This window comes from Methanoculleus sp. SDB (assembly GCA_001412355.1).
Classification (GTDB): Archaea; Halobacteriota; Methanomicrobia; order Methanomicrobiales; family Methanomicrobiaceae; genus LKUD01.
In genome coordinates, this window is the sequence record LKUD01000023.1 from 1 (window position 1) to 53605 (window position 53605).

A 53605-nucleotide genomic window follows, 5' to 3' on the forward strand; every position below is an offset into this window, starting at 1 on the left:
AAATGTATTTGTTTAAAAAACAAATAGAATGTAAATATTTTGAAAAATTAGATTTCGATTCTAATGAATTTTTAACATGGATGAGAACAAGAACACATGCAAGATTATTAATAAATAAAATTCAAACAGGAAATAGTCTTGAAATTGTTTTAGATCTTTCTGAAATAATTGCGATTCTTGTATTATCAGCTGATTATCCAATTATAGAGACTCTAGTGGACAGCTTCATTAATAGAATCAGTGAAGCAGTACGTGAAAGAGGCCTAATAAATAGAAAAAGTCCAGGTACAATATTAGTCAATTCTTTTAAATCAGAAAAAGAAGAAAAAGTTATGATCTCCGCGACCTCAGATAAAAAAGTCGATATTAAAATTACATTTAATACAACGAAATCTGGAGGTTCAAATGTAAAAAGCTTAGAAATACATAAAAAATAGGTAAAAAAATAAATTAAAAATTATTTTCTTTTGCACTTGTCTTACTTTTTGCCCTTTTATTTCAAAACCCCTTACTTCAGACCTCTTCCAGTATAAGGGTCTGTATTCGTCGTATCTTGGCTATACAATCTAAGATTATGATACTATTGCTCACCACCTACCCTCCGGGCCGGCACACCCGCTCCAGCTCCCCGAACAAGCCGCCGATATCGGACACCTCCGGGGCCTGCCCCACAATCCTGTCGTACAGCGCCGTGGCCCTGCCGTCCGTGTGGTCGAGCTTTTTGAGGTTTTTGTCGGGGTTGAAGAAGATGACGGGCTTTTTTCCGAGGAAGGAGGCGGCCGCTTCGATGTTGGCGCAGTTGCCGGGCCCCACATTGACGGCCACGAGCACGATGACGTCGGCCTCGTCGCAGAGCCGGTAAAGCTCCGTCGTTTCGTCGGGCCCGATGGCGCTGAAGGGGGGTGCGGAGACGAGATCGATCTCCATGAGGGCGGCCGTGTCATAGTCCTGGTCGCCGTTGTTGAGGACGCCGGCGCTGACCTCGTAGCCGGCCGATGCGAGCGTGGAGAAGACGATTCTCCCCCGGCCCTCGCCCGATATGACGTGGACCCGGCAGCGTTGCCGGTCCCGGTCCGCGGCGGGAAGCGAGAAGGAAAACTGGTACCTGCCGGCTTCGGGGAGCTTCTGGCGGATGGCGAGCACATCGAAGACATCCTCGATCGCCCGGGCCGAGAGCACCTTATCCGCGTCCCCGGAGGCGACGATGCGTCCTCCCTCGGTCAGGACGATGTCGTCGCACCATGTCGCGGCCAGGTTCATCTCGTGGAGAATGCAGATGACGGTGATCTCCTTCGACAGCCGGGAGAGCAGCTCCATCAGGTCGAGCTGGTGCCTGATGTCGAGATGCGACGTGGGCTCGTCGAGCAGGAGGTACTTCGGCTGCTGGGCAAGCGCTTTCGCGATCATCACCCGCTGCAGTTCGCCGCCGGAGAGCTCGGTAACCTTCCGGTCCCGGAACCGCAGCGCATTCGTGTCTCGCAGCGCATCCAGAACGATCCGGTGGTCCTCCTCCGTCGTGGGCCGGAAGCTCTTCCGGTACGCTATCCTGCCGAGCATCACATAATCGTAGACCGGAAAGGCGAACGGGCATTCGATCCCCTGCTCCACCACCGCACGCAGGCGGGCGAGATCGGCGGGCCGGATTCCCCCGATGTCGTGCCCGTCGTAGAGCACCGATCCCGTGCCGGGCTGCAGGTAGCCCGCCATGACTTTCAGGAGCGTGGTTTTTCCGCACCCGTTCGGCCCGATGATCCCGGTAATGCGGTGATCCCGGCAGGTGACATCGATTTCGTGTAACACCGTCTTTTCCGGGTAGTACCCGAAACTCAGCCCCCTGATCTCGACCGGCACCTACAGCACCCCCCGGTTTTTTCTCAGCAGGTAGAGGAAAAACGGCACCCCGCAGAGTGCCGTGATGACGCCAATCGGGAGTTCCGCCGGGGAGATGACGACCCGCGCCGCGATATCGGCCAGCACCAGAAACACGCCGCCTGCGAGCAGCGAGACCGGGACAAGAATGCGGTGGTCCGGGCCGACCGCGAGCCGGGCGATATGGGGGATGATCAGGCCCACGAAGCCGATGATGCCGCTCACGGCCACCGCCGCGGCGGTGATGAGCGAGACCAGAACGATAAGCAGTTTCTTGAGCCTGACGACATCGACGCCCGCGTACATCGCCGACTCCTCGCCGAACATGATCGCGTTCATCTGGGGCGCGAGGTACACGAGGATGAGGGGCACGACAACGGTAAACGGAAGAATAATCCAGAAATAGTCCCATCCCCGGCCGCTCAGTCCGCCCATCATCCAGAAGAGAATCTGGTGCAGGTTCATCTCCGCGGTGAACAGGATGAACGAGTTGACGGCCGAAAGAAACGCCGCAATCGCAATTCCCGAGAGGAGCAGGGTATTGACCGGCACCTGGTTGCCCATCCGTGCGATGGTGTACACGAGAAAGATCGTGGCGAGGCCGAAGAGAAACGACAGGACCGGAAGGGAATAAAACCCGAGTCCCAGAAACCCGCCGCCCGCGATGACGAGCGTGGCACCGAGCGCGGCACCGTTTGATATTCCCAGAAAATAGGGATCCGCCATCGGATTTTTAAACAGGCCCTGCAGGACGACACCGCTGGCTGTCAGGCAGACGCCGACCATCGCCGCGATCAGGGCTCTCGGGAGCCGGATTTCGGTTACAATGATCGCGTCGGCGCTGCTCCACCATGGGATCTCGCCCGTGAGCGGTTCGGCGAGAATGGCGATGACCGTGGAAACGTCAATGCCGGAGACCCCGATCATGACCGACAGCACGATGGCTGACACGAGCAGGATCGACAAAACTGCCGTTGCCGCCAGTGTCAGTCTGCGGTGATACATTCGTCAAACATCTCCAGGGCCAGCACGATCCTCGGTCCCGGCCGCGACACGACATTTTCATCGAGTTCGTACAGCCGTCCCGACACGATCGCGGGAATTTCGGAAAATACCCCTTTTTTGAGAAGATCCGCCTTAATCGTATGGGATCCGCTTCCGTGGCCGAGCGGCATGAGGATGATGTCGGGACGCCGGGAGATGATGGCTTCCTCCGACACCGCAAAGTACCGGCTTTTGTCGTGGAAGATGTTGGCTGCGCCGCAGAGCGTGATCATCTCGTCCTGAAGCGTGCCCGCTCCGGCGACATACATCGGATCCGCCGATACGATATACATCACCTTCGGCGGCTCGGCGGCAGGGGTTCCGTTTGAAACGGCGGCGACCCTCTGCCGCATCGAGGCGACCAATGATTCGGCACGCTCCTTGCACCCGAGGGCGATTCCGACAGACCGGATATTGTCGTAGACATCATCGAAATTCTCCAGCTGATAGGTCAGGACCGGTATGCCGAGCTGCGCCAGCTGTGCCGTAATATCGGTATTGGTGACCGTGGATGCAAGGACAAGATCCGGTTCCGCCTGGATAATCGCATCGATGCTGAGCGTTTTCGGCCCTCCCATCGAGGGGACGGACACGACCTCGGGCGGGTAGTTGTCATAGTCGGTCCGTCCGACAAGCTCGATTCCCGAATCCGGTGTGTTCAGCTCGTAAAATATCTCGGTCTCACTGGGCGAGAGGGAGACCACCCGGTGAACATCGGCCGGGACCTGCACGGGTACTCCGGAAAAATCCGTGATGGTGATCGTCGTGGCCGATGCGGTTTCCGGGGTATGTTCCGGTGAAACGCACCCGCCGGTCAGTACAAGCGCACAGATGAAGAGGATGGTGAAGGTGGCTCCCCGTGATCCCATAATGAGAGTTGCCCTTCTGAACAAAAAGAATTTACTAAAATAAAATAATCTGGAGCACGGTCCTGCGGAAACCGGATGATTCTCTTCGCCGGAGGGCCTGCCTGCCGCCGGCAGGTTAGTCGGGGCGATGTCGTTATCCCTTCCTTCCCGCTCCACTCCTCACCGTGTGTCGGGCCCGGGTTTCCCTCGCGATCCGGCATCGTCCTGTTACACATCGATGAACATGCCGATTACCGAGACTAGTGTCGTCCTCCCCGAGATGCGGTCGTGCACAAAGACGTCCGCATAGCCGTTCGTATCGCCCTCTACCAGATTGTCGGCCTTCGAGACGAATATCACGTACCGGCCGTCCGCGGAGATATCGGGGGCCCCCGAGTCGCCGTTCCCCTGTATTCCATCGGACGCGACCGAGACGAGCGTGGTCTTTTCGCTCTCCGTGTCGAAGACAAAGACATCGTCCCTGTCGTTGGTGTCGCCGGGTGTCAGCGCGGCGGCTGATTCGAATGCGATATACCGGCCGTTTCCGGAGATCGCCGGTGCACGGGACCATCCGCCGGTCGACCGGTTGGTGATGCTCCTCGTGCTGCCGGTGTGCCGGTCATGGACAAAAATATCGATACCGCCGGAGGCTCCCGGAGCAGTTGTTTCTGCAAACGAGCGAAACACCACGGAGCCCCCGTCGCCCGATATGGCGGGGGAGATCGACGAACTCTGCCGCTGCACCCCGGCGGATGGCACCGGGACGAGTGTGGTTTCTCCGCTCGTGCTGTCGTACAGGAACACGTCGCTCTCTCCGTTCTCATCGCCCGTGACGAGATTATCGGCATTCGAGGCGAATACAATCCATCTCCCGTCGCCGGAGATCCATGAGGGGAAGGATGCCGCGTTTGCCTGTGTTCCATCCGATGCCACCGAAACCCGGGTCGTCAGGCCGGTTGTGCGGTCATGGAGGAAGACGTCCAATACTGTATTCGTATCTCCCGGAACCAGATTGTCAGCCCCTGATGAGAACGTGACGTATCGGGCGTCCGCGGAGATGACAGGATCGATGGACCAGTCGTTGGCCCGCGTTCCGTCGGATGCCCGTGAAACCACGTCCGCCTGCCCTGTTATCCGGTCGACGACGCAGATCTGGTGGAACGGATTTTTCCCGTCCGCGGGATACGAGGTCTTCGAGAGCGGGGCGATTGCCTCGAATGCTACGTACCGCCCGTCCGCCGAAAGGGAGGGGTACAGGAAACTCGAGTAGGTCTCCCGCAGATCCGTCATGTTCACGATGCTCACCGTTTCGCCGGTTTCGCGGTCGTGGAGGAGAATGTCCCCCGGCGATCGCACCAGGCTGAGGCCGGGGATGAATCCGCCGGCGGTGACGAACGCCACGTACCGTCCGTCTGCGGATATCGAGGGATAATCGGCCCAGCCGTCGAATTGCGTCCCCTGCACGACCTCCTTCGGCGGCAGTTCGTCCTCTCCCGTGATGCACCCGGCAACCAGGGCAAGGGCGACGACCGCCACGATCCATATATCGGTGTATGCCATAGTTCTCATGTCCTGAAACAGGGTGAAACGGGAAAATCTTCCCGGACCGCCTTACCGTGATGCATTCCACCTTTGCCTGCCATTAAATTACCGTTCCGCACCGGCCGTCATTTTCGAAACGGCCCGTCATCGCACGGGTACGCCAGAGATGCGGCGCACCGGGGTGAATTGATGCGTAGCATCTCACCGGGGACCTTTCATCCTCCGGGTATCGGTCACCCCGGCACCAGCAGCCACTTCCAGAGCGGGACGCACCGGACATCGCCGTGTGTCTGTGCGGTATCCTTCGTTATAAGCACCATATCCCTCACTTTTGAACCAAATTCGCCGGCGAACTCCCGGAGTGCGTCCATCTCCCGTGCGGGGATGGCATCGGTGTAGGTGACATTGATTGCACTGAGCGTGGTGTCCGGGTTTTTCAGGATAAAATCCACCTCGCCACCTTTTTTCCAATAATACGGCTCCTGCCCACGCCGCTGAAGTTCGAGATACACCAGGTTTTCGGCACATTTTCCGTCATCTGCTGAAAATGTGAAGGAAACCGCATTTCTCAGACCATTGTCGATACAGTAGATCTTCTTGTTGTTCCGTGCCTGAGTTTTCAGCGAGTAACTGAAAAAATGGACCTCGAAGAGCACTTTTGCCATCCCGGCGTACTGGATGTACTCCCTGACTGTCGCCGCATCAATCCCCAGGATCTGTACCAGCTGCCGATAGGAATAGGGGGAAGCGATGTTGGTTAAAAGATAGGAGAGGAGATCGCTCATCGCCCGCTGATTGCGCACATCGTTTACCCGGACGATGTCGCGGTAGACAATACTGTCGTAGTATGCCCTGAGCTGGTCTTTTTTCACATCCTCATCGCCCTGTCGTACGACCTGCGGGAATCCGCCTTCATGGAGATAGCGCCTGAGCCATTGTAAAATCTCATATTTCCGGCTGGAGAGCGCTATTGAATCGTTACCTGCATCCACCTCATGAAAGAGAAGATACTCGGAAAAATCGAGCGGGTAGACCGGGACCGGGAGATATCTTCCGCTGATCAGAGTAGAAATCTCCGAATCAAGAAGATAGGAGGAGGACCCTGATATCACCAGATGGAACTGTTTGCGGTCATACGTCGATTTAACCCACCGTTCCCATCCCGGGATGTTCTGGATCTCGTCAAAGACCAGACATGCACCCCCCTTGCTGTAAACCTCTGATCTATAGGTTTCGAGCACCGTCTCCAGCGGCCGGTCCAAACGGGCAAGGGCGGGCTCATCGCAGTTGACGAAGAGAATAGACCGTGGATCGACGTCCTGCTCGTGAATCAGGTCGTGGATCAGCTGGTACAGCAGGGTCGTCTTGCCCGAGCGCCGCACGCCGCTGAGAACCACGATCTCCCCTGTAGCGTAATATTTCCTGATCTTCGACGAATAGCGTTCCCGCCGTACGCCGGTCTCGAAGTCGTTGCCGCTCCACCAGGGATTGAGGGATACCAGGAGGTCAAGGAGGACGGTCACATTTTTTGATGGGTTATAACCCCACATAAAAGTATGTTTTTGAGTGATTATAATCATGCAAAAAAACCTGTTTTCGAATGGTTATAATCCCTCGATACTGCCTGTTATCGCAGGGTTCTACTCCTTCACTCTTCCGGCAGGGAACCTGATCCGTGCACAGCGGACACGATCACATCAGCCTTTCCCGCGCCGCTGGCCACGCTCCCGGCGCCAGCTTTATCGGCCCATGCCCCCTATCGATTCTGATGGTATCGAAACGGCTGGTCCGGCCGAAGGACGACCGCATGATTGCCGGGGTCTGTGCGGGCATCGGCAACTACCTCGAGGTCGATCCCAATCTGATCAGGATCGTCTGGGCCGTGCTCGCGCTCGGCGGCATGGGATCGGGAATCCTGCTCTACCTGATCGCATGGGCCCTCATGCCCGAGGACACCGGGCCGCCGGGGCCCATCGACGCCGAATATTCGGTACGGGAAGAAGAATAAGCACTGTTTTTCGGGAGCGGCCGGGGCATTCTTCGCATCATCCCGGCCCCGAACACTATGTATATTCTTCGAGGATCTTGACAAAACCCGTTTTTCTCTGGCAGTAGCCTTCCCGGCACAGCGAGTCGATCGATGTCTCGAACTCGGCCGGGTCGAGCCGGACGACGGCCAGCGCGTCCTCGGACGGGATCCAGTAATCGGCCCCGAATGTTTCATACAGGGTAAAATACAGCTTTCGCGCATCGCCCGACAGCCGGTACGCATCGGAAATTTTCAGGGGCGTGCCGTGGAGTTTCGTGACCCGGTGGTGCATGTCGAGCAGCAGCCCGATGCCTTCCTTCACGAGCTCATCCCCAACCTCCGCATTGTGGTGCAGCCGTGCAAGGGAAGCGCTCAGTTTCGGGATGGCATCGCCAAGGTTCTGGTTGTAGGGGGCCCGGCCGGCTTTTTTGACATCGTCCCGGAGCTCGTAGATCGCCTCGGTGATGATCTGCTCGGCCCGGGCGGAGGGTTCGGGCTTGAGGAGCAGGGAATCAAGCATGTACGCGGTAACGACGGCGTTCTCCTCCTGCAGGGTCTTCTTATATCCCCGCAAAAATGTCCGTTCGGCCGTCTCCCCGATCTCGATCGGGATGTCGGCAATGGTTTTTCTGGGCTTCAGGATCGCGAGGCTGACCTCTTCGCTCCCGTCACCCTGCCGCTTCCTCTCCCGAGCGGACAGGTAATAATAATAGGGCGAATGGAGTGTCCGGAACTCGCCCGGAATGACCGCCATGGAATCCGTAAAAAGGCTCCACTGATATTTCCTGCCGAAGACCGCCGTATTGATGCCCCCCGTACCGGTGACGCCCGGCGGGGAAGAGAGTGCGTAAAGTGCGGAGCACGTGGCAATCTGGTTGATTGTCTCCTCCTCGCCGCGGATAAGGTGGGTGAAATGGTGGACCACCTCTTCGGGGTCCAGTATCCTTCTGCGGGCCGCGAGAGGGGTCGGATCGAACGGTTTCCAGCCGTCGATCGTTTTGATGGTCGTGTGTGCGCCGGTCTTTTCGTTGAAAATTTCCTTTTCATACGCGACATCGACCTCCGCAAAGATATGCTCGGGCGGCGGCGTGCAGGAGTCGGCGAAGTAGATCGTATCCGGCTCTTTGTTCTCAAGAAACGGCGAGGCGAGGAGCTGGAACAGTGTTCCGTCGTTTGAGTAATGGATCACGAAGCCCGTGTGTGCATAGGCGTCGTTGAAGAGCATCTCCCGTTCCACAACAGACAATTCCGCTCCGATGGACCGGTCATAGAGCGCCATCGAAGGTAATTATAGAGTTACGGATAATATCCTTTGCGGAGATATTCCGGTATCCGTGCTCCTTACGGCATATCGTGCTCTTTTCTCAGCCGTTTGACCCGGTCCCGCAGGTAAATCGCCCGTTCGAAGTCCAGATCGTCCGCCGCTCCCCGCATCTGCGTTTCGAGCTCGATGATCAGGTTGGGGATCTCGGTCTTGGGGAGGTGCTTCGTGTCGGTGAGGTCGACCTCTTTTTCGCGGATGGGCTTCACGATGGTCTGCGGCGTGATGCCGTGCTTTTTGTTGTAGGCGATCTGGAGGTTTCTGCGCCGTTCGGTCTCGGCGACGGCCCGTTTGATCGAATCGGTCAGGGTGTCGGCGTAGAGGACGACGTGCGCATCGGCATGCCGGGCGGCACGCCCGATGATCTGGATCAGGCTCCGGGCGTCCCGCAGGAACCCCTCTTTGTCGGCGTCGAGGATGCCGATGAATCCCACCTCGGGGATGTCGAGCCCCTCGCGGAGGAGGTTGATGCCCACGAGCACGTCGAAGGTGCCGAGGCGGAGCTGGCGGATGATCTCCGTTCGCTCGATGGTCTTAATATCGGAGTGGAGGTACCGGGTTTTGATGCCCTGGTCGGCGAGAAACCCGGTGAGCTCCTCGGCGAGCTTCTTCGTGAGCGTCGTGATCAGCACCCGGTCGCCGTTTTCGATCGCACGCTCGATCTCCTCCATGACATCGCGGGTCTGCCCCTCGATGGGGCGGATCTCCACGGAGGGGTCGACAAGCCCCGTCGGGCGGATGATCTGCTCGACAATCCGGGCCGAATGCTCGCGCTCGTAGATCGCAGGCGTTGCGGAGACGAAGATCACCTGCCGCATGTAGTGCTCGAACTCGTCGAACCGGAGCGGGCGGTTGTCGAGGGCGGACGGCAGCCGGAACCCGTAATCGACGAGGTTGCGTTTCCGCGAGTAGTCGCCCCGGTACATCCCGGTCACCTGCGGGAGCGTCTGGTGGCTCTCGTCGACGACCATCAAAAAGTCGCGGGGGAAATAATCGAGCAGGCAGTAGGGTTTCTCGCCCGGCTGCCGCCCGTCGAAATGGCGCGAGTAGTTCTCGATTCCCTTGCAGCTCCCGGTTTCTTCGATCATCTCGATGTCGTACCGGGTCCGCTGCTCGAGGCGGTGGGCCTCGATCATCCCGAGGCCCGGCAGCACCTCGTCGAGCTCCCGCTCGATGGAGGCGAGCGCCCGCTGCTTCTCCGACTCGGGGATCACGAAGTGGCGTGCGGGATAGACGTGGAAATACGGCATCTTTTCGTTGACGGCGCCCGTCATCTTGTCAATCTCCGATATCCGGTCGATCTCGTCCCCGAACAGCTCGATACGGATGATATCGTTGAAATAGCCGGGGATCAGGTCGATGGTGTCCCCTTTCACCCGGAACCGGCCCGGCATCAGTTCGATGTCGTTTCTCTCGAAGAGGAGGTCGACAAGCCTCCCGAGGAGCTCGTTTCGCTGGAGGCGGTCCCCGACGGTGAGGGTGAAGCCCATATTCCGGAAGTTCTCCGGGTTGCCGAGGCCGTAGATGCAGGAGACCGACGCGACCACGATCGTGTCCTCCCGTGATAAGAGGGACGCGGTCGCGGAAAGGCGCATTTGTTCGATCTTCGGGTTGATCTGGGCATCCTTTTCGATATACTGGTCTTTCTGCGGGATGTACGATTCGGGCTGGTAATAGTCGTAGTACGAGACGAAGTACTCGACCCGGTTCTCCGGAAAAAACTCCCTGAACTCGTTGTACAGCTGGGCGGCGAGGGTCTTGTTGTGCGCGATGACGAGGGTCGGGCGCTGGAGCTCCGCAATCACGTTGGCAACCGTGAAGGTCTTTCCCGAGCCGGTCACGCCGAGCAGGGTGTTTCGGCGCCCTCCCGCCCGGAAGCTGTCGACAAGCCCCCGGATGGCGTCGGGCTGCGATCCCTTCGGCTCGAACTCCGAAACACAGCGGAATTCCGTCAAGAAATCACCTGCTTTTTCCGGAGCAGTCGGTTGTAGGCGATCGCGAACCGGTGGGCCTCGTCACGGATCTCCTGGATGAAGAGCGAGGCCTTTTTCCTTTTCGAGAGAGGGAGCGGGATCGACATGCCCGGCAGGAAGATCTCCTCCTCGCGTTTGGCGATCGCGATGACCGGAATCTTCACCCCGGCGCCGGCGAGCGCCCCCGCTGCCGCCGACAGCTGCCCCTTCCCGCCGTCGACGATGATCAGGTCGGGCATCGCGGCACCCTCGTCGCGGAGCCGCCGGTAGCGCCGCCCGACGACCTCGGCGATCGCGGCGAAATCGTCGATCCCCTCGAGGGTCTTGATCTTAAACCGCCGGTACTGCCGCTTGTCCGGCCTGCCGCCCCGGAACTGCACCATCGACCCGACCATCGCCGTGCCCGAGAGATGCGAGATGTCGAAGCACTCGATCACCTCGGGCGTCTCGGGGAGGCCGATCGCTTTTTTCAGCGCCTCCTGCTTCAGGCGGTCGCCGAAGAACCCGATTTCGATATTCTTCTCCACGAGTGCGAGCAGCTTCTTCTTGTCACCCTGCTTCGGCACGGTGATCGTGACTTTTTTTCCCCTGATGCCGGAGAGATAGGGGGCGATGGCGTCGTCGACCGGGTGGGGAAGGATGAGTTCGGCGGGCGGGTCGTTCTCCGCGTAGAACTGTACGATGAACTCCTCGAGCAGGTCCCCGCCTGCGTCGAAAGTGTACTCCTGCCGGTCCGAGAGCGTGCCTTTGACCACGTGAAAGAGCATCAGGTAGGCACGCCCCTCCCGCAGGAGATACCCGATCACGTCCTCGTCGTGGCGGACGTCCCGGTCGGCCCGCTGCCGCTTCTCAAGGTGCCGGACGGCGGCAATCTGGTCGCGGAGCTGCATCGCTTTTTCAAAATCGTCCTGCGCCGACCGCCGTGCCATCTCGTCCGAAAGCGCCCGCACCAGGTCCGAACCGTGCCCCTTCAGGACCGATTCGGCGAGCCGCACCTGTTCGGTGTAGGCCTCCCGGCCGGTCTCCCCGGTGCACGGGGCGCTGCACGTCCCGATATGCCAGCGAAGGCACGCCCGTTTGGGCATTTTTCGGCAGGACCTGAGGCGGAAGGTCTTCTTCACCACGTCGAGGACGTAGTCGCGCTCCCGTGCGGAGACAAACGGGCCGTAGTACGTGCCGGTGCGGGTCTTTTTCCGTGCGATCCCGATGCGGGGAAATTCCTCGTCGGTGAGGTGGATGTACGCGAAATTCTTGGAATCCTTCAGGTCGATGTTGAACCGCGGCTGGTACCGCTTGATCAGCGCGTTTTCGAGGATCAGCGCCTCGACCTCGCTGTCGGTGACGATGACGTCGACCGAACGGGCGGCACCGACAAGCAGCTCCGTCTTCGCGTCCCGGTCGCGTTTCTGAAAATAGCTGGCGACCCGTTTTTTCAGGTCCTTTGCCTTCCCAATGTAGATGACCGTCCCGTCCGCATCAGAAAACCGGTAGCAGCCGGGGAGGTGGGGGAGGGAGGCCGTGTCGATCATTGTCAGCATAATAGTCGGAGTATAAGGTCATAAGGAATGAGGATGGGATAATGGCACCTCGTGGTTAAAGGATTGCTCATCATCAGGGTGATAACAGGGTACACACCTCAATTCACCCATGCGAGGGTCTTTGATAGTTCTTGGCCTTACGACGTGGGATCGAACGAGGTAATATCTATGAAAATTCTTGCTGGTATAACCGCCCGGCATGGAGAACGAGTGAGTATGAATCCTACCCAATGGACCCGTAACAGTCTTATTAATAACTGAATAGCGCCATATCAAGCGCGCTCATTCTCGGAGGCATCACGGTGCCCTCCAAAAGAATCAGTACCGATTGCTCATGATTTCGTCAAACCGTTTGCTGGAAGTAACTCAGGGCACGGGAGAGAGAAATTAAAGAACAGGAAGAATTACTTTTCTTACTATGACATCTTTTTCAATGATTTGTCAGGAAATTTCTTTGTTATATAATGGTGACATACACCAATGCCTTGCATACCATAATAATATTCTTAGTTTTTAAAATACTTCAACGATACATCTGGCAATCTGATTTGCATTAATTCACTCTGCCATATGTCTTCGTTTAAGGAGGATGTTATGAAGAAATTACAGCTCGTTTTGGTAGTATTGCTGGCACTCCTGCTGGCATTCGGGGGTGTTGCATCGGCAAAATCCTTGTACGTTATCGCGGACATCAACAGTGTCCCAACTCCGATTCGATCGTATGATATTCAGGCAGCTCCATCATATCTGGTATTCCAGGTCCAAAATGGTGTTCCCAACCATGGCTGGGGTGCGGTGGGTCTGACGATTGATACGGATTCGAAGTTCCTGTTCGTGACGTATGAAAACAGCAATACAATCCAGCTGGTTGATGCAACGACCATGAGCGATGAGGGAACGGTAACCGCGCCTGGCGCCGGTAACCTTGCAGGCATTGTCGTCGATCAGGGGAAGAAGAAAGTATACACGGTAGATAGATCCACCAACCATCTTTACGTGTATTCATGGGACTCGACGACAAAAACGCTGACTCTTGATGGTGGAACATACAAGAGTCTCAGTGGCGTATCTGCAGCACACGGAATTGCCCTTGACGAAAAGAACGGCAAGTTATATGTTGGTGACCTGACAACAAATGTGAAAATCTTCAACACCAACGACTGGTCAGCAGCCGGCACCAAAACGGTTTCACAGAAGGTCATGGGAATAGCCATTGATGTCAGTAACCAGATACTCTATACCGGCAATGCCTACCCAGCCTACGGAAGTCTTGGACGGCTCTGCAAATACGACATGGGAACCAGCACTGAAACCTATATCACATTGGTAAATGACAATGTGGTTGGACTTGCAGTTGATCCCCCGACCGGCCTGTTATACATTACAACCGGCAACCAGGGCAGTGGTGGTTCCGACAAGTTAATGGTGTACGACAAGAACCTCAACCAACTCTGGCAATCATCGGATATCGGTAACCCGACCGGTCTCTGTATTCCCGGAAAAGAAATCTCATACAATCCGCTGAACCTTGCAAAATCTGACAGCAAGGATCCTGTCAAACCCGGCGAGCAGTTCAGCTACACCATTACCTACGATAATGCAAATGCATATCCGGTTGATAACGTTGTTATCAAGGATACTCTGCCTGCAGAGGTTGACTTTGTCTCTGCAACCGGCGGTGGCACTGAGGCAGGCGGGGTTGTTACCTGGAACCTTGGCACAGTTGCAGCGGGTGCATCCGGCAGCCTGACCGTCACGGTCGAGGTTAAGGCAGGAACTCCTGATGGCATGATCACCAACAGTGTTGTCATCGAAAGCGATCAAACACCCCAGACAACTGTAAACGAACAGACGAAGGTCGAAACGGGTACCATTCCCACACCGGAATTCCCAACCGTTGCTTTACCGGTTGCGATGATCGTCGGCATGGTATTTATCATCCATTCGATCAGGAAAAAGGAGTAAGTAATGATGATGTGACCATGATGACGGTCATATACATCAAATTTTTCGAAAGATAATTTTAACATTTGATTTGAGAGTGGATCTGTATCAGATCACCCATCTGTTCACATAAGTATCCCGGATTTAAAAAGAAAATAACGCTTCAAATACGGAAAATGCCAAAAAAAGCGTTTAAATCCTTCCAAGCAGGTCGCGTAAAAATCCCCCGGTATAACTCGCCTTCACCTTGACGATCTGTTCCGGCGTTCCCGTTGCCACGATCTTCCCGCCATCGTCTCCGCCCTCGGGCCCGAGGTCGATGACGTGGTCGGCGGACTTGATGACGTCGAGGTTGTGTTCGATCACCACGACCGTGTTGCCCTTTTCCACGAGGTCGTTGAGGACGGCGATAAGCTTTTTGACATCGTGGAAATGGAGGCCGGTGGTGGGTTCGTCGAGCAGGTACAATGTCCGTCCCGTCGCCCGTTTGGCGAGTTCGCGGGTGATCTTGATCCTCTGCGCCTCGCCGCCCGAGAGCGTCGTCGAGCTCTGGCCGAGCGCGATGTACCCGAGCCCCACCCGGCAGAGGGTCTCCAGCTTCGTCCGGATGGCGGGGATGTTGGCGAAGAGCTCCATCGCCTCCTCCACGCTCATGGCCAGCACGTCGGCGATGGACTTCCCTTTGTACTTCACCTCGAGCGTTTCCCGGTTGTACCGGGTCCCCTTGCACTCCTCGCACTCGACGTAGATGTCGGGAAGGAAGTTCATCTCGATCTTGATCACGCCGTCGCCGCTGCAGGCTTCGCACCGGCCCCCTTTCACGTTGAACGAGAACCTGCCCGGTTTGTACCCGCGGATTTTCGCCTCTTTGATTTCGGCAAACACCTTCCGAATCTCGTCGAAGACCTTCGTGTACGTGGCGGGATTCGACCGCGGCGTCCTCCCGATCGGGCTCTGGTCGATCACGATCACCTTGTCGATCTCCTCGTCGAACCCGAGGTCGTCGTACGCGCCCGGCGTCTCGCGGGACCCGTAGACCTTCCGCATCAGCGCCTTGTAGAGCGTTTCGTAGACGAGCGTCGACTTCCCGCTTCCCGAGACGCCGGTGACGACCGAGAGGAGGCCGATCGGTACGGCGGCATCGATGTTCTTGAGGTTGTTCTCCCGGCAGCCCGTGATGCGGATGAACCCGCCCGCCGTCCGCCGGGTCGCAGGAACGGGAATCGAGAGGGTGCCCGCGAGATACCGGCCGGTGAGCGAGTCGGGGTTCGCGACGATATCCGCCGGCGTGCCCTCGGCGATGATCTCGCCGCCGTGGAGCCCCGCCCCCGGCCCCATGTCCACGACATAGTCGGCATGGCGGATCGTGTCCTCGTCGTGTTCGACGACGATGAGCGTGTTGCCGAGGTCGCGCAGCCGCTGGAGCGTCTCGATCAGTTTGTGGTTGTCGCGCTGGTGCAGCCCGATGGAGGGTTCGTCCAGCACGTAGAGGACGCCCATGAGGTTCGACCCGATCTGGGTCGCGAGGCGGATGCGCTGGGCCTCTCCGCCGGAGAGAGTGCCCGAGTTCCGCGAGAGGGTAAGATACCCGAGCCCGACCTGTTCGAGAAATGCAAGCCTCGATCGGATCTCGCGGAGGACGAGCCGGGCGATCTCCTGCTCCCGGTCGGTGAGCGTCAGGTCCGTAAAGAACCGGATTGCATCGCTGACGGGGAGGGCCGTCACGTCCACGATCGACATCTCCGCGATCTTTACGGCAAGCACCTTCTCCCTGAGCCGCTTCCCCCCGCATGCCGGGCAGGGGGAGATGCGCATGAACTTCTCCAGTTCGCGGCGGCGGTACTCGGACTTCGTCTGGTGGTACAGCCGGTCCGCCTGCGGGAGCAGCCCCTCCCACGCCCCAGTGTAGTTCCAGTTTCCGTCGCCGTTCTTCATCCGCATCGAGAAGCGGATTTTTTCGTCGGAGCCGTACATGAGCGTCCGGTACTGCCGCTCCGAAAGGTCGCGGACCGGCGTGAAGATGTCGAAGCCCGCGTGTTTTGCGACCGCGGCGAGGTACTGGATGCGGTACCCGTCGAGGAAGTTCCGGTACAGCGCCACCGCGCCGTCGGAGATGCTTTTCGCGGTATCGGGGATGATGAGATCGGGATCGAACTCCATCCTGATGCCGAGGCCGTTGCACTCCTCGCAGGCGCCGAACGGGCTGTTGAAGGAGAACATCCGCGGCTGGAGCTCCTCGAACGAGATGCCGCAGACGGGGCATGCCAGCGCCGCCGAAAAGACTTTTTCCGTCCCGTCTTCGGAGAGCGCGATGAGGATGCCGTCCGACCGGGCGATCGCCGTCTCGCATGCCTCGGTGAGGCGCGAGAGTTCGCCGGTGTCCAGCCGGTCGACGACGATCTCGATATCGTGTTTTTTGTACCTCTCGAGGGTCACCGTCTCGTCGGTGCGGCGGATCTCCCCGTTCACCCGGACACGCATATACCCTTCTTTATTGAGGTCGCGGATGAGCTGCTGGTAGGTCCCCTTCTTCTGGCGCACGACGGGTGCGAGGATGGTGACCATGCCGGCGCACTCCGCCGCAATCGAGGCGGCGATCCGGTCGGGGGTCTGCGACTCGATCCTGATGTTGTGAACCGGACAGTGCGGGATGCCGATGCGGGCATAGAGCAGCCTGAGATAGTCGTAGATCTCGGTCACCGTTCCCACCGTCGACCGGGGATTTTTCGAGGTCGTCTTCTGCTCGATCGAGATGGCGGGCGACAACCCGTCGATACTGTCGACGTCGGGCTTGTTCATCAGGCCGAGGAACTGCCGGGCGTACGCGGAGAGCGATTCCACGTACCGCCGCTGCCCTTCGGCATAGATCGTGTCGAACGCAAGCGTCGACTTGCCCGATCCCGAGACGCCGGTGATGACGATGAGGGCGTCGCGGGGAAGCTCGCACGTGATATTTTTCAGGTTATGCTCCCGGGCACCCTTGATGACGATGGTGTTCATTGTTCCGTGCCAGTATAATTGTCCGCCTGACTACATAGAGATACGGACAGTGCATAAAGCATCATTCCCCCTGCCACGTCAGCCCCCGGGGGTTACTTATTTTTACCGGGAGGTTCTCTTTGGAGAGAGGAGGATGCCGATGGAGAACGACGAGCGGACGTGCGCAGTCGGGCAGGCGAGGAATCGTTTGATCCACGAAAAAAGCCCGTATCTTCTGCAGCATGCATGCAACCCCGTTGACTGGTACCCGTGGGGCGACGAGGCGTTTGCCCGTGCCGGACAGGAGAATAAGCCAGTGTTCCTCTCGATCGGCTATTCCACATGCCACTGGTGCCACGTGATGGCGGAGGAGTCCTTCGAGGACGAGGACGTCGCCCGGCTCCTCAACGAATCGTTCGTCTCCATCAAGGTCGATCGCGAGGAACGGCCCGATATCGACCAGATCTACATGCGGGCCTGCCAGGCGATGACGGGGAGGGGCGGGTGGCCGATGACCATCATCATGACGCCCGACCGACGGCCGTTCTTTGCGGCGAGCTACATCCCGAAGGAATCGCGGTTCGGCATGACCGGCCTTCTCGACCTGCTCCCGATGATCCGTGATCTCTGGGAGGGCCGGAAGGATGAGGTGCTCGAATCCGCGGAAAAGATTATCGAAGCGCTCCGGGAATCGTGCCTCCCTCCCGAAGGGATCCTCGACGACGGGATTCTCATGGACGCCTGCTCATTGTTCGAATCGGAATTCGACGAGGTAAACGGAGGCTTCGGATCGGCACCGAAATTTCCCTCCGCCCCGGCCCTCATGTTCCTGCTCAGGATGTGGAAACGGACGTCCGACGACCGGCTTCTCCATATGGTCAGGCACACGATCGAAGCGATACGGCAGGGGGGGATATGGGACCAGGTGGGATTCGGCGTCCACCGGTATGCGAAGGACAGCATGTGGCGTATCCCGCATTTTGAAAAGATGCTCTCCGATCAGGCGCAGCTCGCACTCGCGGCCACCGAGGCATTCCAGGCAACCGGCGGGGCGCTATTCCGGCGCACGGCGCAGGAAATCCTTACCTATGCACTTCGTGATCTGCGAAGCCCCGACGGCGCGTTCTTCACGGCGGAGGACGCCGACAGCGAAGGGGAGGAGGGCCTCTTCTATCTCTGGACCGCGTCGGAACTGGAACAGGTTCTCGCGAAAGAGGATGTTGCCTTCACCGAAGATGTCTTCAACGTGGTGAAGGGGGGCAATTTCACCGACGAATCATCCCGCATGAGGACGGGACGCAACATTCTCTATCTCGACGAGCCCGAAGAGACGCTTGCGGCCCGGTACGGCATGGATATGCCTGGATTCCGGGCACGGGTGGAGGATATCAGTCAGGCGCTCTTTTGCCGGAGGAGCATGCGGGTGCGCCCCCGCCGCGACGAAAAAATCCTCGCGGATCGGAACGGCCTGATGATCGCGGCGCTTGCGACGGCCTCCCGGGCATTTGACAGTCAGGACTATCTCACTGCGGCGGAGACTGCGGCACGATGGCTGCTCGAGGTTCTCAGGGACGGCGACGGGCGGCTCCTCCACCGGTACCGCGAGGGCGAGGCTGCGATCCCCGCGTCGCTTGATGACCATGCCTTCATGATATGGGGGCTCATCGAGCTCTATGAAGCGTCTTTCAAACCGCAGTATCTCAGGCAGGCGATGGAGCTGCTGGCCGACTGCACCGACCGCTTCTGGGATTCGGAAAAGGGCGGTTATTTCTTTACCGCGGACGATGCCGAAGCCCTGATAATGCGGATGAAGGTCAGTGCGGACGGCGAATGGCCGTCCGGAAACGCCGTCATGCTCCAAAACCTTCTCCGCCTCTCCCGCATCACCGGCGATATGGCGTTCGACCAGCGTGCGTCGGACCTTACGGATACATTTTCCGGTGCGGTGATGCAATCGCCGACAACCCATGCTTTCTTTCTCTGCGGCCTTGATTTCGCAAAGGGTCCGACAAAAGAGGTCGTTGTGGTCGGCAGGCGAAACGCCGCCGACACATCCCGCATGGTCGAGGCCCTGCACGCCTCTTTCCTTCCCCGTACGGTCGTCGTGTGTGCGTATGCCGGAGAATCCGAAGAAATCGGCCGCATCGCACCCTATATCCGCGACCTCGAGATGATCGACGCGAGTGCAACGGCTTATGTCTGCTCGAACTTCCGGTGCACCATGCCGACGACCAGCGTCGAGGCGATGGTCGGCCTGCTCCGGCAGATCCAGTAAGGCAACCGCTCCCGGTTACCGCTCCACCGGGAACCCCGCCTGCTGCCACGCGCCCATGCCGCCGAGCAGGTTCCAGACATGGTCATGCCCCGCTTTTTTCAGCAGGCTGGCGGCGGCGTTGCCCTTGAATCCCGCATCGCAGTAGACGACGATCTCGCCCGCCGCCGGGATCTCCGCGATCCTGTCGGGGAGCTCGCCGAGATAGATGTGCCGTGCGCCGGGAATATGTCCCTTCGTCTCCCATGCCTCCAGGGGGCGGACATCCAGCAGGAACGGGGCACCCGACTGGATTTTGTCGCGTGTCGCCGTCGCGTCCAGCAGTCCCACCGACGCCATCGCGCCTCCCGACCTGAACCATGCGGGAAAGCCGTTTGCAAGGTAGCCGATGACATTGTCATACCCGAGCCTGATGAGTGCGCTCACGATATCGTGGAGGCCGTGGTTGTAGTCGTCGATGAGCACGATGGGATCTTCGTACCGGATCAGCCAGCCTGCATAGACCGGCAGGATTTCGCGGGGCAGGCTGAGCGATCCGGGGATGTGTGCGCCGGCAAATCCCGTCAATGACCTGATATCGATCATCTGGACAATCCCGGTGCGGAGCTGTTCCACATCGGCCGGGGAGAGCGCCACGGGTTCGGGAAGATGACGGAGGCGCGGAGCCCCGTTTTTGTTCAGCTCCTCCATCTTCCTGAAATAGGGCGGATAGTAGTGGTGTTCGGTCGATTTCGCCCGGATAAATTCGTCCCGCGTCATGGCCAGCAGCGGATTCGTCTTCTTCTCGAAACCGATGGTGGTGTACTCGCGGTCAGCGATGCTCTTGCCGCAGACCGAACCGGCCCCGTGCGCCGGGCAGACGATCACGCCGTCCCCGAGCGGGAGGATTTTTTCGAAGATGGATTCATAGAGGAGCGTCGACATCCGGGTGCGGTTTTCCGGGCCGTAAAAGTCGGTCCTCCCGGCATCGCCTGCGAGGAGGGCATCGCCCGTGAAGATCATGAGCGGCTCGCTGCCCGGTTTTTCCCGTGCAACGACGGAGAGGCTCTCGTCGGTGTGGCCCGGGGTTTCGAGCACGGTGAGTCCGAGCTCCCCGATCCTGAATTCGTCCCCGTGAAACGCGCTCCTGCCGTATGCGAAATCAAGCTTCGCTCCGTGGTAGATCTCCGCCCCCGAGAGCGAGGCCAGTTCCTGCGAACCGATGACGTAGTCCTCGTTCCGGTGCGTCTCAAAAATATGGGTGATGCGCATATTGTGGGCACGGGCGATATCGAGGTAGACATCGCAGTCCCTGCGTGGGTCGATGACGGCAGCTTCGTTGTTCGAACCGATAAAATACGAGTTGTGAGCGATTCCCGCAGATTTAACCTTTTCAATAAGCACGGTGTCTTCCCCCTGCGTTATACGCGGATGGTTGTATCACCTTATAATCCCTGCCCCGCATCAGGGCCGGCGGAGACTGCCGGGGGCGGTATGGCGGGAGAGAATCCTCTCGCAGGTGCAGTTGTTCCCCAAATGGCAGACGGCGAGTGTCGTGCACCGGATCATGCAGGGGAAGAGCGACCTGTCCGTACCGGTGCCCGCTTCCCCGTACCCGAGGGTGATATGCGGGGAAAACCGTTCGTATGCCGCTTTCTCCGGATAGCCGGTACAGTAGTCGCACGTGAAGGGGGTGACCGCTCCCCCCGGTTCGCGGGCGACCATCTCCGCCGTTGCCCGCGGGAGAAAAAAAGGTTCGGCAGCCCGCATGATTGTCGTATGGAGCTCCAGCAGGCGATTCGTCCGTTCGATGTTCAGGCCCGAGACCCGGTCGCCCGTGCCGGTGGCGACGGTGACAATCTCGTCGGGGAAGATATCGAGGGGAAGTGCGTCTGCCGCGATATCGTCGAGGATGGTGCCGAGGGCGGGCAGATCCTTTTCGGAGACCGCGCCCATGGCCAGCGATATGTGGGGGAGTGCCGTCTCTTTCCCGAGCCGGATCACCGGATTTTCGGACTTTGCATTCATCGTCCTGTTTATCAGGATGGCCGCCTCGAGGACGGCGTCGGGCGGAATAAGGGCGATATCAATTGCAATCCCGTCGGTCATCGGGGATTGATACGCCGTGACGTATGTTCACCGTTTCGTTTCGTCACGCAATCCCCGCCGCAACCGACATCCGGTAAAACAGGAGGGCGTTTGTGATGCTGACGCCTGCGGACGCCATAAAAACCCAGAAAATTCCCGAGGCATCCATGATCGCCCCGAAGATCAGCGGCGCGGTGATCATGCCGATGCTCATCGCGGTGTTGAACGCCCCCATCGCCGCACCCTGCCCCGTTTCGCGCCCGGCGATGGTGACGAACGACGTTGCGGCGGGAAGGGCGATCCCGCTCCCGAAGCCGAAGAAGAGCGCAAGGGCCAGTATCGGAAGGAATCCGTCGAGAAACGGGAGGGTGATGAGCGCAACCGCGTCGATGACGGAACCGATGACAATCAGGCGGACTTTGTTGTGCCTGTCGGCAAGCTTCCCGCAGGAGCGCTGCAGGAAGGCGGTGGAGAGGACGCTCGCGGAGATGACGATGCCGATCTCGGTTGCGGAGAGGCCCTGGTGGATGATGGTGCCGTCGGGCAGGAGTGCGGGTGCCGCCACGAGGAGCGGCACGAAGACCATGAGCGTGCCCCGTCCGAAGGCATGGGCGACGCGGAAAAAGAGCACGGGCCGGAGGATGCGGTTCCTGACGGTCTGCAGCAGCGATGCGCCCTCCGTAAGGCGCTTTCCGGCTTCAGGGAGGAACAGGGCGCAGATGCCGAGTGCAAAGGCTGAAAATACCGCCATCGAGAGGAACACGGCATCCATGCCCGCCATATCCAGGATCACGCCGCCGAGGAGCGGCCCGACGCCCATCCCGAGAAAGAGCGAGACCATGAAGGTGCCCATGTATTTTCCCTCCCTGCCTTCGGGCGAGAAGTCGGCCGCGTAGGCCATCGCGACCGGGATGACCATTGCGGAGGCGAATCCGTGGAGCATCCTGACCAGCGTGAGGGTTTCGACACTGGTCGCGGAGATGTAGGCGACCGAGACCAGCGTGTAGAGAAGCAGGCCGGCGAGCAGGAACAGGCGCCGTCCCTTCCGGTCGGAGAGCCTCCCGATGACCGGCATGAAGACCGCCCGCGACACGGCGAACCCGGAGAAGATGATCCCGATCCAGAGTCCGGTCGCACCGAGGCTCTCCGCATAGAACGGCAGCAGCGGCACGATGATGCCGAGGCCGAGCGTAGCGGAGAAGACCGAGGCGAAGAGGACGGAAAAAATCCTCTCCGGCGACGATCTGCGTCTGCCGGTGCGATGGTCGCGGGGTGCCGGGGGGGTCATCGTGGTCGTTCCTCGGGTCGAATCAGTATTTCGGCGGAGGGGGTAAAATGCAGGGAGCGGGAGGCACGGTCCCTGTCACCGACCGCCGTGAGAATGATGCCCGGATCGCAGAGCGCGGAAGGCGGTTCCCGGCCGAACCAGTTTCCTCCGCTGTACTTCTCCCCCAAAAGGCCGGGCGGGGACCGGTAGCATTCGAGATGGAGCATGGCGGTGAATCCGGACCTGACGAGCGTTCTGATATACGCGGGAGCGGTGCCGGTCACCCGGCCGGGATCGATCACGCTGCCGATATGCCCGAGGCACTCCCCTTCACGGACGGCGTCGCCCTTCCTGACCGTGATATCGGCCAGCTCCGCGTACCGGGCGATACAGATCCCCTGATGGTCGACGAGCACGAACCATGTCCTGTTCCAGTAGGGGACCCATGCGGGATCGGTCTGGACACCGGTTTCGATGACGGTCCCGTCCGCGATTGCCACGACCGTACTGCCCGCCGGTGCATGGATGTCGATCCCGCAATGGAGGCGGTCGCCGCGATCTTCCCAAAACGAGCCGGGTTCGCCCTTTTCCGGCGGGGTTTTCGCGGGGCTGTCCGGAACCGGCCATGTGACCATGATCAGTAATTGCGTTTCTCTCCGAAAAAAAGTCCGCAAAGGTTATCCCCCGTCGCCGCCGGATGATGGTTTGGTGATTGCGATGATCCTCGGAATTCTCTCCGATACCCATGACCACCTTCCGCTCGTCCGGACGGCGGTCAGGTTCATGAATGCGGAGGCGGTCGGCCTCGTCCTCCACGCAGGCGATTTCGTCTCGCCGTTTGTCATCCCCGAGCTCGCGAACCTCTCCATGCCGGTGATCGGCGTGTTCGGGAACAACGACGGTGACCGGGCGCTTCTGCTGGCGAAATGCGCCGCGGCCGGAAACGTGGATATCCGCGGGTACTTCGCAGAGATCGATGCGGACGGATTCTCCGTAGCGCTCTACCACGGGCATGAACCCGCGCTGCTCGACGCGCTCGTCAAAAGCGGCGCATTCGACGCCGTTGTCCACGGCCATACGCATGAGGCGGGGAGTTTTCGGGCGGGCGGCACCCTCGTCGTCAACCCCGGGGAAGCGTGCGGGTACCTGACCGGACAGGCGACGGCCGCGCTGCTCGACACCGATGCCCGGACGGCACGCATCGTGCGCCTTTAGCGGCACCCGTTCAGTCGAGATACTTCCCGGGCTCCGCCTCGAAGGCGGTCTTACATCCCGGCCCGCAGAAGAAGTATTTCTTCCCTTTGTAGATGGTCGTGAATTTCGCCGTCTCTTCGTCGACTTCCATTTTGCATACGGGATCGATTGCAATCTTCTTCATGGACGCTGTCTCCTTCCGCGGCAGTCCGGCCGCAGTGATCTCTTCTTTTCGCACCGGGGGTATATAGGTCCTGAGCATCAGCGAGAGCGATACGACCGTCACCGAGGAGAGTGCCATCGCGAGCCCGGCGAGTTCCGGCCGGAAGGCGATGCCGAAGAAGGGATACAGGACACCCGCCGCGACCGGGATGAGGGCCGTGTTGTAGGCAAACGCCCAGAAGAGGTTCTGGCGGATGCGGCCCATCACCTTCCCGGAGAGCTGGATCGCCGCGACGACGTCCCGGAGGTCGTCGTGGATGAGCACGATGTCGCCGCTTTCGATCGCCACATCCGTGCCGCTCCCGATCGCGATGCCCACATCCGCCTGCGCCAGCGCCGGGGCGTCGTTGATGCCGTCGCCGACAAACGCCACCGTCTCCCCGCCCTGCTGGAGGCTTTTCACCTCTCTCGCCTTCTCGTCGGGCAGCACTTCGGCAATCACGCGGTCGATGCCCGCCTCGCGGCCGATGGCAATCGCGGTCCGTGCATTGTCGCCCGTGAGCATCACGACCCCAAGCCCCATCGCCCGGAGCGCCGCGATGGCGGGAGGCGTGGTCTCCTTCAGGGTGTCGGCGATGGCGATGATCCCCACGATCTCGCCGGAGAGGGCGACGAGCACGACGGTCTTCCCCTCCTTCTCGCGCATTTTGATCACCTGCTCGAGGCTGACGGGACTGGGGATCTCCTGGTCGGACATGAGCATCCTGTTGCCGATGAGCACCTGCCTGCCCCCGACGATCGCAGCGACGCCTTTTCCCCCGAAGGTGTCGAACCCGGTGGCTTCCCCCGGTTCGATTCCCTCCATCGCCGCCTTCGCGACGATCGCCTCGGCGAGCGGGTGCCGGGATCCGTGCTCGACGGTTGCCGCAATCCCGAGCAGGGCGCGATCGCCGATGCCGAAGGTCACGATATCGGTGACCTCCGGCTTTCCGCGTGTCAGCGTGCCGGTCTTGTCGAAGACCACCGTTGTGAGGCGTTCTGCGACTTCAAGCGCTTCGCCGTTCTTGATCAGCGTTCCGAGCTCGGCTCCGCGGCCCACCCCCACGGTGACCGCCGTGGGCGTGGCCAGCCCGAGGGCACAGGGGCAGGCGACCACGAGGATGGAGATAAGCACCGTCAGCGAGAAGAGCAGGGTGCCGCCGAGGAGGAAGTACCAGGCCGCGAATGCGGCGATCGCGATGGTGAGCACCACCGGGATGAAATACGACACGGCGGTGTCCGCGATCCGCTGGACGGGCGGTTTCGAGCCCTGCGCCGCCTCGACGAGCCGGATGATCTGCGCGAGCACCGTGTCTTTGCCGATCTTCGTCGACCTGACCTCAAGCACGCTGTTCTGGTTGATGGTCCCGCCGACGACCGACGCGCCTTCCCTCTTGAATACCGGGATGGGTTCGCCGGTGATCATCGATTCGTCCACCGAGCTTTCGCCCTTCACCACCTCGCCGTCGACCGGGACCTTTTCGCCGGGACGGATGATCACGACATCCCCCACGGCGAGGTCCCCGACCGAAACCTCCGTCTCCTCCCCGTCCTTAAGGACGGTGGCGGATTTCGCCTGCAGGCCGATGAGCTTTTTAATCGCGTCCGACGTCCGCCCCTTCGCCCGCGCCTCGAGATACCGCCCGAGCGTGAGGAATGCCGCGAGCATCACCGCGGTCTCGTAGAACATGAAGTTCTGCGTCAGGACGACCTGAAACGTGCCGAGCACCGAGGAGCCGTATGCCACCCCGATGCCCATGGAGTACATGACGTCCATGTTCAGGGTGCCGTTCTTCATCGCCCGGTACCCCGCAAGGAAGATCGGGTACGCGAGGTAGAGGAATGCGGGGGTTGCGATGACGAACATGAACCACGGGAGCGGAACGGGTGTCGGAATGCCGAGGAGCATGATCGCCATCAGCGGAAGCGAGACGCCGAATCCCACGATGATCCGCCGCATCTTGTCGCGGAGGTCCTCTTCGTAGGCGTTCCGTTCGAGGTCTTCGGTATCCTCCCCCTCGATGCCGAGGTACCGGTACCCCGCCCCCTCGATGGCGGTGCGCATCTCCCCGACGGCGGTCACCCGGGGATTGTAGACAACGTATGCCCGCTCCGACCCTAGGTTCACCGTGGCGGATACGACTCCTTCGAGCTTTCCGAGGGCTTTTTCCACCGTCATGACACAGGTGGCGCAGGTCATCCCGCCGACCTTGATCGTCACCTGATCGTTCGCGATTCCGTATCCCGACTCCTCGACCGCTTTTTCCAGGTCTGAGAGGGTGACACGGCCGGGATCATACTCGACCGTCGCCGTATCGCCCGCATAGTTCACCCGGGCGCCCGCGACGCCGTCGAGCTTTGCGAGTGCTTTTTCGATCGTGACGGCACAGGTGGCGCAGTGCATGCCGGTGACTTTCAGGTCCGCGGTCCGGGCCGTGCCGGGTGCGGTATCGGGGGCTTGTGCCTGTTCGCCGGGGGATTGCCCGCCCCCGGTATTCTCCTGCCGCTCATCGTCCGTCCGGCTCTCCTGCCGGTGCCCGTCGTCGTCCATCGCACGTTCCTCCGGGCGCATCCGGCCGGATAACGGCCCGCGGTCGCCCTTCAGTGTTTAGTGTGCAGTAATCCGGATTCGTATAAAATGCTATCTCCGGCACCATGTGCGGTGATTTTCCGGGAAGGGGACGCACACGGGGCTGAGGGCCGCATACCCGCACTGCCGGTGACGGCAGCGATCCCTGCCCGGCGGGACGGTCGTGTCCCCGTGCATCGGCCGGCGGGACGATAGTCCCATAACTGTAGCAACCCAATACAGGAGCAATGACCGGCGACATTACCCCCCGCCTGCGTGCGCTGGGCCTCAACGAATACGAGACAAAAGTCTATTCGACGCTGGTGGGCCTCCGGAAAGCCACCGCACGCAACATCCACGAAGTGAGCGGCGTCCCACGGGGGCGCATCTATGAAATCCTGCACGATCTTGTCCAGCGCGGCTTCATCGGCGTCGAGGAGGGATCCCCCAATGCCTATTACTGCCTTGACATCGATCCAATGATCGATCGTATCAAGGCGGACACCGTTGCCGCTCTCGAGGAGACGCGGGCCGCCCTGAAAAGCCTCGAGATGGAGCCCCTGACCTCTTCCACGCCGTGGTTCGCCCTCAAGAGCGACTGGGCGATTGAAAACCATTTCCAGGGCATTTTCCGCAAGGTACAGGATGAGCTCGTCGTGATGTGCAACGATCCCGCATTTCTCCGCACCCACCAGCACCTCTTCAAACAGCTCCGGCGGCGGATCAACCTGTACGTGGTGGTGCTCGACCGCGAGCCCTTCGCCGGCATCAGCCTGCCCGTGTACGAAGCCCGCGGCATTCTCAGGGAGATGCTGGAAACGCCGGGGGGCAGGCGCGAGGAAATGAATATGGCGTGTGCTTTTTTTATCGACGGAAAAGAGATCTTTGCCATCGGGAACCGGGGCACCGAACGGTTTGCATTTATCGGCACCACGACCCCCCTTGTCCGCTATCTCTCCCGAAGCATCGTCGAGCACCTCGAGAAATAACCGTACAAAAAAGACGGTCCCTCCTCGGGGGTGCATTACCCGCCGGCGCTGCCGGGGTGCGGGGAGACCTTCTCCGCACCGGTAAACCGGTACATGAGCGATATCACCGCCGGCATAATGCAGATGGCGCCTATCAGAGAGAAGGCCACCGTGATCACCGTGACCAGACCGAAGTTGGCGATCATGTTGAAGGCCGAGAGGATGAGGGCCGAGAACCCGAAGACCGTGGTCAGGCCGGAGACGGTGATTGCCGTGCCGATCTTCTGCACGCTGGCCTGGATCGCCTCGTAGATGTCCAGCCCCTTTGCCCGCTCCTCCTCGCAGCGCTCCATGATGAGAATGGTATATTCCGAGGCCACCCCGATGCTCATCGAGCCGAGCACGGCGGTGAGCGGGGAATAGTCGAGGCCGAAGAGGTACATGATCGCCCCGTTCCAGCCCACGATGAAGACGATGGGGATGAGCGGGGAGACCGCGCCGATCCTGCGGTAGACCAGCAGCAGGAAGGCAAGAATGAAGGCGAACCCGGTGATGGTCATCGAGGTCTTGGACATCCTGATATCGTCCATAAGAGCGGCGAACATCTCCATCGTTCCCGTGACGCTCGCGGTGACCCCCGCCGGCTGCTCGTTCCACGCCAGGTCCCGTGCCATGTCCTTGACAAAGGACTGGGTGACATCCATCTCCATATCCACCGTCGAAAACTCCATCACCGCCTCCATGTTGCCGTTCAGGTAGCGATCCCGGGTGGCCTCCGGGATGAGCTCCATGACCGCTGCGACCTCCGCCTCGTTTGACGGCATCGTACCGCCGTTATACTGCGCGAGCAGCGTGGCGATGCTCGTAACGCCGGTGATCCTGTCATCCCGCAGCTCGTAGTCCCCGAAGTCGCGTATCCAGGTGAGGGTCTCGCCGTCAAGCACATTGTCCGCCGATACGAGCACGGGGATGGACGAGGTCGACCCCATGGTCCGGGTGATCTTCTTCATATCCAGCAGCGCCGGCATATCCGAGGGCACGAAGGTCTCCTCGTCGGCATTGACCGGCACCTGCATATCGAGCTGCAGACCGGTGATGGCGATAAGGCCGCAGAAAAGGATGACGGGCATCGGGTGCTTTGCGATGGCGTACGCAAGCCTGCCCAGCAGGATGTCGTACTTCTCGATGAGCGACCCGCGGCTCGGATCGGCATGCTGCGGCGTCTCCTCGCAGCCTTTCCAGTCGAGTTCGCAGGAGGCGACATCATCCATGACGCCCCGATGCTCCTTCGGGCGGTACTGCATGATGAGGGCGAAGGCCGGAACAATGACCAGAGCGGCGATGAAGCAGCAGACGACACCGATGGTGCATGTAATCCCGAAATCGGCCACCATGGGGACCGGAGCGAAGAGCATGGCGATAAAGCCCATCGATGTCGCGCCCATGGCGATGAGGACGGACGGACCCGCCTGCGCAACGGTTGCGGTGACCGCTTCGGCAAGGCTCGCGTGTCGGACGGTCTCGTCGAGGCGGGAGTGGAACTGGATGGCGTAGTCGATGCCGATGCCGATCAGCACGGGAAACGCGCCGATCACCGTCATGCTGATAGGTATCCCGGCGATGCCCATGAACCCGAAGGTCAGGATGAGGCCGACCGCCACCACCGCGACGGGGAGGAGGCGGTAGCGGACGTGGGAGAAGAGGAGCATCACCGCAAGCACCATCAGGAGCATTGCGGCGGCAATCAGCATACCCATCGATGTACCCATCTCCTCCTGCATCTCCATCTGGAATGCCGGGGTTCCCGAGAGCGTGACGGAAAGGCCGGGCGGGGGATCGGTGATGCGGATCAGTGCCTTGATGCTGGTGAGCACCTGGTTCTGGACATCGCCGGAAACACCGGGATCGAGGGTGATGGCGGTGATGGTCATCAGCTGCGAGGGCAGGTAGCGTTCCAGCACGCCGGGAGGGGTGTTCTCCGTAATCCGGGAGATATCGGCCTGTGACGCCGGCAGCACGCCGCCGTTGGCCTGCTTCATCAGGGTGACGATCCCGGTTACGCTCCCGATATAGCGCTCGTTCCTGATATCCTGCTCGATCGTGTCGATGTACGCCAGCACCTCCGGGTTGATGACGTCATCGGTCTCGAAGAGGATCATGATGGCATCGGAGCCGTAGGTATCCTTGTAATGGTTGAGGAGCGCTCCCCGGGTGGTGCCCTTGTCGATGTAGGTGTCGTCGCCGGTCTCCATGGAGAGCATCGTCGTTCCGAAGAGAGCGATGACAAAGATGGCGGCCGCCAGGCCGGTGACGGTGTACGGGTGGCGGTTAATGGTGCGGGCGAGCCAGTCGAAGCCTGAATTCATGCGTGGCCACTCCGGTGTACAGAGTGGTGGTGCGGTTCCGCGTACTCGTCGATGACGGCGTCTGCCACATCGCGGGCGATGGCTTCGTCCGTCCTCTCCGCCGTGCTGATGCCGAACTGCCGTGCGGCCCGTGCGAGCAGTCCGGGATCGGTGATACGGACCCGGGTATCGTCGCAGGGCGCCCGTGCGAGCGACAGTGCCAGCATGGCCGCCGCAGAGTAATCTCCCATTCCAAGGCGGTGGAGGAGTTCGACCAGACCGCGGTGGCGGAGCGGGGGCGTGAAGCCGGCTTCCTCCCATATCCGGCCGGTTTCCCAGTCATCCCTGTTCGCCGGTGCGATGCGGCGAGAATCTGCATACAGTTGTGTCATAACGGTTCCCCGGAAGTGTACTGGAAAGGTGGCTGCCGCGCAGCTTTAAAGCTGATGCAACTCATTAGAGGAGCACCCGCCGGAGCGCCGTCGTGCGGGCGGGGGAGAGCCGGGCACGCTTTCACCGCCGGCAGCCGCGAATCGCCCGTGCGGTACGATTCCCGTCACCGGGGATCAGCCAACGAATATAAACAGGGGGTGCTTATTATGGGCATATGGTGGATAAGGAGATGCAGATCGCCCTGATGGAACAGGTGGAAGACCTCTTCGATCTCATCGAGGCGGGCGATGTGAACGAAATCGAGCGGAATCTCGCCGATCTGGGATTCGTGCAGAAGGGAGCCGATCCGGCGGTGATTGCCATGGAGCACCCCGAATGCGAGCTCTTCATCGAGATCGGGATTGACGAGGACGGAAGGGTGCACGGCTACGAGCTGCTCCCGTTCGCTGAACTTGTCAAGAAGCAGGAAAAATTCCGCTGGTGAGGAACCGGCTCCGGCACGGAGCATGCCCGGTGCGGCGGCTGAAAGGCCCGCGGCATCGTTCCTGACCGGTTACTGCTTTTTGGGAGTTCTCACCCGGAAAGCCCTTTTCGGCACGGTAATCCCGAACCGTGCCCCGGCGCCGGGAGTGCCGGTCTCACGGATCGTGATGCCGGTGATGGCGAGGATCTCACGTGAAAGAAACAACCCGAATCCCGTGTGTTTACCAAATCCGCGTGAGAAAATCCGCTCCTTATTATCACTCTCAATTCCGGCGCCATTATCTTCGTAGCACAGAAGAAGGTCTCCGGCATCGGTGAGCCGGTAGGAAAGCCGGATTTCGCTCGCCCCCTCTCCGTGCCGGAGGGTATTGTCAATCAGCGCATACATGACTTTTTCAAACAGAGGGTCCGCATTGATCTCGATCCCGTCGAGATCCATCGTGCAGCGTACCGTGTCGGGCAGGAGCACCTGTAGCTGCTTCTCTACGAGATCCCGCACGTTCTGCCAGATCGGGGCCTGCATGCCGATATCCTGGTAGAGTTTCGTAAACGATATGTCGCGTTCGATGGCGGAAGCGGCGCGGAGCGCTTTTGCGATATACCCCTTCACCGGTTCGTCATCCACCTCCATCCCCGATAGTTCGAGAAATCCCCTCAGAACCATGAGCTGGTTGAGAATGTCATGCCGGGTGATGCCGGAGAGAAGGCGCAGTTGTTCATTGCTCCTGCGAAGAGCTGTTTCGGAACGGCTGCGCCGGATATCGGCACGAAGCCATGCGCCGAAAAGGATCACGGCGGCGAGTAATCCCATGAAAAAGACGAGCCACGATGTCATGATAGTCGTGCCGGCGCCGGTTGCATCGAGGATCTCCGGAAGAGGCGTGGAAAGGCCGACCGTCCATGTATACTCTCCCACCGTGACCGGTGTCCATGCCGCGATCTCCTCCCCCTTCTCCGGAAGCCAGATATAATAGCCGACGCCTTCGCGGGCATTGGTGACGTCGGCGGTCATCTCCTCGTAATGGCTTGCGCCGAAAGCCTTCTGGATTGCGAAGATCTGGGCCATACTTTTCCCGCGATACTCGTCGGGGAAATCAGAACTCAGATCAAACACCACGTGATCGGGGGCGTAGATCCAGGCGTCACCGTTCTCCAGCAGGTGGATGGGCTCGATGAATTTTTTAAAAATCTCCTGTTCGATAGTCCGGATATCGGTCCTTCCCAGAACAACAGTATGAACATAGACGTATTCCTGGATGCTGCGGGCAGCTTCCCGGACAATTTCGAGTTCTGTCTGCTGGTAGGAAGCAATTGCGGTGTGCGTGACCGCATGGGTCTGGCTGATGATGATAAAGATGCCAAGCCCGGCCAGGATGAGAAATACACATAAAAGGAGAATGTGGTGAACCCTGATTCCCCGGTAGATATCCCGGTGAAGCAGATCATTTTTTCCCGGCCGGGGAGAATCCTGGGATGAAGATAGTCCGGTCATGCGTTTCCCGTGGATAGAAGGATATGAATTTTTCCGGATAAAGTATTATGCAATGGCGCGGAACCGGTTTTCCCGCCGTCAAACCGCGATTCGCCTGCGTCGCCGCAACCTTTATCGGCACGTACCCGAGAGAGAGCAGCATGGACGAACCCGGAAAGGCACCCCCGCACGGCCCCCAAAGGGTCGCCATGGCGGTCCGGCACGTCATCCTGATCCTCTCCGGCAAGGGGGGCGTCGGCAAGAGCACGGTTGCCGCGAATCTGGCGATTGCCCTCGCAAACCGCGGGCATCCGACGGGCCTTCTCGATCTCGATATCCACGGCCCCGACATCCCCAAGCTTCTGGGTGTCGAGGAGAAGCACCTTCTCTCCTACCGGAAGAACACGATCGAGCCGGTGAAGGTGACCGATACCCTCTCGGTCGTCTCGATGGCGTTTCTGCTTCCCGAGAAGACCAGCCCGGTTATCTGGCGCGGGCCGATGAAAATGGGTGTCATCCGCCAGTTCCTCGAAGAAGTGCACTGGGGGAGCCTCGATTATCTCGTCGTCGACCTCCCGCCGGGGACGGGTGACGAGGCGCTCACCATCGCACAGATCGCCCCGAACATCGCCGGCGCCGTAGTGGTGACGACCCCGCAGGCCGTCGCGATCCTCGATATCAGCAAGGCGGTGCGGTTCGCACAGGAGATCGGCCTTCGGGTGATGGGGATTATCGAGAACATGAGCGGCTTGGTCTGCCCCCACTGCGGGAAGGAGATCGAGGTCTTCGGCAGCGGCGGGGGAGAACAGGCCGCCCGGGATCTCGGCGTGCCGTTTCTCGGCTCCATCCCCCTCGATCCGATGATGCGCAAAGCGGGGGACGTTGGAAGGCCGTTCATCCTCCGGGGCCCGGGTACCGGCCCGGAGAATCCGACGTGGCGGCAGGTCGACCGTGTCATGGAGAATTTAATCGCGGCGATTGAAAAAGCGGCGTGACCGGGGAGGCCGGCGACACGGGGAATGTCCGGCCAGACCGGATCCGGGAGACAAACCATGACGGTTCGTGCCGTCGGCACGTTCTTTTCCTTTTTGCGGCGGCAGGCGCCCGGATTGAGCACATCCCTCTACCGGGGGAGGGAATTATATAGATGGCGGGAGATGAAACCCAGTACATGGTTCAGGAGATGCACCCTCCCGCCGGCACTGCACCCCCGAAGAAAAAACCCCGGAAATCCAGAAGAAGACTGAAAGTAGCTGTATTCTGCTGGGAGTCGCTCTATGCCGAGCGGGTCGGCGGGCTCGCTCCGGTCGCCACCGCTCTTGCCGAAAAGATCGCCGGGGATCACGAGGTGCATTTCTTTACCCGCGGACCGTCCGGTGACCAGGATATCCACGGCGTCCATTACCACTACTGTGTTCCGTCGGGGCCGAATATCGTCGCGTACTGCCGTGACATGAGCGCGAAGCTTTTCGAGCGGTTCCGCGACTATGATTCGCCTCCCTTCGATCTCATCCACTTTCACGACTGGCACTTCGTGGACACCCTCCGGGAGCTGAAGAATCGAAACACGGTAATATCGTTCCATTCCACTGAATACGGCAGGAACGGTGGAAATTTCGGCGACTGGTGGGAGTTCGGCGAGATCTCGGGAATGGAGTGGTTCGCAGCCCACATTGCACACCAGATCATCACCGTCTCGCGGACAACACGGGACGAAATCGTCAAACTCTACCACGTACCCGAAACCAGGATCCGTGTCATCCCGAACGGCATCGATCCCGACCGGTACCGGCTGCCGGTCGACGCCGGCACCGTCAAGCGGGAGTACGGCATCGACCCTGCCGCCCCCCTCATCCTCTTCGTCGGACGGCTCGTCTACCAGAAGGGTCCCGACCTCCTTCTCGACGCCGTCCCGCTCATCCTCCGAAACCATCCCGATGCGCAGTTCATCATCGCAGGCGACGGCTCCATGCGGGTGCACTGCGAGGAGAAAGCGCGTGGCCTGCCGGTCCGGTTCACGGGCTACATCTCAGACGGCGAACACCTGAAACTTCTCAACAGCGCAGACATCGTCATTATTCCAAGCCGGAACGAGCCCTTCGGCCTGGTGCTCACCGAGGCGTGGAGCGCAAACCGCTGCGTGGTTGCCTCCGATGTCGGCGGACTCGCCGAGAACATCGAGAACTTCGTCGATGGGATCAGAGTGTCGGTGACGCCGGAGTCCTTTGCCTGGGCAGTTAACTATCTCCTCGACGATCCCACTTCCATCAAGGCGTTCGGCGCCGCCGGACGCAGGAAAGTGGAAAAGAATTTTACATGGGATAAGGTCATTACGATGATGCTTGAGGTATATGCCGCGGTTGCGGCCGTGGAGACGACCTGAACCGATACGGTTTGGCGGTGATACCCTGCACGAACGGCACACGATCATGGCAACGGAATCAGGGGGCTCCGTCCCCGATATCATCACCGATTATGATATTTACCTGTTTAAACGGGGCGAGCATACCGGACTCCATAAGAAGTTCGGCTCCCGCCCGATGCGGCACGGCGGGGAGGACGGCTCTTTCTTCGCCGTCTGGGCCCCGAACGCCGCCTCGGTCTCGGTGATCGGGGATTGGAACGGATGGGACCCGCAGGCGGACCCCCTCTCCTCCCGGCCCGACAGCTCGGGAGTCTGGGAGGGATTCGTCCCGGGCGCCGGGCAGGGGATGCGGTACAAGTACCATATCGTCTCGCGGCATCACGGTCTTACCGCCGACAAGGGCGATCCGTTTGCACGCTTCTGGGAGACCCCTCCCCCCACGGCGTCGGTCATCTGGGAGTCCGCGTTTCAGTGGAGCGACGGCGCCTGGATGGAAACCCGCCACGAGCACAACGGGCACGAAAGCCCGATCGCCATCTACGAGGTGCATGCCGGCTCCTGGCGGCGGGTGCCGGGGGACGGGGACCGGCCGCTCACGTACCGGGAGATGGCCGAAGCGCTCGCCGATTATGTGAGCGACATGGCGTTTACGCACGTCGAGTTTCTCCCCCTTATGGAGCATCCCTTCGAGGGGTCATGGGGCTACCAGACGGAAGGCTACTTCGCCCCCACCTCCCGGTTCGGCACCCCTGACGACTTCATGCACCTCATCGACCGGCTCCACCGGCACGGGATCGGGGTGATCCTCGACTGGGTGCCCTCCCATTTCCCGGCCGACGACTACGGCCTTGCCCGGTTTGACGGAACCCACCTCTTCGAGCACGCCCATCCCGCACGGGGATTGCATCCCGAATGGACGAGCTGCATCTTCAACCACGGCCGCTACGAGGTGCAGGCGTTTCTGCTTTCGAGCGCCATGTTCTGGCTCGGCCAATGCCACGCCGACGGGCTTCGCGTCGACGCCGTCTCCTCGATGCTCTACCTCGACTATGCCCGCGCCTCGGGCGAATGGGTTCCCAACCGCTACGGGGGGCGCGAGGACCTCGAAGCGATCGCCTTCCTGCGGCGGCTCAACGAAGTCGCCTACAAAAAGCACCCCGACGTTCAGATCATCGCGGAGGAGTCGACGGCATGGCCCATGGTGACCCGTCCTACTTATACGGGCGGGCTCGGCTTCGGGATGAAATGGAACATGGGCTGGATGCACGACACCCTCCGCTACGTTTCAAAGGACCCGGTCTACCGCAAGTACCACCATGACGAGCTGCTCTTCAGCATCCTCTACGCCTTCTCGGAGAACTTCATCCTGCCCCTCTCCCACGACGAAGTGGTCCACGGGAAGGGCTCCCTCATCGGACGGATGCCCGGCGACGACTGGCAGAAGTTCGCCGGACTCCGCCTTCTCTTCGGGTACATGTACACCCACCCCGGCAAGAAACTCCTCTTCATGGGCGGGGAGTTCGGGCAGCGGGCCGAGTGGGACCATACCCGGAGCCTCGAGTGGCACGTCCTCGACTATGCCCCCCACGAAGGCGTGCGGCGCTGGGTGCGCGACCTCAACCGCCTCTGCCGCTCCGAGCCCGCCCTGCACAAGCGGGACTTCTCGCCGGAAGGGTTCGCGTGGGTCGACCACCTCGACTGGGAGCAGAGCGTCATCAGCTATTTGAGGAAAAGCGACGACAGCACCATCCTCGCGGCCTGCAATTTCACGCCGGTGCCCCGGCACGGCTACCGGATCGGCGTCCCGGCGGGCGGCTCCTGGCGGGAACTCCTCTGCAGCGACGCTTCGTGCTACGGCGGGAGCGGGTGCGGGAACTTCGGGGGGTGCGGAGCGGAGCCGGTCCCGTTCCACGGGCATTCCTGTTCGCTCTCCCTCACCCTTCCGCCGCTCGGGGTGGTGGTGCTTCGCCCGGAGGGCAGGTGGCAATGAACCGCCATATCTGCATCCACGGCCATTTCTACCAGCCCTCGCGGGAAAATCCCTGGCTCTCGGCGGTGCTCCGGGAAGAGTCGGCCGCTCCGTACCACGACTGGAACGATCGGATCACGGCCGAGTGCTACGCTCCCAACAGTGCGGCCCGCATCCTCTCCGACACGGGCATGATCGCCGACATCGTCAGCACCTATGCCTCCGTCAGCTTCGATGCCGGCCCCACGCTCCTCGGCTGGCTCGAGACGCAGCGGCCCGCGGTCTATGCCGCGTTCCTCGACGCCGACCGGGAGAGCCGCGAGCGGTTCGCCGGCCACGGGAGCGCGATTGCCCAGGCCTATCATCACACCATCCTTCCCCTCGCAACGGCGCGGGACCGGGAGGCCGAAGTGCGCTGGGGGATCGAGGACTTCGTATCCCGGTTCAACCGGCGGCCCGAGGGCATGTGGCTGCCCGAGTGCGCCGTCGATTATCCGACACTCGAAACCCTCGCGGCGGCGGGGATTGCCTTCACCATCCTCTCGCCCGCGCAGGCGAGCCGGGTGCGCCTTCCGGGCGGTGACTGGATGCCTGTTGCCGGCGGCGCCCTCGACACCACCCGCCCCTACCGCTGCCCGCTCCCCTCGGAAAAGACGATCGACATCTTCTTCTACGACGCCGGCATCTCGTCGGCCGTCGCATTCGGCGACCTCCTTGCCGACGGGGGGCGGTTCGCATCCTGCCTCCTCGCGGCACCCGCACCCCATGCGCCGTCCCTCGTCTCCGTCGCCACCGACGGCGAGACCTACGGCCACCACCACCGCTTCGGGGAGATGGCGCTCGCGTACTGCCTCAGGGAGATCGAACGCCATTCCGGGGCCCGGCTGACCGTCTACGGCGAGTTCCTGGAGAAGCATCCCCCGGAGGCGGAGGTCGGGATCAGCGAACATACCTCCTGGAGCTGCGCCCACGGCCTCGAGCGCTGGCGGAGCGGCTGCTCCTGCACCACCGGCGCATATCCCGGGTGGTCGCACGGCTGGCGCCGGCAGCTCCGCGATGCCGTGGATTATCTCCGGGGAACACTCGACCCCTTCTTCGAGTCAGCGCTCCGTCCCCTCTGCCCGGATCCGTGGAAAGCGCGGGAGGAGTACATCCGGGTGCTCCGCGATCCCTCGATTGCGGACCGGTTCCTTGCCGGGCAGGCGGGCCGGAGCCTTTCCCCCGGCGAACGGATTCGGGCGTGCATGCTTCTCGAAATGGCGCGGCACGCCATGATGATGTACACCTCCTGCGGGTGGTACTTCGACGATATCGCCGGGATCGAAGCCGTCCAGCTGATGGCGGACGCCTGCCGGGCGATGGACCTTGCGAAGGCGCTCGGAGGGCCGGACGCCGAGCCGGAGTTCACCGCCATCCTCGCAGGGGCGCGGAGCAACATCCACGCCGAAGGCGACGGAGCCCGGATCTATGCAACGCGGGCCGCATCCTCACGCATCGATCGTGCCGGCATCGGCGCGCATTTCGCCCTCTGCGCTGCGTTCGGTGCCGTCGCATGCACCGGGGCCCACGAGGTGACGACGGAGGCCGACGTCCGGTCCGGTGACGATGCGGCGTCGACGATCCGCATCCGCTCGCACCGTACGGGGGAGGAGACCTGCATCGCCGCCGCGGTGGTGCGAACGGCCGCGGGGGAGCCGTTGGCCGGCGTCCGGGTCGCCCCGGCCGTCAGTCCGGATGCGCTCCTCGGGCTCCTCCGGACCCGGGGCGACACGGATGCGCACACGTTTCTTGCGCGGCATTTCGACCGTGTCTTCACCGTCGGCGACCTCTTTCCCGCCGAACGCGAGCAGGTCCTCCGGGAGAGGATCGCCGGGCGGGGGGCTCCCCTCGACGCTGCCCTTCGCGCCTTTTCCCGCGAGTTTCCGCCGGTTTCGGAGGCGCTGACAGGCGCTCCCGATCCCCTGACGGTGCGGGCTGCCGCCTTTTATCGCCTCAATGCGGACCTGTACGCCCTCCTGTCGGCCGGCACGCCGGATACCGCCGCAATCAGCACTGCCGCACGAACACTCGTACGGCACGCGATCCCGCCCTACCCCGCACTGCTCGCACCCGCGGCCCGGACGCAGGTGAATGCCCTCCTCCGGAACGCCGCCCAACGGACGGGGGATCCCGGCCCCCTCGAGGATGCGCTCGGGCTGCTGTCGGCCCTCCGCCGGATCCCGCTCACGCCCGATACGTGGGAGAGCCAGAACCTCCTCTTTTCCCTGATGCATGGGCAGCTCGCGGAGCAGGCCGAACGGGAAGGGCGCGGCGATCCTGACGCGGTGCGGTGGCTCAGGGCCTGCCGGGCGCTTGCGGCGCTGCTCGGGATGGAGGTGGCAGGGTGAATCCGCTTTCACGGCGGAGCTCCGGGGTGCTCCTCCCCATCTCCTCCCTCCCCGGCCCCTACGGCATCGGCGATTTCGGCCCCGGCGCTTCCCGGTTCGCAGACTTCCTTGCCGGCGCACGGCAGCACTGCTGGCAGATCCTCCCCCTCACCCCCACCTGCGGCGCCACCCGGCATTCGCCCTACCACAGCTCCTCCGCATTCGCCATCAGCCCCCTCTTCGTGAGCCCCGACCTGCTGGTCGCGGACGGGTTTCTGGACGAGGGCGATCTCGACCCGGCTCCCGATCTTCCGCCGGATACGACAGACTACGCCGTGGCGGAGCGGGTGCGGCACCGGGCCTTCGATACGGCCTTCTCCCGGTTCGAAGAGGCGGGAAAAAGCGACGACTACCGCCGGTTCTGCGCCGAACAGGCCGGCTGGCTCGAAGACTATGCGCTCTTCGCCTGCCTCAAACGCCGCTGCGGCGGGACGGCCTGGCCGGAGTGGCCGCCCGAACTCCGGGATCGCGTGCCGGAGGCCCTCGGACGGGCACGGGAGCAGTACGCCGGCTGCCTCGAGCGGGAGCGTTTCGTCCAGTACCTGGCCGACCGCCAGTGGCGGCGGCTTCACGCCGTATGCCGGGAGAAAGACATCAGGATCATCGGCGACATGCCTATCTACGTCACCCACGACAGCGCGGATGTCTGGGCCCGCCCGCGCCTCTTCAGGCTGGACGACCGGGGAATGCCCGCGGCCGTCGCCGGGGTTCCGCCCGACTACTTCAGCAGAAACGGCCAGCGCTGGGGGAATCCGGTCTACGACTGGGACCGGCACCGGGAGGAGGGCTATTCCTGGTGGACCGATAGGATCCGGCGGAACCTCACCCTCTTCGACCTCGTGAGAATCGACCACTTCCGCGGGTTCGTCGCCTACTGGGAGATCCCCGCCCGCGAGAAGACCGCCCGGACGGGGAGGTGGATTGCCGCCCCGGCCGCCGATTTTTTCGACCGGATGCGGACCGTGTTCGGGGATCTGCCCTTCATCGCGGAGGATCTCGGGACAATCACCGACGATGTGCGGGCGGCGATCCGGCGGCTCGGGTTTCCGGGGATGGCGGTCCTCCAGTTTGCCTTCGGCGAGGATATCGCGACGAATCCCTATATCCCCCACAACATCGGACGGCACGCCGTCTGCTACACCGGCACCCACGACAACAACACGGTCGCGGGATGGTTTGCGCAGGAACTGGCGGCCGGTGACAGAAAGCGCCTCTTCCGCTACCTCGGCCGGGAGATCACCTGCGGGGAGGCGCCCGGGGAGCTGATCCGGCTTGCGATGATGTCGGTCGCCCGGCTCGCGATCATCCCGGTGCAGGATCTCCTCGGCCTCGGCAGCCGGGCGCGGCTGAACATCCCGGGGTCGGAGGGGGGAAACTGGGAGTGGCGCTGCGATCCGGACCTCCTGACGGCCGATCTCGCCGCACGCCTCCGGCGGATGACGGAGATCTACGGCAGGGCGTGATTGCCGGGTCGCAATCGGATACAATAAATGGTGCCGCCTCCATAATTCCTGTATACGGAGCCTGACCATGGATCAGATCCACGCTCTCAATTTTTCGCACGTTCCGGATCGCATCTCCGGCCTCGTCGATATGGCGTACAATCTCTGGTGGAGCTGGCACCCGGAAGCCCGCATCCTCTTCAAGGAGCTCAACCGGCAGGCCTGGAGGGAGTGCCTTCACAATCCGGTGAAAATGCTCCGCGTCATTCCCCATGAATATCTTGAACGGGCGGCGACAAACGAGGAGTACCTCCATCGCTACGATATCATCATGTATCTCTTCCGGCGCTACATGGGGTCCATGAACGGCTGGTTCCACGAGCAGTATCCCGCAAGAGAGCACCTCACCGTCGCCTACTTTTCAGCCGAATACGGCCTGCACCACTCCCTTCCCTTCTATGCCGGCGGCCTCGGCTTCCTCGCGGGCGACCACCTCAAAGAGTGCAGCGATCTCCATGTGCCGATGGTGGCCGTGGGATTCATGTACTCGGAAGGGTATCTCCACCAGGACATCCGGAACGACGGCTGGCAGGACGCCATCCGGGTCACGCTCGACCGGGACGCATCGCCGGTGACGCGGGTGAAGAGCGCCGGGGGCGAGCAGATGGTTGTCCGCGTCCCGTTTTTCGACCCCCCGATCTCCGCGGCGGTCTGGAAGGTGCAGGTCGGCAGGATCCCGCTCTACCTGCTCGATACCGATATCGAGGAGAACAGCCCGCAGAACCGCACGATCAGCTCGCACCTCTACTCAAGCGACCGGGAGGAGCGGCTCAGGCAGGAGATCGTGCTCGGGATCGGAGGGCGGAAGGTGCTGCAGGAGCTCGGCGTCGAATACTCGGCGATCCACTTAAACGAAGGGCACCCGGCATTCGCTCTTCTCGAGCGGATCCGGGAGCGGGTGGAGAAGGGCATGTCGTTTGCGGAGGCGCGGGAGCAGGTGCGGGGCACTTCGGTCTTTACGACCCATACGTCCGTCCCGGCCGGCCATGACGTCTTCCCCGCGGAGCTGATGGATAAGTACTTCGGCCAGTACTACCCCCGGCTGGGCCTCGACCGCGAGGCGTTCCTCGCCCTCGGCGCCACGCAGGAAAATGCGGACTTCAACATGACGGCGCTTGCGCTGCGAATGTCGGGCTTTCATAACGCCGTCAGCCGCCGCCACGCCGAGGTGACCCGCGGGATGCTCCGCAGGCTCTGGCCGGAGCAGGGCGACCGCGGGATTCGCCTCGACTCGATCACGAACGGCGTCCACCTCTGCACCTGGCTCAACCCCCGGATGCGGCTGCTCTTCAACACCACCATGAACCCGGCCTGCCCCCACTGGGAGCAGGAGCACGACAACCCCGAGCTCTGGGAGCTGGTGAACGAAATCCCGGACCGGGAGCTCTGGGAGACGCACTTCTGGCTCAAGGCGAAGCTCATCAACCGGATCCGGGAGATGAAGCGGCGCAAGTGGGCGGCGTGGCTGGACACCTCCGAGAACCTCGTCGCGGAGGGGCTCATGCTCAATCCGGCCGTGCTCACCATTGGCTTCGCCCGCCGGTTCTCCACCTATAAGCGGGCGGATCTCATATTCCATGATCTCGAGCGGATAGAGCGGATTCTCACCAACCGCTGGCGGCCCGTCCAGATCATCTTCGCGGGCAAGGCGCATCCGGCCGACGAGGAGGGGAAGCAAATCCTCCAGAAGATCTACCGCTTCGCCCAGCAGCCGGATTTTGGGGGAAGAATCGCTTTCGTGGAAGATTACGGGGAGCAGACGGCTCAGTACCTCGTCCACGGGGTCGATGTCTGGCTGAACAATCCCCTCCCCCCGATGGAGGCATGCGGGACGAGCGGCATGAAGGCGGCGATGAACGGCGTCCTTAACCTCTCCATCGCGGACGGCTGGTGGCCCGAGGCGTACAACGGGAAAAACGGCTGGATCTTCGGGGAGGAGACTCCTGACGGGGACCGTGACGCGGCCGATGCCCGGGCGATCTACGACCTCCTCGAGAAGGAGATCATCCCGCTCTACTACGCGACCGGCATGGACGGCATCCCCTACGGCTGGGTCAGGATGATGAAGGAGTCGATCAAAAGCATCGCCCCGCGGTTTTCGGCCCGGCGGATGGTCGGCGAGTACGTGCACAACTACTATCCCGTGATGCTGCGGAACGCCGGATACCCCGTTCCCCCGCCGTAGGCGAGAAAATTTTCGATTGCCTTCGGCCGGAGCATCGCACACTGACGTGCTATTCTTTCATCGGACTTCCTCGCCTCTCCCGGCAGCGCCAGACTTTCCGGCGGCCGCAATCCTCACGGAAACGTTAATGCGAGGGAGATGCCACTATCAAACGAGGGGCTTTCGGAATGAGAACAACGGAGCAGTTCATCCAGGATGCACTTGATCGGCTCAAAACCGTCGAAGGTTTCGATAAGGTCCGTTTCATCATCCTCTACGGTTCCGTGGCCGAAGGGCGGGAGAGAAAAAAATCCGATATCGATATCTGCATTTATTATGATGGCGACCCGGAGGAGGCTTCCCGGTTCCGGTTCGGGGTGCTCTCCGAACTCTTCGAAGACCGGTACGACGTGCAGATTTTCGGGAACCTTCCGCTCTACATCCGGACGGAGGTCCTGTCCGGACGGGTCCTCTACTGTCAGGATGAACGGTTTCTCTACGATGTTGCTCTTCGGACAATCCGGGAGTTCGAGGCGTTCAAACACCGGCTGTACGACTACATCGGCAAGCAGGCGATTGTATGACGGAGCCCATCCGGAGCACGGCCATCCGCATCAAACTTCAGGAGATGACGGAGAGCGTTGATCTGGTCGAAACGCACCTTCCCGGTTCAGCTGACTCTTTCAGCCGGCTGGGCCTGATTAAAGACGGCATCTACAAGCGTATCGAGTACGCCATCGAGAACGTCTTTGATGTATGCGCCATCTTAAACTCGGATCTCCGTCTCGGCGTCCCCGGCACCGATGAGGATATCCTTGAGAATCTCGTACGGAACGAAGTACTCGGGCCCGGGATGCGGCAGAAACTGAAGGCGATGAAGGGATTTCGAAACATCGTCGTCCACCGCTACGGGGCAATCGACGACGCACTTGCATTCTCTCTCCTGAAGGAGCATATCGGGGATTTCGCTCTCTTCCGGCAGGAGGTCGAGCTTTTCCTGCAATCAGCGGAGGGGCGCCAGGCTCCGTGAGCCGGCGACGGCCCGATGCACGGGTGCGGCAGACAGGCAGGCATTCGCCCCTGAGCACGGAAGGGCCGGAGCGGTCCGGGAATTTTTGAGCCATTTCCACCCGCGGGATGCTGTGACGCTCTTTGACAGGAAGGGGAGAAAGTATCCTACAGCCACCTGCGATATGAAGAATATCGCGATGGATGCCGTCCGTAATGCACGGGACCGGGTGAATAACGTTCGGGCTATGATTCAAAAAGTTGGATTCTCTCTCTGATTTTTTATGTGGCGGTATGCCCGCCACAGCACGTAGAGGGCCGGCACGGTAAAGAGCAGAATCACGAACTCCGCCGCCCAGATCCCTCCCGTCTGCGCGATTACGACGACCGCGGCGTCGACGCCCGCGTGCCAGAGCACCGCGAGCAGAAGCAGTGACCGCTGCTCCCTGACGACGGCGGCGAGCAAGAGTACCGACCAGGCGATATGGAGCGTGATGGTCATCATCCGCTCGAGGAGCCCCGGCAGGATGTCGAGCGGGGTGAGGGCGAGGAGGGCTGCGACCTGCGCCCGGACGGCCGGGTCGTCGGGGAGGCCGAGATAGGGATCAGGGCTTTGGGAGAGGACGAGGTAGCTTGCCATGCTCGACAGCACGAGCAGGGCGACGAGGATGCTCTCGATCCCGCCCCATCCGGCCCCGAACATGAGGCCGTTTTCACAGGAGAGGGCGTAGTCCTTCCGGGGGAAAAAGCGGGTGAAGATGAGATAGCGCCCTACTTCCTCGAAAAGGCCCGCAAGCAGGCCGAGATAGAGCGCTAAAGCGGCGAGAACGAGGTTTTTGTCTGTAAGGACACCGTTCAGGAACGCGTACAGCGGCCCCTGCGTCAGCAGCACCAGCGGGGTATGGAGGATCTGCACGGCCACGAAGAAGGCCGCACCGAGGATGAAGATATTCCACGAAACCCCGAAACGGCGCACAAACCAGAGGCCGAGGCCGAGGGGGATGGCAATCTCGAGCAGCACCACGGCGGCAAATGAGGCAGTGACCAGCATGTCCATGACAGATACTTCCTGAACGTTCGGGGATATATGTGCATGCATGCAGTGTGCCGGCATGTGCACGGGGCTTTTTTGGTCCACTCCGGTCCCGGGGCATCAGGGTGATTCCCGGGACAAATAATTTCGGGCAGGTGAACGAATACCTCCCGTACCGGAGAGGACGACATGGATCGGCACGCACAATGGATCGGGATCGTGGTATTCTGTCTCATACTCGCTGCCGGCTGCCTGGATGAATCCCGTGAAGACCGTACGATGAACGAGACCGAACAAGCGATTGCCATCGCGCTTGCCGACCCGGGCGTCCGGGAGAACCTCCCCGTACACAGCGACGACTACGAGATCGTGGATGTCGCGCCGGCAACATGGCAGTCGACGGGCCCCGAAGGGACCGTCTCCGGGACGTACCCCGTCGTGACATTCAGGCTGTGCAACCGGAGTTCGCTCTACCGGGTGTTTGTCGATGTGGGGAATAATTCGGTTGTCGTGGCACACTGGCAGTGGGTCAAGGAACCGTTTCCCTGCATGGCAACGGGCGCACCGGAGGAATATGCCACGCTCGAAGATGCCGCGGAAGATCCCGGATTTGACTGCCCGCTGGCCGTCCCGTCATATCTTCCCGCGGGCTACGGGTTTTCTGTGGTGCGGATCTACGCCGATCCCTGCCCCCGGCGGGAGGTCGTCTATACCAACCGGAGCGCGAGAATGCTGCTCGTCCAGACGTGTGCGGGGGACCCTCCCTATGCCTTCGCAATCTCGATGCCCGAGCCCCGGGCCGTCACCGCGAACGGCGTCCCGGCCACGCTCGTGAAGGGAATCGGCGAGAACCAGGTCTCCTGGACCAGCGGGAACGCAACCTGCTGGCTTCGCGGGAGTATTGACGAGGAGGAGCTTCTCGCCGTCGCATCCTCGGTCGGGCCCTTTGCGCCGCCGTCACCGCCAGCCTCCCTCTCCGAACCGGGGGAGGCGGTAACACCCGGCGTCTCCCACTTCGGGACGCCCCGCATCTTCTGGCCCGACGAGATCCGCGTGAAAGCGGGAACGTCCGGCACTGGCGAAATCGTGACGGAATCGCGCGAGAAGGGCTATGGCCGGGTGCATCTCCGCGTCCTCTCCCGCGTGACCGGGCGGGCGAGCGCGGCTGCGGCCCTGCCCATGCCGGAGGAGATGGAGATTTCGATTGCTCCGCCGGATTTCATGGCATACCCGCACGAGACGTACTATGCGGAGATCACGGTGAACACGACACCCGCCACCCCTCCGGGAGACTACGTGTTCCGGTTTCACCAGATATTCGAGGGGTCGTTCTACGGCGGCGGGTGGTTTGTCGTGAACGTGACGGAAGAGGAGAGCGGCCCGTCTCCCGGCGTTTCTCAATGAGTCTCCGGTCGCCGGACCGTCCGCATGCGAACGCGACGGATGGCTGGACCGGAACCGGGGTAGAGGACCGCCTGCATACCATCCCCTGCGAACGGGGCACGACGATACGGGAAACAGACGAATCTCACTGGAGCGCCGCCCCCTCACCCTTCGTAAGGAGCATCTGTGCCCGCGGGATGGCTCGCTTCCCCGGGCACCCGCCGCAGGTCACAAACCCGACGATCTCAACAGGGCCGGTCTCTGCGAATGCGCCTTTTCCCTCTTTTGTGACAATAAATCCATTGTTCCCGGGCAGATGTCCTCGGTCATGAGGCAGCGGATGATGCCGACTTTCATAGGGCATCATTCTTCGTTCGGTATCTGTCGTGATATCGGGGGAAAACGGATAATTCATCGCCGGAAGGGTGGAATTGAAGTTTTATGCCCATTTTATGACGCCCGGTGCCCTGGTTACAACGGCAGCCCGAGCAGGGAAAAGACCCCCATCATCTTCAGGCCCATGTAGACCATGACGGCAATAAAGACCAGCTTCAGCTGTCGTGCCGGGAGCCGGTGGGCCGCCCGCACCCCGGCCTGCGCCATGATGATGCTGGTGCCGGCAAGAAGCGCCCACTGGAGGAGGTTGACGTACCCCAGCGAGTAGGCGGGCAGCCCGACCGCTCTCCATCCGTTGATGATATAGGCGATGGTCCCCCCGAGAGCGGTGAAGATCATGAGGGCGGTCGATGTTCCGACGGCAGCATGCATCCGGAAGTGCATAACAAGCACGAGTATCGGGATGAGAATGACACCGCCTCCGATGCCGATGATCCCGGAGAGGATCCCGAGCGGGATCCCCCAGAGGAGGAAGATTGCTACGTCGTCGACCGGTTCCTTCTCGATCACCGGGGGTTTTGCTGTGAACATCCTTACCGCGCCGAGAAGAATGACGAAGCCGAAGAGGGCCGTGAGGTAGGTGCCCGGAATGAGGGTCGCGATATAGCCGCCGAGGAGTGCGCCGAAAAATCCGGCGATTCCCATGGTGACTGCTGCATTCCAGACGACGGCACCCTTTGTATGATGGCCGTACGCACCGGAGATAGCCGTGGGCAATACCACGGCAAGGTTTGTCCCGAATGCGACGAGAATGGCGGTGCCGGCATCAAGCCCCATCGAGGTCAGGACCCAGAACTGGACCGGGACCATGATGAAACAGCCCCCGACACCAAGCAGTCCGGAGGCAAACCCGACGACAGTCCCGGTTATGAGCAGCGCGAGGATATACAGAAATTCAATGGCCATAACGAGGAGCACCAGCATTTCAATTTATTTTGAATAATTTTCGGTGCGGCTGCTGATAATACTCCCGTTCGTTACACGTCACCGCCAATACCCGAGCCGCTGCACGATTACCCCTAAATTCGAGGTGTTTCCTGAGAACACTCATACTACTCGAAGAGGAAGTCACGGGGTTTCGACGTCAGTTCCCGGATTACCCTGCCGAACAGCTCCTCGTGCTCTTTCTGCGCAATAAAAATGTAGTCCCGCACCGAGAACCGTTTGAACCGCAGGACAAAGACTTTCGCGGACGGATCGATCGCCTGATGCAGCTTCCGGATATCTTCGTCGTACCGCTCCTGCGGTTTCCGGTTCCGGTGCTGGTAGAGGATCAGCGATGTGCCACGCGCAAAATACTCCCTGCATTCGTCCCGGAAGAAGTATTTTCCTGCCCGCTTGTGTGACTTTTTGAGGGAATCGGGCTGGATGCCGTTATCGGGATCGAGGAAGATGATGTCCGCATCCGAAAGGTCCGCGAGCGAACCGGCGAACCATTCGTTCCGTGCGTTTTCCCTCAGGGAGTGATGCAGGCGGGGGGTGTTCACCGGCTTCGAATAGTACGAGACAGGGCCCCTGATAACCTCATTCTTCTCGACTATCGCAAGGGCTCCCTGCTTTGAATCCACAATGTTGTGTAATTCATCGATTTTTTTCAAATCATGATAGACCTCCGGGAAACAGCGCTCGAATTTTTTCCAATTTTTATTCTCAGGATACAGGTATCCCGTGTATCCTCCGTCCCCGTTCTCCGGTGCGGGTATATCGACATAGTACCAGTTTACCCCGAGGCGGATCCTGCCCCCGCCGCACTCCAGCACCGTGTTCAGAAGCCCGTATTTCCCGAAGTCCCCGACATCTCCGACATAATGATCCTGCACGTGGTCCCCCGCTCCTTTATGCTGTGATGAAGAACCGATCCGTCGGAATCGGTAAATAATGCACGATAGTGTATTCTCCTTTCGGAACTTGTTTCACTATTTCAGGATAATTCTCCCGGTCACATCGTGTATCATTATGCCCATGTGTCTTTCAATAGGAAGACCCATCGTTTCCCATCTTTAATTTTTCTGAGTTTTCCGAGTCCTTCCAGCGTAAGCAGATCGCTCCTCGCCGTCGGCATTGACACCTTGTATTTGCCCGCTATCTCGCTGATCGCGTACGAACGGTCGGGATGGCTGATAAAATCCTTGAGGATTTCCGCCTGCCGGAACGAGATTCCGGGAATTTTTCCGGCAAGGCTGATTGCTTCCCGCTGTTCGGCCTGAGTCTCCTCGATATACGTTTTAAGCTCATCCATCGCCCGGCTGATAATATTCAGATTGAACTCGACGAAGTAGGTCATGTCGTTCTCGTCTGTCTCGGTATAGAGGTAGGCTCTTGCATATTGTGCCGGTGAATGGACATAGAGCCGCGAAATGGAAAGATACTCGAAGAGGTCGTAGCCGTTTTTCAGCACGTACCAGTAGAATAACGCCCGTGCCGTCCTTCCGTTGCCGTCATTAAACGGATGGATATACCCGATGAGGAAGTGAATGATAATTGCTTTGAGTATCGGGTGGATAAATGTCTCATCGTTATTGGCAAACGTACAGAGATCATCGAGCATCGCCGGGACTGTCGTGAAGTCAGGCGGCTGATGATAGATTTTTGAATAGTCCGTCTTATCCCGGACAACAATATCATCACATTTCCGGAAGAAGATTTCATCGTCCCGGCTCTCCAGGGTTCCGCTGGTAATCTCCAGATGAATATCGATGATCAGCTGCAGGGAGAGCGGGAGGTCCTTTATCTCCTTCAGCTTCTGAATCGTCCGATAGTTGTTCAGGATCATCCGCTCGGATTTATTCCGCGGCGATTTGCCTTCCCGCAGGAACTTTTTTGCAATCGCCCTCGTTGTCGCTGCGCCTTCCAGCTGGCTTGACGCGATCGCCTCCTCCATGATCGAATTGGCCAGGTACTGCCGTTTGCTCGCTTCGCTCGGCTTTTCTCCTGTCAGCGCGTCTATCGGCGCAGGCGACTCTTTGTCAATCTGGTGGAGCTTTCGCTGGAATTTTTCCAGCATGACAAATGTGAAAGTCTCGTCACCGATCCCGATTTTTTTGAGTTTTTCCCTCCGGAGAACCTTCAGAAGCAGCCAGAACAATTCTGTGTCGTAAGGGATTTTTTTCCGTTTGAGATCATCCCAGTGGGTATAATGCAGCTCATTGTACTTCCGTACATACTCCCGGATCGCGGCGGATTTTTCATCTCCGATACTGTATGCCAGAAAAAAACCGGAGAACTTTTCCCCCGCATTTTCAAAAATTATATTCGGATCACGGGGTTTTTCAGGTATTTTCATAGGTGCACATCCACATGTCAACTGTAAATTTTAGTAATATTTTCAGTTTCTTACAGATCATATTATTTGTGAACAGAAAAACGTATCTGTAAATTTTTCAGATAGTTACAGGTGTTGACAGATTGCGCTCGTGCCGAAAATGGCCGGCTCGGCCCGGATAGCATCCGTAATGACGTATGAATTCCGAATGCGGGCGCAATGATACGTCATGACACCGGATACACGGTCGGTCGGTGGCATTTCCCGGCCTCCGGGCCGTCAGGGGGATTGACCCGATTGCATGTGTTCGACGGGGAGATGGCCGGAAGATGGAAGAGCACGGGAAATCGGGTAATCTGATGCGCGATTGCCATGAATCGCCCATTGCTGCAAAGTATCCGGACTTCGACCGGGATGGGGAACGTGACCGCCGCGATCGCTGCGCGAATCGGGGTGGTATCGCGGTAGATTGCGGGAAACTCCGCATACAATCCCTCCGGCCCTGTCGTCCGGCAATAAATTTATCTCCTGAAATGCGCATGGATTTTTGATGTGGGTGACGGTGCGGCGAACGAACGGCGACATCGAAGAGATCGATCTGCCGCCGAACCAGTTTTTGGAGATCGGCGACATCTTGAGCGACGGCTCGGTTGTCCTGGACCTTGAATGGCCCGATGAGCTCGATGATGATATGGAGGCCCTGGAGCTGTATTAATGAGTGCAATTATTCCGGGCTGCCGTCTTTTGTTGTGATTCCGGGTTCATTCGCATCCTCCGGTGTAATCAGGCCCGGTAGGATATCTTGATAGTGGCAGGAGAGAATACAGGAGGTCGATTACGTATGGATATCAGTCAAATCCTTTCCGGTTCTTTTCAAGATCACGAATTCTATCTCCAGAGCATCACACGAAAAGACCGGGTAGTAAAAGACACTCCCGGTTTGAAACACCAGAAAGGGCTTGATATATTGGGAGGTGCCGTCCTTGATTTTTGCATTTTCACCCGTTTTTTCACCCCTGAAAACTCCGAATCCAAATATTATGAGAAAAAACGGATGAAATACGGCAATATCGAGACCCTCCAGAAACTCTCACGGGATTACCTGAGGCTCGATGAAGCCGTGCTCTGGAGCACCAATGAGAAAAATCAAAGGATCTGGGAGAAGAAGGGTTCCGTAACACTTGCGGAATGTTTCAAAGCCATCATCGGCGGCCTCTATCGTGACGGAGGGATTCCGGCCGTAGAACGATTTCTGGGAAAGATCGATTTTTACCGGTCTATCGACACGCTCAAGTCCAGGTAGGCCTGCCTGAATGTCGGTCCATATGCACTACCTTCACCTCCCCATCGCCAGCCCCCGCCGTCAAGCGCACCGATTCTCGGGCTGGACCCGGCCCGAAAGCCACCTCATGTGGCCGGGATACATATCAAGAAACGATCCGAACCATCGGAAGAATAGCTTTGTAGATTTTTCATGATTCAAGAAGTTAACTTTGGTGCAGGTGACTAATCTGGTTCATCTCTAAAAAATATGCAGATTTCATTGAGAGGACATATCTCGCAATGTGGATATTTTCCGGCAATGCATACTAGAGCTGCGAGATCAATCATTGTAAACGAAAATAGCCGTGGATTTTCAAAATTAACCAGATCTCTCATTATATCATGGAATTTTTTACTGCGTCTTGAAGAATCGGTCACAGGTATTCCAAATACACGACCGATCACCCTGACAGTATTTGTATCAACCATAGGTTCAGGTTTATTAAAAGCAAGACACAGGATCGCCGAAGCAATATAATGTCCTATACCCGGTAATTCCGCGATTTTCTCTTTTTTCAGAGGAATTTTTCCTTCATAGTCTCTGACAATGTTCTGGGCAAGTTCATGAAGTAGATCTGCTCTCCAAGTAAGTCCTAAGGATTTCAATTCATTAATCAAATTTTCCCTTTTTTCTGAAGCAATGGACTGAATATCAGGAAATTTGCGTATAAATGAAGTATATAACCTCTCAACCTGATCGGCCTTTGTTCTGTGGAGCATGATTTCTGCAATCAGAATTTCATATAGATCTCGTGTATTTCGCCATGGAAAATCTCTGAGATTCCCAGAACTCCAAATAATCAATTGTTTTCGAATTTTATTGATTTTAATTTGATAATCGCTGTTATGCATGGATATATTGACTCAATGATTGATTTTTTTCAGCATCCCCGATATCTTTCCAGCTATTCGCTCAGCCATAAGTGGTGGAACAGCATTTCCAATCTGCGTGAATTGCGCTGTTCGGGGCCCCTCAAATTTGAAGTCATCAGGAAATGACTGAATTCTCGCTGCCTCTCGCACAGAAATGGAGCGGGCTTGAGCCAAATCGGGATGAATAAAGTAGTGACCATCTTTGGCGATATGAGCGACAATGGAATGAGAAAGGCCTTCCCCATCTACCACTTTGAACCTGTCGAGGAATGACCTCTGATTTTTATGCGTTTTCAGACTATCCGGTAATTCATCGTATTTTAAACGACGTCTCTCGTTATTCCAGAGATTGATTGCAATACGATATATCTCTCTATCCCTATCGATATGAGGCCGTGCAATATGGTGAGTGAGAATATCGTTCTCATTCCGGATGCCCGACTTTTTCAGGTAAGGATTGACAGATTCAAGATAGTCCAAACCCGCCCCTTGCATTCCTTCACCCGGCTTAAGAGGGGGCAGATCGGCTAATAAATCCCAGATTGTGTGTTTGCATTCAATCGATTGAAATTCTGGATAGTCGAGATCGTGTTCTTCTTTCCATCCTATGAAAATGATACGTTTTCTGTTCTGAAGAATTCCGAAATCGGCTGAATTCAATGTTTTTGCCTGGACAGTGTATCCAATCCTTTTAAATTCTTCCTGAATATTAGAGTAAATACTACCGTTTTTTGCTGTTTTTAGACCAGGTACGTTCTCAAAAATAAAAATTTCTGGTTTAAATTCGTTTAAAAAATTAATATAATGGCGATACAGATAATTTCTCGGATCAAATTCCATTCTGTTTTCATCCCTACTTCTCCCGATCACAGAATATGCCTGACATGGTGGGCCACCAACAATTACATCGACATGATCAATGTCCCGCTCTCTCATGATCTGATGTACATCATCTGTGAGTTCCTGCTCGGTTGTATCGCTTAAGGGAGTTTCAAGAATATTGATGTTATCATTGCCAAGCAACTGATATTGGTCAAGGAATTCAAACCTATCAAATGCTTCTTCTAAATATTCCCTATACAGACTCATTTGGTGCTTTTTTTTCAGTTCATGATACATCGATCTGGTTTCAAGTGTCTTGGCTGCATGACCATTCATCTCGATATGCGACACAAATGAATATTGGTGCCGCAGAAAACCTTCTGTAAGGCCTCCTGCACCAGAAAATAGATCGAGAGCGAAATATTGAACTTTCAAGATTATAATAAATTATCGTGAGGAAGAAATAAGATTTGCCTAGAGAATCTGGAGTTGAATAATATTGTGATAATTATTATTGTAGATATTATGTAATATCGATCTGCTCGCATAATAGCTATCCTCATATTTCTCGATAATAATAATGTGTTTGTTTCAATTATCTCTTAATTCATTCAATATATTCCTTATTTAAAACGGAGTTTATTTCACTCAATATTGTCATATGAGCAATTGATGGGTAGTAATAATTTTAAACAGATATTATTTACTATAAGGTAGCGTACACAAAGTGATGTAAAATTGAAGAGTCCCTGTATCCACTCT

41 protein-coding genes are annotated in these 53605 nt (G+C 59.3%); 16 read left to right on the forward strand and 25 right to left on the reverse strand.

What is annotated here, in order from left to right:
* Positions 1 to 594 precede the first annotated feature (594 nt).
* From APR53_07940 to APR53_07960, 5 genes are all read right to left on the reverse strand, one after another.
* Positions 595 to 1851, reverse strand: a complete 1257-nt coding sequence (locus APR53_07940; protein KQC05310.1) for a hypothetical protein — start codon at positions 1849 to 1851, stop codon at positions 595 to 597.
* Positions 1852 to 2874 carry an iron ABC transporter gene (locus APR53_07945; protein ID KQC05311.1) on the reverse strand — a complete coding sequence of 341 codons (1023 nt, stop codon included), beginning with the start codon at positions 2872 to 2874 and terminating at the stop codon, positions 1852 to 1854. It lies immediately after the preceding gene.
* The gene (locus tag APR53_07950; protein KQC05312.1) at positions 2856 to 3782 is read right to left on the reverse strand and encodes a hypothetical protein; all 927 of its coding nucleotides are present in this window, start codon (positions 3780 to 3782) and stop codon (positions 2856 to 2858) included. The genes APR53_07945 and APR53_07950 overlap by 19 nt, the downstream gene beginning before the upstream one ends.
* Before the next feature lie 207 nt (positions 3783 to 3989).
* On the reverse strand, positions 3990 to 5321 hold the full coding sequence (locus tag APR53_07955; GenBank protein ID KQC05313.1) for a hypothetical protein: 1332 nt from the start codon (positions 5319 to 5321) through the stop codon (positions 3990 to 3992).
* 215 nt (positions 5322 to 5536) lie between these two features.
* Positions 5537 to 6853: a hypothetical protein gene (locus tag APR53_07960; protein ID KQC05314.1), complete on the reverse strand. Its 1317-nt coding sequence runs from the start codon at positions 6851 to 6853 to the stop codon at positions 5537 to 5539.
* A gap of 218 nt (positions 6854 to 7071) precedes the next feature.
* Here APR53_07960 and APR53_07965 point away from each other — a divergent pair, with 218 nt between their 5' ends.
* Complete coding sequence (locus APR53_07965; GenBank protein ID KQC05341.1) at positions 7072 to 7311, forward strand: hypothetical protein; 240 nt, start codon at positions 7072 to 7074, stop codon at positions 7309 to 7311.
* Between the two features lie 55 nt (positions 7312 to 7366).
* Here APR53_07965 and APR53_07970 read toward each other — a convergent pair whose 3' ends face one another.
* The 3 genes from APR53_07970 to uvrC form a co-directional block, all read right to left on the reverse strand.
* Positions 7367 to 8611 (reverse strand): hypothetical protein, encoded by a 1245-nt coding sequence (locus APR53_07970; protein ID KQC05315.1) that lies wholly within the window; start codon positions 8609 to 8611, stop codon positions 7367 to 7369.
* A gap of 62 nt (positions 8612 to 8673) precedes the next feature.
* Positions 8674 to 10608, reverse strand: coding sequence for an excinuclease ABC subunit B (locus APR53_07975; GenBank protein ID KQC05316.1), 1935 nt, complete (start codon positions 10606 to 10608; stop codon positions 8674 to 8676).
* Positions 10605 to 12155 carry an excinuclease ABC subunit C gene (uvrC, locus tag APR53_07980; GenBank protein ID KQC05342.1) on the reverse strand — a complete coding sequence of 517 codons (1551 nt, stop codon included), beginning with the start codon at positions 12153 to 12155 and terminating at the stop codon, positions 10605 to 10607. Before uvrC ends, APR53_07975 begins: the two co-directional genes overlap by 4 nt.
* A gap of 603 nt (positions 12156 to 12758) precedes the next feature.
* Between uvrC and APR53_07985 the strand changes: the two genes are divergently transcribed.
* On the forward strand, positions 12759 to 14129 hold the full coding sequence (locus APR53_07985; protein ID KQC05317.1) for a hypothetical protein: 1371 nt from the start codon (positions 12759 to 12761) through the stop codon (positions 14127 to 14129).
* 171 nt (positions 14130 to 14300) lie between these two features.
* Here the strand turns inward: APR53_07985 and APR53_07990 are convergent, their stop codons facing one another.
* Positions 14301 to 17108, reverse strand: a complete 2808-nt coding sequence (locus tag APR53_07990) for an ABC-ATPase UvrA (protein KQC05318.1) — start codon at positions 17106 to 17108, stop codon at positions 14301 to 14303.
* Positions 17109 to 17247: 139 nt separating this feature from the next.
* On the opposite strand from APR53_07990, the gene APR53_07995 reads away from it, so the two are divergent.
* The gene (locus APR53_07995; GenBank protein ID KQC05343.1) at positions 17248 to 19362 is read left to right on the forward strand and encodes a hypothetical protein; all 2115 of its coding nucleotides are present in this window, start codon (positions 17248 to 17250) and stop codon (positions 19360 to 19362) included.
* Positions 19363 to 19377: 15 nt separating this feature from the next.
* Here the strand turns inward: APR53_07995 and APR53_08000 are convergent, their stop codons facing one another.
* The 4 genes from APR53_08000 to APR53_08015 are packed head-to-tail and all read right to left on the reverse strand — an operon-like array spanning position 19378 to position 23328.
* On the reverse strand, positions 19378 to 20742 hold the full coding sequence (locus APR53_08000) for an MBL fold metallo-hydrolase (protein KQC05319.1): 1365 nt from the start codon (positions 20740 to 20742) through the stop codon (positions 19378 to 19380).
* Between the two features lie 60 nt (positions 20743 to 20802).
* Positions 20803 to 21447 (reverse strand): hypothetical protein, encoded by a 645-nt coding sequence (locus APR53_08005; protein ID KQC05320.1) that lies wholly within the window; start codon positions 21445 to 21447, stop codon positions 20803 to 20805.
* Between the two features lie 43 nt (positions 21448 to 21490).
* A complete protein-coding gene (locus APR53_08010) occupies positions 21491 to 22654 on the reverse strand; it encodes an MFS transporter (protein ID KQC05344.1) in 1164 nt (387 codons plus the stop codon).
* A gap of 56 nt (positions 22655 to 22710) precedes the next feature.
* Positions 22711 to 23328, reverse strand: a complete 618-nt coding sequence (locus APR53_08015) for a hypothetical protein (protein ID KQC05321.1) — start codon at positions 23326 to 23328, stop codon at positions 22711 to 22713.
* Positions 23329 to 23410: 82 nt separating this feature from the next.
* Here APR53_08015 and APR53_08020 point away from each other — a divergent pair, with 82 nt between their 5' ends.
* Positions 23411 to 23908: a phosphodiesterase gene (locus APR53_08020; protein KQC05345.1), complete on the forward strand. Its 498-nt coding sequence runs from the start codon at positions 23411 to 23413 to the stop codon at positions 23906 to 23908.
* 10 nt (positions 23909 to 23918) lie between these two features.
* Here APR53_08020 and APR53_08025 read toward each other — a convergent pair whose 3' ends face one another.
* Positions 23919 to 26507 carry an ATPase P gene (locus tag APR53_08025; GenBank protein ID KQC05346.1) on the reverse strand — a complete coding sequence of 863 codons (2589 nt, stop codon included), beginning with the start codon at positions 26505 to 26507 and terminating at the stop codon, positions 23919 to 23921.
* 398 nt (positions 26508 to 26905) lie between these two features.
* On the opposite strand from APR53_08025, the gene APR53_08030 reads away from it, so the two are divergent.
* Positions 26906 to 27646, forward strand: a complete 741-nt coding sequence (locus APR53_08030; protein KQC05322.1) for a TrmB family transcriptional regulator — start codon at positions 26906 to 26908, stop codon at positions 27644 to 27646.
* A gap of 35 nt (positions 27647 to 27681) precedes the next feature.
* Here the strand turns inward: APR53_08030 and APR53_08035 are convergent, their stop codons facing one another.
* Positions 27682 to 29991: a hydrogenase expression protein HypA gene (locus tag APR53_08035; GenBank protein ID KQC05323.1), complete on the reverse strand. Its 2310-nt coding sequence runs from the start codon at positions 29989 to 29991 to the stop codon at positions 27682 to 27684.
* Complete coding sequence (locus tag APR53_08040; protein KQC05324.1) at positions 29988 to 30362, reverse strand: hypothetical protein; 375 nt, start codon at positions 30360 to 30362, stop codon at positions 29988 to 29990. The genes APR53_08035 and APR53_08040 overlap by 4 nt, the downstream gene beginning before the upstream one ends.
* A 215-nt stretch (positions 30363 to 30577) precedes the next feature.
* Between APR53_08040 and APR53_08045 the strand changes: the two genes are divergently transcribed.
* Positions 30578 to 30847, forward strand: a complete 270-nt coding sequence (locus APR53_08045; GenBank protein KQC05325.1) for a hypothetical protein — start codon at positions 30578 to 30580, stop codon at positions 30845 to 30847.
* A gap of 69 nt (positions 30848 to 30916) precedes the next feature.
* On the opposite strand, the gene APR53_08050 is transcribed toward APR53_08045, so the two are convergent.
* On the reverse strand, positions 30917 to 32338 hold the full coding sequence (locus APR53_08050; protein KQC05326.1) for a hypothetical protein: 1422 nt from the start codon (positions 32336 to 32338) through the stop codon (positions 30917 to 30919).
* Positions 32339 to 32478: 140 nt separating this feature from the next.
* On the opposite strand from APR53_08050, the gene APR53_08055 reads away from it, so the two are divergent.
* The 8 genes from APR53_08055 to APR53_08090 all read left to right on the forward strand — a co-directional run bounded on the left by APR53_08055 (position 32479) and on the right by APR53_08090 (position 43773).
* Positions 32479 to 33312 (forward strand): ATP-binding protein, encoded by an 834-nt coding sequence (locus tag APR53_08055; GenBank protein ID KQC05347.1) that lies wholly within the window; start codon positions 32479 to 32481, stop codon positions 33310 to 33312.
* Between the two features lie 188 nt (positions 33313 to 33500).
* Positions 33501 to 34700, forward strand: coding sequence for a glycosyl transferase family 1 (locus tag APR53_08060; GenBank protein KQC05348.1), 1200 nt, complete (start codon positions 33501 to 33503; stop codon positions 34698 to 34700).
* Positions 34701 to 34746: 46 nt separating this feature from the next.
* Entirely contained in the window at positions 34747 to 36672 is a 1926-nt protein-coding gene (locus APR53_08065) for a glycogen branching protein (GenBank protein ID KQC05327.1), read from the forward strand.
* Positions 36669 to 39038, forward strand: coding sequence for a hypothetical protein (locus APR53_08070; protein KQC05328.1), 2370 nt, complete (start codon positions 36669 to 36671; stop codon positions 39036 to 39038). The genes APR53_08065 and APR53_08070 overlap by 4 nt, the downstream gene beginning before the upstream one ends.
* The gene (locus APR53_08075; GenBank protein ID KQC05329.1) at positions 39035 to 40540 is read left to right on the forward strand and encodes a 4-alpha-glucanotransferase; all 1506 of its coding nucleotides are present in this window, start codon (positions 39035 to 39037) and stop codon (positions 40538 to 40540) included. Before APR53_08070 ends, APR53_08075 begins: the two co-directional genes overlap by 4 nt.
* Positions 40541 to 40607: 67 nt before the next feature.
* On the forward strand, positions 40608 to 42764 hold the full coding sequence (locus APR53_08080; protein KQC05330.1) for an alpha-glucan phosphorylase: 2157 nt from the start codon (positions 40608 to 40610) through the stop codon (positions 42762 to 42764).
* A 167-nt stretch (positions 42765 to 42931) separates the two neighbouring features.
* Positions 42932 to 43327 (forward strand): nucleotidyltransferase, encoded by a 396-nt coding sequence (locus APR53_08085; protein ID KQC05331.1) that lies wholly within the window; start codon positions 42932 to 42934, stop codon positions 43325 to 43327.
* Positions 43324 to 43773, forward strand: a complete 450-nt coding sequence (locus APR53_08090; GenBank protein ID KQC05332.1) for a hypothetical protein — start codon at positions 43324 to 43326, stop codon at positions 43771 to 43773. Before APR53_08085 ends, APR53_08090 begins: the two co-directional genes overlap by 4 nt.
* Before the next feature lie 231 nt (positions 43774 to 44004).
* Here the strand turns inward: APR53_08090 and APR53_08095 are convergent, their stop codons facing one another.
* Positions 44005 to 44808 carry a hypothetical protein gene (locus APR53_08095; GenBank protein ID KQC05349.1) on the reverse strand — a complete coding sequence of 268 codons (804 nt, stop codon included), beginning with the start codon at positions 44806 to 44808 and terminating at the stop codon, positions 44005 to 44007.
* 165 nt (positions 44809 to 44973) lie between these two features.
* On the opposite strand from APR53_08095, the gene APR53_08100 reads away from it, so the two are divergent.
* Complete coding sequence (locus APR53_08100) at positions 44974 to 46188, forward strand: hypothetical protein (GenBank protein KQC05333.1); 1215 nt, start codon at positions 44974 to 44976, stop codon at positions 46186 to 46188.
* Positions 46189 to 46312: 124 nt separating this feature from the next.
* On the opposite strand, the gene APR53_08105 is transcribed toward APR53_08100, so the two are convergent.
* The 5 genes from APR53_08105 to APR53_08125 all read right to left on the reverse strand — a co-directional run bounded on the left by APR53_08105 (position 46313) and on the right by APR53_08125 (position 50316).
* Positions 46313 to 46582: a hypothetical protein gene (locus APR53_08105; protein KQC05334.1), complete on the reverse strand. Its 270-nt coding sequence runs from the start codon at positions 46580 to 46582 to the stop codon at positions 46313 to 46315.
* A gap of 56 nt (positions 46583 to 46638) precedes the next feature.
* Positions 46639 to 47469, reverse strand: coding sequence for a hypothetical protein (locus APR53_08110; GenBank protein KQC05350.1), 831 nt, complete (start codon positions 47467 to 47469; stop codon positions 46639 to 46641).
* 146 nt (positions 47470 to 47615) lie between these two features.
* Entirely contained in the window at positions 47616 to 48383 is a 768-nt protein-coding gene (locus APR53_08115) for a hypothetical protein (protein ID KQC05335.1), read from the reverse strand.
* A gap of 134 nt (positions 48384 to 48517) precedes the next feature.
* Positions 48518 to 49846 carry a hypothetical protein gene (locus tag APR53_08120; protein KQC05336.1) on the reverse strand — a complete coding sequence of 443 codons (1329 nt, stop codon included), beginning with the start codon at positions 49844 to 49846 and terminating at the stop codon, positions 48518 to 48520.
* Positions 49847 to 50052: 206 nt separating this feature from the next.
* Positions 50053 to 50316, reverse strand: a complete 264-nt coding sequence (locus APR53_08125; GenBank protein ID KQC05337.1) for a hypothetical protein — start codon at positions 50314 to 50316, stop codon at positions 50053 to 50055.
* Between the two features lie 350 nt (positions 50317 to 50666).
* Between APR53_08125 and APR53_08130 the strand changes: the two genes are divergently transcribed.
* Positions 50667 to 51128 (forward strand): hypothetical protein, encoded by a 462-nt coding sequence (locus APR53_08130; protein ID KQC05338.1) that lies wholly within the window; start codon positions 50667 to 50669, stop codon positions 51126 to 51128.
* Positions 51129 to 51331: 203 nt separating this feature from the next.
* Here the strand turns inward: APR53_08130 and APR53_08135 are convergent, their stop codons facing one another.
* Positions 51332 to 52000 (reverse strand): DNA glycosylase, encoded by a 669-nt coding sequence (locus APR53_08135; protein KQC05339.1) that lies wholly within the window; start codon positions 51998 to 52000, stop codon positions 51332 to 51334.
* Positions 52001 to 52012: 12 nt separating this feature from the next.
* Positions 52013 to 53278 (reverse strand): cytosine methyltransferase, encoded by a 1266-nt coding sequence (locus APR53_08140; GenBank protein KQC05340.1) that lies wholly within the window; start codon positions 53276 to 53278, stop codon positions 52013 to 52015.
* Positions 53279 to 53605 lie beyond the last annotated feature (327 nt).

What these genes read in the sequence shown, in the direction of transcription:
- APR53_07945 (KQC05311.1), bottom strand. Translation starts at nt 2,874, where the DNA reads ATGTATCACCGCAGACTGACACTGGCGGCAACGGCAGTTTTGTCGATC.
- APR53_07950 (KQC05312.1), bottom strand. Translation starts at nt 3,782, where the DNA reads ATGGGATCACGGGGAGCCACCTTCACCATCCTCTTCATCTGTGCGCTT.
- APR53_07955 (KQC05313.1), bottom strand. Translation starts at nt 5,321, where the DNA reads ATGGCATACACCGATATATGGATCGTGGCGGTCGTCGCCCTTGCCCTG.
- APR53_07960 (KQC05314.1), bottom strand. Translation starts at nt 6,853, where the DNA reads ATGTGGGGTTATAACCCATCAAAAAATGTGACCGTCCTCCTTGACCTC.
- APR53_07965 (KQC05341.1), top strand. Translation starts at nt 7,072, where the DNA reads ATGGTATCGAAACGGCTGGTCCGGCCGAAGGACGACCGCATGATTGCC.
- APR53_07970 (KQC05315.1), bottom strand. Translation starts at nt 8,611, where the DNA reads ATGGCGCTCTATGACCGGTCCATCGGAGCGGAATTGTCTGTTGTGGAA.
- uvrC (KQC05342.1), bottom strand. Translation starts at nt 12,155, where the DNA reads ATGATCGACACGGCCTCCCTCCCCCACCTCCCCGGCTGCTACCGGTTT.
- APR53_07985 (KQC05317.1), top strand. Translation starts at nt 12,759, where the DNA reads ATGAAGAAATTACAGCTCGTTTTGGTAGTATTGCTGGCACTCCTGCTG.
- APR53_07990 (KQC05318.1), bottom strand. Translation starts at nt 17,108, where the DNA reads ATGAACACCATCGTCATCAAGGGTGCCCGGGAGCATAACCTGAAAAAT.
- APR53_07995 (KQC05343.1), top strand. Translation starts at nt 17,248, where the DNA reads ATGGAGAACGACGAGCGGACGTGCGCAGTCGGGCAGGCGAGGAATCGT.
- APR53_08005 (KQC05320.1), bottom strand. Translation starts at nt 21,447, where the DNA reads ATGACCGACGGGATTGCAATTGATATCGCCCTTATTCCGCCCGACGCC.
- APR53_08015 (KQC05321.1), bottom strand. Translation starts at nt 23,328, where the DNA reads ATGGTCACATGGCCGGTTCCGGACAGCCCCGCGAAAACCCCGCCGGAA.
- APR53_08020 (KQC05345.1), top strand. Translation starts at nt 23,411, where the DNA reads ATGATCCTCGGAATTCTCTCCGATACCCATGACCACCTTCCGCTCGTC.
- APR53_08030 (KQC05322.1), top strand. Translation starts at nt 26,906, where the DNA reads ATGACCGGCGACATTACCCCCCGCCTGCGTGCGCTGGGCCTCAACGAA.
- APR53_08035 (KQC05323.1), bottom strand. Translation starts at nt 29,991, where the DNA reads ATGAATTCAGGCTTCGACTGGCTCGCCCGCACCATTAACCGCCACCCG.
- APR53_08040 (KQC05324.1), bottom strand. Translation starts at nt 30,362, where the DNA reads ATGACACAACTGTATGCAGATTCTCGCCGCATCGCACCGGCGAACAGG.
- APR53_08045 (KQC05325.1), top strand. Translation starts at nt 30,578, where the DNA reads ATGGTGGATAAGGAGATGCAGATCGCCCTGATGGAACAGGTGGAAGAC.
- APR53_08050 (KQC05326.1), bottom strand. Translation starts at nt 32,338, where the DNA reads ATGACCGGACTATCTTCATCCCAGGATTCTCCCCGGCCGGGAAAAAAT.
- APR53_08055 (KQC05347.1), top strand. Translation starts at nt 32,479, where the DNA reads ATGGACGAACCCGGAAAGGCACCCCCGCACGGCCCCCAAAGGGTCGCC.
- APR53_08060 (KQC05348.1), top strand. Translation starts at nt 33,501, where the DNA reads ATGCACCCTCCCGCCGGCACTGCACCCCCGAAGAAAAAACCCCGGAAA.
- APR53_08065 (KQC05327.1), top strand. Translation starts at nt 34,747, where the DNA reads ATGGCAACGGAATCAGGGGGCTCCGTCCCCGATATCATCACCGATTAT.
- APR53_08070 (KQC05328.1), top strand. Translation starts at nt 36,669, where the DNA reads ATGAACCGCCATATCTGCATCCACGGCCATTTCTACCAGCCCTCGCGG.
- APR53_08080 (KQC05330.1), top strand. Translation starts at nt 40,608, where the DNA reads ATGGATCAGATCCACGCTCTCAATTTTTCGCACGTTCCGGATCGCATC.
- APR53_08085 (KQC05331.1), top strand. Translation starts at nt 42,932, where the DNA reads ATGAGAACAACGGAGCAGTTCATCCAGGATGCACTTGATCGGCTCAAA.
- APR53_08090 (KQC05332.1), top strand. Translation starts at nt 43,324, where the DNA reads ATGACGGAGCCCATCCGGAGCACGGCCATCCGCATCAAACTTCAGGAG.
- APR53_08095 (KQC05349.1), bottom strand. Translation starts at nt 44,808, where the DNA reads ATGGACATGCTGGTCACTGCCTCATTTGCCGCCGTGGTGCTGCTCGAG.
- APR53_08100 (KQC05333.1), top strand. Translation starts at nt 44,974, where the DNA reads ATGGATCGGCACGCACAATGGATCGGGATCGTGGTATTCTGTCTCATA.
- APR53_08105 (KQC05334.1), bottom strand. Translation starts at nt 46,582, where the DNA reads ATGAATTATCCGTTTTCCCCCGATATCACGACAGATACCGAACGAAGA.
- APR53_08110 (KQC05350.1), bottom strand. Translation starts at nt 47,469, where the DNA reads ATGGCCATTGAATTTCTGTATATCCTCGCGCTGCTCATAACCGGGACT.
- APR53_08120 (KQC05336.1), bottom strand. Translation starts at nt 49,846, where the DNA reads ATGAAAATACCTGAAAAACCCCGTGATCCGAATATAATTTTTGAAAAT.
- APR53_08130 (KQC05338.1), top strand. Translation starts at nt 50,667, where the DNA reads ATGGATATCAGTCAAATCCTTTCCGGTTCTTTTCAAGATCACGAATTC.
- APR53_08135 (KQC05339.1), bottom strand. Translation starts at nt 52,000, where the DNA reads ATGCATAACAGCGATTATCAAATTAAAATCAATAAAATTCGAAAACAA.